Annotated in this window: 59 protein-coding genes and 1 rRNA gene (1 of these 60 running past the window's edge); 42 read left to right on the top strand and 18 right to left on the bottom strand. The window is 50.3% G+C overall.

Annotation, left to right across the window (positions count from 1 at the left end; genetic code table 11):
• The 10 genes from NR121_RS08940 to NR121_RS08895 form a co-directional block, all read left to right on the top strand.
• Positions 1-679: the 3' portion of a carbohydrate ABC transporter permease gene (locus tag NR121_RS08940; protein ID WP_062409525.1), read on the top strand. Its footprint begins 149 nt before the window's first position; 679 of the gene's 828 nt are visible here — the last part of the coding sequence; its start codon lies beyond the left edge, outside the window; it ends in the stop codon at positions 677-679.
• 51 nt (positions 680-730) lie between these two features.
• Positions 731-2077 carry a sulfatase family protein gene (locus NR121_RS08935; RefSeq protein WP_054817454.1) on the top strand — a complete coding sequence of 449 codons (1347 nt, stop codon included), beginning with the start codon at positions 731-733 and terminating at the stop codon, positions 2075-2077.
• Between the two features lie 141 nt (positions 2078-2218).
• Positions 2219-2440, top strand: coding sequence for a hypothetical protein (locus NR121_RS08930; protein WP_054817455.1), 222 nt, complete (start codon positions 2219-2221; stop codon positions 2438-2440).
• A gap of 112 nt (positions 2441-2552) precedes the next feature.
• A complete protein-coding gene (locus tag NR121_RS08925) occupies positions 2553-3566 on the top strand; it encodes a LacI family DNA-binding transcriptional regulator (protein ID WP_137670810.1) in 1014 nt (337 codons plus the stop codon).
• Between the two features lie 194 nt (positions 3567-3760).
• A complete protein-coding gene (locus NR121_RS08920; protein WP_062409521.1) occupies positions 3761-5077 on the top strand; it encodes an extracellular solute-binding protein in 1317 nt (438 codons plus the stop codon).
• Positions 5078-5137: 60 nt separating this feature from the next.
• Positions 5138-6073: a carbohydrate ABC transporter permease gene (locus NR121_RS08915; RefSeq protein WP_235594146.1), complete on the top strand. Its 936-nt coding sequence runs from the start codon at positions 5138-5140 to the stop codon at positions 6071-6073.
• Positions 6070-6888: a carbohydrate ABC transporter permease gene (locus tag NR121_RS08910; RefSeq protein ID WP_062409520.1), complete on the top strand. Its 819-nt coding sequence runs from the start codon at positions 6070-6072 to the stop codon at positions 6886-6888. Before NR121_RS08915 ends, NR121_RS08910 begins: the two co-directional genes overlap by 4 nt.
• 32 nt (positions 6889-6920) lie before the next feature.
• Positions 6921-7685 (top strand): sugar phosphate isomerase/epimerase family protein, encoded by a 765-nt coding sequence (locus tag NR121_RS08905; RefSeq protein WP_062409519.1) that lies wholly within the window; start codon positions 6921-6923, stop codon positions 7683-7685.
• A 32-nt stretch (positions 7686-7717) separates the two neighbouring features.
• Positions 7718-8740, top strand: coding sequence for a Gfo/Idh/MocA family protein (locus NR121_RS08900; protein WP_256831087.1), 1023 nt, complete (start codon positions 7718-7720; stop codon positions 8738-8740).
• Between the two features lie 237 nt (positions 8741-8977).
• Positions 8978-10315: a DRTGG domain-containing protein gene (locus tag NR121_RS08895; protein ID WP_062409517.1), complete on the top strand. Its 1338-nt coding sequence runs from the start codon at positions 8978-8980 to the stop codon at positions 10313-10315.
• A gap of 200 nt (positions 10316-10515) precedes the next feature.
• Here the strand turns inward: NR121_RS08895 and NR121_RS08890 are convergent, their stop codons facing one another.
• A complete protein-coding gene (locus tag NR121_RS08890; RefSeq protein ID WP_054817456.1) occupies positions 10516-10830 on the bottom strand; it encodes a YbjQ family protein in 315 nt (104 codons plus the stop codon).
• A gap of 83 nt (positions 10831-10913) precedes the next feature.
• The gene (locus NR121_RS08885) at positions 10914-11360 is read right to left on the bottom strand and encodes a DUF6376 family protein (RefSeq protein WP_054817457.1); all 447 of its coding nucleotides are present in this window, start codon (positions 11358-11360) and stop codon (positions 10914-10916) included.
• Between the two features lie 460 nt (positions 11361-11820).
• Between NR121_RS08885 and NR121_RS08880 the strand changes: the two genes are divergently transcribed.
• Entirely contained in the window at positions 11821-13263 is a 1443-nt protein-coding gene (locus NR121_RS08880; RefSeq protein ID WP_054817458.1) for a nicotinate phosphoribosyltransferase, read from the top strand.
• A gap of 116 nt (positions 13264-13379) precedes the next feature.
• Positions 13380-13742 (top strand): ArsR/SmtB family transcription factor, encoded by a 363-nt coding sequence (locus NR121_RS08875; RefSeq protein ID WP_054817459.1) that lies wholly within the window; start codon positions 13380-13382, stop codon positions 13740-13742.
• A 91-nt stretch (positions 13743-13833) separates the two neighbouring features.
• On the opposite strand, the gene NR121_RS08870 is transcribed toward NR121_RS08875, so the two are convergent.
• Positions 13834-14898: a M23 family metallopeptidase gene (locus NR121_RS08870; RefSeq protein WP_256831085.1), complete on the bottom strand. Its 1065-nt coding sequence runs from the start codon at positions 14896-14898 to the stop codon at positions 13834-13836.
• Positions 14899-15059: 161 nt separating this feature from the next.
• On the opposite strand from NR121_RS08870, the gene larC2 reads away from it, so the two are divergent.
• Entirely contained in the window at positions 15060-15548 is a 489-nt protein-coding gene (gene larC2 / locus NR121_RS08865; protein ID WP_054817460.1) for a nickel pincer cofactor biosynthesis protein LarC2, read from the top strand.
• Positions 15549-15675: 127 nt separating this feature from the next.
• On the opposite strand, the gene larC is transcribed toward larC2, so the two are convergent.
• Both larC and larB read right to left on the bottom strand, forming a co-directional pair.
• The gene (gene larC / locus NR121_RS08860) at positions 15676-16662 is read right to left on the bottom strand and encodes a nickel pincer cofactor biosynthesis protein LarC (protein ID WP_082660841.1); all 987 of its coding nucleotides are present in this window, start codon (positions 16660-16662) and stop codon (positions 15676-15678) included.
• Entirely contained in the window at positions 16659-17462 is an 804-nt protein-coding gene (larB, locus tag NR121_RS08855) for a nickel pincer cofactor biosynthesis protein LarB (RefSeq protein WP_062409514.1), read from the bottom strand. The genes larC and larB overlap by 4 nt, the downstream gene beginning before the upstream one ends.
• Positions 17463-17642: 180 nt before the next feature.
• Here larB and lipA point away from each other — a divergent pair, with 180 nt between their 5' ends.
• A complete protein-coding gene (gene lipA, locus NR121_RS08850) occupies positions 17643-18518 on the top strand; it encodes a lipoyl synthase (protein WP_256831084.1) in 876 nt (291 codons plus the stop codon).
• 43 nt (positions 18519-18561) lie between these two features.
• Positions 18562-19233 (top strand): YutD family protein, encoded by a 672-nt coding sequence (locus NR121_RS08845; RefSeq protein WP_235594145.1) that lies wholly within the window; start codon positions 18562-18564, stop codon positions 19231-19233.
• Between the two features lie 73 nt (positions 19234-19306).
• Here NR121_RS08845 and NR121_RS08840 read toward each other — a convergent pair whose 3' ends face one another.
• The gene (locus NR121_RS08840; protein ID WP_256831083.1) at positions 19307-20188 is read right to left on the bottom strand and encodes a M15 family metallopeptidase; all 882 of its coding nucleotides are present in this window, start codon (positions 20186-20188) and stop codon (positions 19307-19309) included.
• A 259-nt stretch (positions 20189-20447) separates the two neighbouring features.
• Here NR121_RS08840 and nfsA point away from each other — a divergent pair, with 259 nt between their 5' ends.
• The 9 genes from nfsA to NR121_RS08795 all read left to right on the top strand — a co-directional run bounded on the left by nfsA (position 20448) and on the right by NR121_RS08795 (position 29002).
• On the top strand, positions 20448-21296 hold the full coding sequence (gene nfsA / locus NR121_RS08835; RefSeq protein ID WP_375162519.1) for an oxygen-insensitive NADPH nitroreductase: 849 nt from the start codon (positions 20448-20450) through the stop codon (positions 21294-21296).
• Positions 21297-21390: 94 nt separating this feature from the next.
• Positions 21391-21885 carry a preQ(1) synthase gene (gene queF, locus NR121_RS08830; protein ID WP_054819240.1) on the top strand — a complete coding sequence of 165 codons (495 nt, stop codon included), beginning with the start codon at positions 21391-21393 and terminating at the stop codon, positions 21883-21885.
• Positions 21886-22141: 256 nt separating this feature from the next.
• Positions 22142-22909, top strand: a complete 768-nt coding sequence (locus NR121_RS08825) for a GntR family transcriptional regulator (protein ID WP_074729373.1) — start codon at positions 22142-22144, stop codon at positions 22907-22909.
• Positions 22910-23170: 261 nt separating this feature from the next.
• Complete coding sequence (locus tag NR121_RS08820; protein ID WP_062409511.1) at positions 23171-23995, top strand: ABC transporter ATP-binding protein; 825 nt, start codon at positions 23171-23173, stop codon at positions 23993-23995.
• The gene (locus NR121_RS08815; protein WP_062409510.1) at positions 23995-24849 is read left to right on the top strand and encodes an ABC transporter permease; all 855 of its coding nucleotides are present in this window, start codon (positions 23995-23997) and stop codon (positions 24847-24849) included. The genes NR121_RS08820 and NR121_RS08815 overlap by 1 nt, the downstream gene beginning before the upstream one ends.
• A gap of 28 nt (positions 24850-24877) precedes the next feature.
• Positions 24878-25915, top strand: a complete 1038-nt coding sequence (locus NR121_RS08810) for an ABC transporter substrate-binding protein (protein WP_256831082.1) — start codon at positions 24878-24880, stop codon at positions 25913-25915.
• 84 nt (positions 25916-25999) lie between these two features.
• A complete protein-coding gene (locus NR121_RS08805; protein ID WP_375162518.1) occupies positions 26000-26893 on the top strand; it encodes a carbon-nitrogen hydrolase family protein in 894 nt (297 codons plus the stop codon).
• A complete protein-coding gene (locus tag NR121_RS08800; protein WP_217634725.1) occupies positions 26886-28259 on the top strand; it encodes an amidase in 1374 nt (457 codons plus the stop codon). Before NR121_RS08805 ends, NR121_RS08800 begins: the two co-directional genes overlap by 8 nt.
• Positions 28256-29002 carry a sulfite exporter TauE/SafE family protein gene (locus NR121_RS08795; RefSeq protein WP_256846813.1) on the top strand — a complete coding sequence of 249 codons (747 nt, stop codon included), beginning with the start codon at positions 28256-28258 and terminating at the stop codon, positions 29000-29002. The genes NR121_RS08800 and NR121_RS08795 overlap by 4 nt, the downstream gene beginning before the upstream one ends.
• Positions 29003-29075: 73 nt before the next feature.
• Here NR121_RS08795 and NR121_RS08790 read toward each other — a convergent pair whose 3' ends face one another.
• Together NR121_RS08790 and NR121_RS08785 are read right to left on the bottom strand one after the other, a co-directional pair.
• Positions 29076-29927, bottom strand: a complete 852-nt coding sequence (locus tag NR121_RS08790; RefSeq protein ID WP_062409506.1) for a polysaccharide deacetylase family protein — start codon at positions 29925-29927, stop codon at positions 29076-29078.
• Between the two features lie 113 nt (positions 29928-30040).
• Positions 30041-30514 carry a ribonuclease H-like YkuK family protein gene (locus NR121_RS08785; protein ID WP_054819231.1) on the bottom strand — a complete coding sequence of 158 codons (474 nt, stop codon included), beginning with the start codon at positions 30512-30514 and terminating at the stop codon, positions 30041-30043.
• 610 nt (positions 30515-31124) lie between these two features.
• On the opposite strand from NR121_RS08785, the gene NR121_RS08780 reads away from it, so the two are divergent.
• Entirely contained in the window at positions 31125-32015 is an 891-nt protein-coding gene (locus NR121_RS08780) for a metal-dependent hydrolase (protein WP_062409505.1), read from the top strand.
• Positions 32016-32101: 86 nt separating this feature from the next.
• Here NR121_RS08780 and NR121_RS08775 read toward each other — a convergent pair whose 3' ends face one another.
• Entirely contained in the window at positions 32102-33568 is a 1467-nt protein-coding gene (locus NR121_RS08775) for a CAP-associated domain-containing protein (RefSeq protein WP_062409504.1), read from the bottom strand.
• Positions 33569-33769: 201 nt separating this feature from the next.
• Positions 33770-33910, bottom strand: coding sequence for a hypothetical protein (locus NR121_RS08770; protein ID WP_171005980.1), 141 nt, complete (start codon positions 33908-33910; stop codon positions 33770-33772).
• A gap of 145 nt (positions 33911-34055) precedes the next feature.
• Between NR121_RS08770 and NR121_RS08765 the strand changes: the two genes are divergently transcribed.
• The 6 genes from NR121_RS08765 to NR121_RS08740 all read left to right on the top strand — a co-directional run bounded on the left by NR121_RS08765 (position 34056) and on the right by NR121_RS08740 (position 39648).
• Positions 34056-34868 carry a 2-keto-4-pentenoate hydratase gene (locus NR121_RS08765; RefSeq protein ID WP_254777614.1) on the top strand — a complete coding sequence of 271 codons (813 nt, stop codon included), beginning with the start codon at positions 34056-34058 and terminating at the stop codon, positions 34866-34868.
• Between the two features lie 84 nt (positions 34869-34952).
• Positions 34953-35735, top strand: a complete 783-nt coding sequence (locus NR121_RS08760) for a 2-keto-4-pentenoate hydratase (protein WP_054819229.1) — start codon at positions 34953-34955, stop codon at positions 35733-35735.
• A gap of 182 nt (positions 35736-35917) precedes the next feature.
• Positions 35918-37204 (top strand): aromatic ring-hydroxylating oxygenase subunit alpha, encoded by a 1287-nt coding sequence (locus NR121_RS08755; protein ID WP_235594142.1) that lies wholly within the window; start codon positions 35918-35920, stop codon positions 37202-37204.
• 26 nt (positions 37205-37230) lie between these two features.
• The gene (locus NR121_RS08750) at positions 37231-37734 is read left to right on the top strand and encodes an aromatic-ring-hydroxylating dioxygenase subunit beta (RefSeq protein WP_062409500.1); all 504 of its coding nucleotides are present in this window, start codon (positions 37231-37233) and stop codon (positions 37732-37734) included.
• Between the two features lie 39 nt (positions 37735-37773).
• Complete coding sequence (locus NR121_RS08745; protein WP_062409499.1) at positions 37774-38673, top strand: VOC family protein; 900 nt, start codon at positions 37774-37776, stop codon at positions 38671-38673.
• Positions 38674-38700: 27 nt separating this feature from the next.
• On the top strand, positions 38701-39648 hold the full coding sequence (locus tag NR121_RS08740; protein WP_256831079.1) for a substrate-binding domain-containing protein: 948 nt from the start codon (positions 38701-38703) through the stop codon (positions 39646-39648).
• Between the two features lie 80 nt (positions 39649-39728).
• On the opposite strand, the gene NR121_RS08735 is transcribed toward NR121_RS08740, so the two are convergent.
• Positions 39729-40622 (bottom strand): LysR family transcriptional regulator, encoded by an 894-nt coding sequence (locus tag NR121_RS08735; protein ID WP_256831078.1) that lies wholly within the window; start codon positions 40620-40622, stop codon positions 39729-39731.
• 130 nt (positions 40623-40752) lie between these two features.
• Between NR121_RS08735 and NR121_RS08730 the strand changes: the two genes are divergently transcribed.
• A complete protein-coding gene (locus NR121_RS08730) occupies positions 40753-41520 on the top strand; it encodes an IclR family transcriptional regulator (protein WP_256831077.1) in 768 nt (255 codons plus the stop codon).
• A gap of 46 nt (positions 41521-41566) precedes the next feature.
• On the opposite strand, the gene NR121_RS08725 is transcribed toward NR121_RS08730, so the two are convergent.
• Positions 41567-41824, bottom strand: coding sequence for a hypothetical protein (locus tag NR121_RS08725; protein ID WP_054819222.1), 258 nt, complete (start codon positions 41822-41824; stop codon positions 41567-41569).
• Between the two features lie 129 nt (positions 41825-41953).
• A complete protein-coding gene (locus tag NR121_RS08720) occupies positions 41954-42772 on the bottom strand; it encodes a dienelactone hydrolase family protein (RefSeq protein WP_171005978.1) in 819 nt (272 codons plus the stop codon).
• Between the two features lie 118 nt (positions 42773-42890).
• On the opposite strand from NR121_RS08720, the gene NR121_RS08715 reads away from it, so the two are divergent.
• From NR121_RS08715 to NR121_RS08690, 6 genes are all read left to right on the top strand, one after another.
• Positions 42891-44249 carry an MFS transporter gene (locus tag NR121_RS08715; RefSeq protein ID WP_256831076.1) on the top strand — a complete coding sequence of 453 codons (1359 nt, stop codon included), beginning with the start codon at positions 42891-42893 and terminating at the stop codon, positions 44247-44249.
• A gap of 293 nt (positions 44250-44542) precedes the next feature.
• Positions 44543-45259 (top strand): class II aldolase/adducin family protein, encoded by a 717-nt coding sequence (locus NR121_RS08710; protein WP_062409493.1) that lies wholly within the window; start codon positions 44543-44545, stop codon positions 45257-45259.
• A 50-nt stretch (positions 45260-45309) separates the two neighbouring features.
• Positions 45310-46380: an ABC transporter substrate-binding protein gene (locus NR121_RS08705; RefSeq protein WP_054819215.1), complete on the top strand. Its 1071-nt coding sequence runs from the start codon at positions 45310-45312 to the stop codon at positions 46378-46380.
• Positions 46381-46423: 43 nt separating this feature from the next.
• On the top strand, positions 46424-47443 hold the full coding sequence (locus tag NR121_RS08700; protein ID WP_054819214.1) for an ABC transporter substrate-binding protein: 1020 nt from the start codon (positions 46424-46426) through the stop codon (positions 47441-47443).
• Between the two features lie 50 nt (positions 47444-47493).
• Positions 47494-48294 carry an ABC transporter ATP-binding protein gene (locus NR121_RS08695; RefSeq protein WP_256831075.1) on the top strand — a complete coding sequence of 267 codons (801 nt, stop codon included), beginning with the start codon at positions 47494-47496 and terminating at the stop codon, positions 48292-48294.
• Positions 48295-49101 (top strand): ABC transporter permease, encoded by an 807-nt coding sequence (locus tag NR121_RS08690; RefSeq protein ID WP_256831074.1) that lies wholly within the window; start codon positions 48295-48297, stop codon positions 49099-49101.
• Between the two features lie 110 nt (positions 49102-49211).
• On the opposite strand, the gene NR121_RS08685 is transcribed toward NR121_RS08690, so the two are convergent.
• Together NR121_RS08685 and NR121_RS08680 are read right to left on the bottom strand one after the other, a co-directional pair.
• Positions 49212-49784, bottom strand: a complete 573-nt coding sequence (locus NR121_RS08685) for an MFS transporter (RefSeq protein ID WP_062409488.1) — start codon at positions 49782-49784, stop codon at positions 49212-49214.
• Positions 49774-51216, bottom strand: a complete 1443-nt coding sequence (locus NR121_RS08680; RefSeq protein WP_054819211.1) for an FAD-binding oxidoreductase — start codon at positions 51214-51216, stop codon at positions 49774-49776. The genes NR121_RS08685 and NR121_RS08680 overlap by 11 nt, the downstream gene beginning before the upstream one ends.
• Before the next feature lie 227 nt (positions 51217-51443).
• Here NR121_RS08680 and NR121_RS08675 point away from each other — a divergent pair, with 227 nt between their 5' ends.
• From NR121_RS08675 to NR121_RS08665, 3 genes are all read left to right on the top strand, one after another.
• Positions 51444-52385, top strand: coding sequence for an S-layer homology domain-containing protein (locus NR121_RS08675; protein WP_062409486.1), 942 nt, complete (start codon positions 51444-51446; stop codon positions 52383-52385).
• 201 nt (positions 52386-52586) lie between these two features.
• Positions 52587-53378 carry an alpha/beta fold hydrolase gene (locus NR121_RS08670; RefSeq protein WP_054819209.1) on the top strand — a complete coding sequence of 264 codons (792 nt, stop codon included), beginning with the start codon at positions 52587-52589 and terminating at the stop codon, positions 53376-53378.
• 31 nt (positions 53379-53409) lie between these two features.
• Positions 53410-53862: a thiol-disulfide oxidoreductase DCC family protein gene (locus NR121_RS08665; RefSeq protein WP_235594141.1), complete on the top strand. Its 453-nt coding sequence runs from the start codon at positions 53410-53412 to the stop codon at positions 53860-53862.
• Between the two features lie 125 nt (positions 53863-53987).
• On the opposite strand, the gene NR121_RS08660 is transcribed toward NR121_RS08665, so the two are convergent.
• The 3 genes from NR121_RS08660 to NR121_RS08650 form a co-directional block, all read right to left on the bottom strand.
• A complete protein-coding gene (locus NR121_RS08660; RefSeq protein ID WP_256831073.1) occupies positions 53988-54938 on the bottom strand; it encodes an alpha/beta hydrolase in 951 nt (316 codons plus the stop codon).
• 99 nt (positions 54939-55037) lie between these two features.
• Entirely contained in the window at positions 55038-56267 is a 1230-nt protein-coding gene (locus NR121_RS08655; protein WP_062409483.1) for an ABC transporter permease, read from the bottom strand.
• Positions 56264-57013, bottom strand: a complete 750-nt coding sequence (locus tag NR121_RS08650) for an ABC transporter ATP-binding protein (protein ID WP_054819207.1) — start codon at positions 57011-57013, stop codon at positions 56264-56266. The genes NR121_RS08655 and NR121_RS08650 overlap by 4 nt, the downstream gene beginning before the upstream one ends.
• Positions 57014-57539: 526 nt before the next feature.
• Here NR121_RS08650 and NR121_RS08645 point away from each other — a divergent pair.
• A 16S ribosomal RNA gene (locus tag NR121_RS08645) occupies positions 57540-57671 on the top strand; the annotation flags it as partial.

Here is a 57671-nt window from a genome sequence, read left to right as displayed (position 1 = left end):
ACCGACGTTGGATAACTATATTTACGCGTTTACGGCGCATCCGCTTGCGCGTTACATTGTGAACAGCCTGACGGTCGCTCTGCTGACGACGGTATACAGTTTGTTCGTTGCGTCCTTCGCCGCATATGCCATCGCACGGCTGCACTTTTACGGGAAAACGTTATTTCTGGGGCTGCTGCTTGCTGTTTCGATGTTTCCTCAGATTGCTACGATTTCGCCTATTTTTCTATTTATGCAGTCAACGGGACTCCGCAATACGTATTTAGGGCTGGTAATCCCTCATACGACATTTGCTCTTCCGCTTGCGATATGGTATATGACCACTTTTTTCAAGAAGATCCCTGTGGAATTGGAAGAGGCTGCAAAGATTGACGGCGCAACGCTCATGCAAACCTTTCGCAAAGTCATCCTGCCGCTTGCTGTGCCGGGGATGTTCACGACGGCCATTATCGTATTTATCGATTCCTGGCATGAGTTTCTCTTTTCGCTTACGATCAACACGAAGCAAAGCATGATGACGGTACCCGTCGGTATCGCGATGTTTCAAGGGGAATATACGTTTCCTTGGGGAGAAATTACTGCGGCTACCGTCAGTGTGACAGTGCCGATTGTTATTCTTGTCCTTATTTTTCAAAAGCGGATCGTTTCCGGTCTGACATCCGGTGCGGTCAAAGAATGAGCCTGCAATTCGCGGCTTAGGTGATGATGAATGCCAGAAGGAGTATGATCAATGAATAAACCAAACATTCTTCTCATGATATCGCATGATACGGGAAGATATTTAGGCTGTTACGGACGACCTGTAGAAACGCCGAATCTCGACGGTTTGGCCGCTCAGGGCGTTCTTTTCGACAACTATTTTTGTCCGGCGCCCCAATGCAGTCCCAGCAGGGGAAGCGTCATTACCGGACGTTACCCGCATAATCACGGCATGATTGGGCTTGCCCATCTTGGATTTTCCATTCGTGACGGCGTGGCTACGCTGCCGATGGAACTCCGCAAGGAAGGGTATCAAACGGCTTTGATCGGGTTAAGCCATGAGACGATCGGGGAGCCCGGCGGGACGAACTTTTCTTCGGGCAAGGCACTCGGTTATGAGGAAGTCATTTCCGTCCCGGGCGACAGAGCTCCTGCGGTTGGTGAACGAACCGCCGCCTTTTTAAGAGAAAAGGCGAAGGAGGGCGGGAAGCCGTTTTTTGCCTCTGTCGGTTTTTTTGAAACGCACCGGGATTTCGATGAATATGAGCATGCCGCGGACCCTAGGGAAAAGGCCGTTCCCCCGGCTTATCTTCCGGATACGCCGGATGTGCGCGATGATTTCGCCCTGCTTCACGGTTCGGCCAAGACGCTTGATCTTGGCGTCGGACGTATTCTGAATGCCTTGAAAGAAACGGGGCTGGACGAGAACACGGTCGTCATCTACACGACGGATCACGGCATAGCGTTCCCCCGGGCCAAAGGCACCCTGTTCGACAGCGGATTGGAGACCGCACTGATTATATCGTGGCCGAAGCAATGGGCAGGGGGCAGGACAGAGCGGCAGCTGCTTTGCAATATCGATTTAATGCCGACCCTTCTGGAATTGGCCGGAGCTCCGCTGCCCGCCGACCTTGACGGACGAAGCTTCCTGCCGCTGCTCGAAGGGAAAGAGGATTCCGTACGGGACCATTTTTTCTGCGAGCTGACGTGGCATGATTTGTACCACCCTATGCGCGGAATCCGCACGGAACGGTACAAATATATCCGCAACTTTGAGCCGGGGCCGTCCGTTTACTTGCCGCTGGATATTCACCGCAGCCTGTCCGGGCGTGCAGTAAGGGACGAATATTACGTGCCCAATGTCCCCGAGGAACTGTATGATCTGTCCCAGGATCCGCTTGAAACCAACAACTTGGCCGGAGATCCGGCATTCAGGGATATACTGCTTGAGCTGCGTGAACGCGTAGAGCGCAGAATGCGGGAAACGAATGATCCGCTGTTAAAAGGCAAGGTACCGGGCGTACCGGCTCCCGAATGGGATTCGGAATACCGGAACGGTACGGCTTATGCCGCTAAGGGAAGTAACGCCTCCAGGTAAGTAACCGGGCGAATAACCCCCTTTTTTCCTGAAGCGCCGCATGATTGAAAAGACCGTTATTCACCGGAATACGGTCTTTTTTCATTGTCCGCTGCAGAGGTCATTATGATACAATGAGTTAAAAAATGCAGGAGAGCAAACATGGAACAATATCAAACCTTAATCGGAGTCGTGCTGGAGAAGCTGGATCAAACGTATAAGGATTTAAAGTTTAACTATCAGGGGCTTGACAGTATTCTGGGCGATCATTCGCCCGAGGAGATTGCCAATACGCCCGAGCTGATCACGATAACCGATTTGCGGGATGCGTATGGCGAATTCATTCAATGCATAGAGAGGCGTTTCCCGGGAATAAAAAGCTGAAAATCCAGATTTTGTATTGACGATGGAAATATCTTGTATTAGAATCTTTGTAAACGCATACATGTAATGGATTACATTCGATGCGGCAAGGGATAAAGAAGGGGGTGTCGGAATGCGAAAGGTGACGATGGATGATGTAGCTAAACGATGCAAGTTATCCGTCGCGACCGTATCACGCGTCTATACCAATCCGGAGAAAGTCTCCCCGAAAAATCGCGAGAAGGTATATCGGGCTATTGAGGAGCTGAATTACCAACCGAATATGTTGGCCCGCAATCTTAGAAAGCTGCAAACCAACAGTATTTTGGTTGTGATCCCCAACATTATGAACACGTTTTTTTCTTACATCTTAAAATCCATACAGAATGCGGCATTTGAGAACGGTTATCAGGTTCTGTTAGGAGATACCGACAAATCGCCGGAGATGGAAGAAAAATATTTGCACCTGCTGCAGCAAAAAATGGTTGATGGCGTGATTTTTTTGTATCCTCGCATGCATCCCTCAGCAATACAGCGTGTAATAGACAAGCACCCTGTTGTGATTGTAGGGCACCAAGAGACACCCGCAGACATTCCTTTTGTAATCAATAACAACCGCTTAAGCTCACAAACGGCAACCGAACATCTCATCCGGTTGGGCCACCGCAGAATCGCCTATTTTTCCGGCCCCCTTGGACTTTCCTTGAGCAAGGAGCGGCAGGAAGGCTTTTTCTCCGCGATGGAAGCCCATGGATTGGCTGTCGATGAATCCCTGGTTTGTGAAGGAGACTTTTATTTTCAATCCGGCTATGACCTGGCCTTGCAGATGCTGGCCTCCCCCAACCCTCCTACGGCATTGGTAGCGGCAAGTGATGAAATGGCCATTGGGGCTATGAAAGCAGCCAGAAAACTGGGGATATCCATCCCGGATGAATTTGCGGTGGTCGGATTTGACGACATCAAAATGGCATTGATCTGTGAACCGCCGTTGACTACAATGGCACAGCCTAAAGAGGACTTGGGCAGAATATCGGTAGAAATGCTGATCCGCATGATGAAGGGTGAGCCTTTAAGCAGCAAACATGTGATTCTGAATGACGAGTTAGTCATCCGCGAATCCTGCGGATTTCATTTAAACCGTTTGTAATCGATTACAATACAACAAGGTTCGTGTCCGCTTTCAGGACATGAACAAACGATTGATTTGTAATCGATTACAAATCAATCCCGATGCAAACACAAAACCATACGGCTTGAAGGGGGTGATGAAGCGATCCCATTAACGGGCTCCATTTTTCGGTGTTGTTTTATCCTTCATTACCATGTTCAGGAGGGTTTGGAATGAAAAAAACAATGGTCATGTTAAGTGCCATCTCCCTTATTTTGGCGGCTTGCAGCAGTTCCACAACACCAACGAGCCAACAAGGAAGCACATCCGGAACGTCATCCGGCACCCCGGCGGCAGGAGGAAATAGCGGAGGCAAGAAAACGCTGGAGTTTTGGTATATCGATCCCGGCGAGAAAGAAAAAGTATATTTGGAAGCGGTAGAACGTTTCAAAGCGAAGCATCCGGACGTCGAAGTCAAAACGCTGCAAACGCCAAATGACACCTATAAACAAAAATTTGCTGTAGCGATGACCGGAGGCAATCCGCCCGATGTGTTCCATTCGTGGGGCGGCGGATGGCTGAAAGAGTTTGTCGGTCAGAACAATGTTTTGGAAATTACGGGTCAGTTCGATTCGAGCCTTTATAACCAACAGGCTTTAGCCAATGCGACCTTCGACAATAAAGTATACGGGCTGCCATTGGGGCTTTCCCTGTCCGTGTTCTGGTACAATAAAGAGATATTTGCCAAACATCAGATCAACCCCCCTGCTACTTGGGAGGAGTTCTTGAATGTCGTCGATACGCTGAAGCAAAATAAAGTCATCCCGATCGCATTGGCCAACCAGCCCAAATGGCCGGGGGCTTACTACTTGATGTATTTGGCTGACCGCGCGGAAGGTCCGGAGCTGTTCAACCATGCGTTCGCACGTCAGGGCCGCGGCTTTGACGATCCGGGCTATGTGAAGGCAGGGCAGTACATTCAAGAGCTTTCCAAACGCGAAGCGTTTAACAAAGGCTTCAACGGCATTGCCTACGATGCGGGTCAAGGACGCCAGCTGATGTACACGGGGCAAGCGGCCATGATGCTGATGTCCAATGCGTTCGTAAATAACATGCGGGCGGAAGCGCCGAGCTTTGAGGCCAAATTGGATTTCTTCCCGTTCCCGACGCTGCCGGGAGGCAAAGGCGATCCGGGCAACCTTCAAGCCACCACGGCTCCGGTATGGTCCGTATCCAAGAAGTCGGCCAACCCGGATTTGGCTATCGAATTGATTAAGGAATTGACCAGCCTGGAAACCGCACAAGCTTATTCGGATCGTACGGCTTCTCCTGTTGCGATCAATGGAGTAACTTACAAAGACGTATACGCTAAACGGCTGGCCGAAATGGCGGCGAATGCCAAAGCGATGTTTTGGCCTTATGACCAAACGCTGCCGGCGGAATTGGCCGAGCTGCATAAGGATACGACGCAGGCCTTGTTCGGATTGTCGATTACTCCGGAGGAAGCGGCGAAACGAATGGAAGAAAAAGCGAAGCAAATCTTGAAGTAAAGCAGGACGGGGGGATTCTCCCCCTATCTTCTCAACCTGTGCAGGAAGGATGTGGGGAACTTGCAAAAAACAGAATATTCTTACCCTGCAGCGACTTCGCTGAGCCCGGGCCGAAAAAAACAATTCGATAAAAGGTTGACCATTTGCTTGTTTCTTGCGCCGGCACTGATCGTTTACTGCATTTACATCCTGTATCCGATATTCGGGACGGCTCAATACAGCTTTTATCAATGGAAGGGCGGAGCGGATAAAACCTTTATCGGGTTGCAAAATTATACCGTTCTTTTTTCGGATCCTGTTTTTTGGAAAGCGTTTCTGAATAACGTCAAAATCATTTTTACCTCGGTTTTTCTTCAAATTCCATTGGGGTTGATCATGGCGTTGATTTTGTTTGCTCCCATACGGGGCAAGCGTTTGTTTCAGACGATTTACTTCATGCCTTTTTTGATGTCGACGGTAGCCATTGGTATGCTGTGGATCTTCATGTTTGATCCCTTGAATGGCGTGGTCAACCGTTTGATCAGTCTGTTCGGCTTCGAATATGTCGCTTGGCTCAGCGAAGAGAAGACGGCGATGAGCGCTATCTTATTGGTCATTGTTTGGCAGTACGCGCCCTTTTACATGATTTTGTTTAAAGCGGCGATCGTCGGGATTTCGGAGGATCTGTACGAGGCGGCAAGCATAGACGGAGCGAGCGCGTTTGAACGATTTTGGCATATTACGCTTCCGCTTCTTCTGCCGACGATCGTGACTTCATCGACTTTGGCCATTGTCGGTTCGTTAAAAGCGTTCGACATCTTCTATATTATGACGGGTGGAGGACCGAACGGCAGTACGGAGCTGCTGGGTACCTACATGTACAAACAGGCGTTTATTCATTTTGATATGGGCTATGGCAGTGCGGTGGCCTTTATGATGTTCCTGCTGGCATTCATAGCAGCGGGCGTCATCCAAGTTATGGAAGCCGGCCGCAAGAAGAAGGGGGCGATGCCATGACGGCGACGATCAGGCTTGTTCCCCAGTACATCCTTGCCGTTGCGCTGCTGGTCTTTACGGGATACCCGTTCCTATATATGGTTGCGACCTCCTTCAAAACGCAGGAACAATTTTTTATGGATCCGTTCTCGTTGTTCACGTCGATTCAATTCTCCAACTATATCCTGGCGTTTGAAAATGGACTTGTGGCGTATTTCTTCAACAGCGTCATCGTTACATCGATATCGGTTGCGCTTACCGTATTCATCGCAGCCTTGGCGAGCTATCCGCTGAGCAGATTGAAATTCCGCTGGAATAAGCCAGTATTCCTGCTGCTGGTGTCGGGTATGATGCTGCCTATTCACTCTACGCTGATTCCGATTTTTATTCTGACCCGCAATGCCGGTTTAAGTGACTCTCTTCCGGCTTTAATCGGTCCGTATGTCGCGTTTAGCTTACCGATCTCGATATTTATATTGACCCAGTTCATGTCGGAGCTTCCCCGCGAGGTGGAAGAAGCCGCAGAAATCGACGGCTGCGGTCATATGCGAATGTTTTGGAACGTTATTCTGCCGATGCTTACGCCTGCGGTGGCTACGATTGTGATCTACAATTTTATTCATATCTGGACGGAGTTTATTTTCGCTCTGGTCTTGATTTCGAGCCCGGAGAACATGACGCTGCCGCTCGGAATGCAGAAATTTTACGGAGAATTAACGGTGAATGTCCCCGCATTAATGGCCGCTCTGACTTTGGCTAGCTTACCGATCCTTACGGTTTATTTTATGGCCCAGGAAAAAATCGTTACGGGACTGACCGGCGGAGCGGTGAAATAATGGGATAACAATTCGGAGAGGGAGAGATTCCATTGAAACGAATGGGGATTGGCTTGCAAATGTATACGGTGCGTGACGAAACGGCCAAAGATTTCCGCAGTACGCTGCGTAAAGTCGCTGAGCTGGGGTACGAAGGGGTGGAGTTTGCCGGTTACGGCGACGTGCCCGCTGAAGAGATGAAGAGCTTGCTCCAAGAGTTGAATTTAAAAGCGATCGGCAGCCATGTGAGGTATCATCTTCTCCAGGACAATCTGGAGAACGAGATCGCCTATTTGAAGACCATTGGAGCTGAATATATCGTGTGCCCTAATATTCCTCAGGATGATCGAAGAGATTGGGAGCGGCATTTTTCCTTTTTTGAACAGGTTGCCCGGAAAGCGCAAAAGCATGGTCTGCAGTTCGCTTATCATAACCATGCCTTCGAATTTGAAGAGAAAGTAGGGGAGCAATTTGTCTTCGACGCGCTGTACGATGCGCTGCCTCCTGTTTTGGCCCAGGTGGAAATGGATCTTGGGTGGGTGCAATATATCGGTCAGGATCCGTTGGCGTATACCGCCAAATATTCGGGACGTCTTCCGCTGCTGCATTTGAAGGATTTCCGCTATGCCGAAGACGGCGGCATCGATACGCTGGAGCTTGGAAGAGGGATTATCCATCTGCCCGAGGTGCTTCAAGCCGCCTCGGATGCCGATGTCGAGTGGCTTATTGTGGAGCAGGACCGGTGTCAAAATCCGCCGCTTGAAAGTGTAGAGATCAGTATGCAATGGCTGCGTGAGAATTATTTGTCCCGTTTATAAAAAGGATAAAAGGATATGAGGAGGCTGAAATCATGAAAAAAATAAGAGTGGCCGTGATCGGCTGCGGCGCGATCGCGCAAAGAAGACATATCCCGGAGTATGCGGTGAATCCGAACGTGGAGCTGGTTGCTTTTTGCGACCCGATTCCCGATCGCGCGCAAATGTGCGCGGAGCCTTATTCTGCTCAAGCGTTCACCGATTATGAAGACATGCTGCGCGAGGTCAAGCCGGATGCGGTCAGTGTGTGTACGCCTAACATTCTGCATGCTCCGGCGACCATCGCCGCAGCCAACGCAGGGGCTCACGTCCTGGTAGAAAAACCGATAGCGGCAACCGAAGAGGAAGCGCAAGCGATGATCGAGGCGGCCAGGAGGAACGGGGTTTACTTGATGGTCGGACACAATCAAAGGCTGATGCCTCCGCATAGGAAAGCGAAGGAGATTCTGCAATCGGGTAAGCTCGGCAAAGTGCTGACTTTCCGGACCTCGTTCGGTCATCCCGGTCCGGAGAGGTGGAGTGTAGACGGACGGGACAGCTGGTTTTTCCGCAAGGATGAGGCGATCATGGGAGCAATGGGCGACCTTGGGGTGCATAAATCCGATCTGATCCGGTACTTTCTGGAAGACGAAGTGGCTGAAGTGGCTGCCATCATCGATACGCTGCACAAAGAAGATACGGCCGTCGATGATAACGCCGCCTGCGTGCTGCGGATGAAAAGCGGTGCGATCGGGACCTTGGCGGCCAGCTGGACGTACTACAAAGGCGAAGACAACAGCACCGTATTTTGGTGCGAGAACGGCGTCATGAAGGTGGGTACGCATCCGGAGGATCAGGTGATTGTCGAGCTGCGCGACGGTACTGTAGAACGGTACAAAGTCGGAGCCATCGCTACGAATGAGAAACAGACCGCAAGCGGCGTGATCGACGCCTTCGTAGATTGCCTTGTAACGGGCAAAGCACCGGATATCTCCGGGGAAGAAGGGCTGAAATCATTGAAGGTGATATTAGGCGCATTCCAATCTTATGCGACTGGCCAAATCGTCAAATTGTCATAGACAAGACACTGTGCGGCATCGTGGCAAACATTGGATAATCTGCTAATCCGCTAATCTGCGGCTGCACAGCAATAGGAAGCCTGAGGCGAGAGAACGCCCTGGGCTTTTTTCCATTCCGGGGACCTTAATGTGGAGGATATACCGGAAATCTGTTTCGGTCAGGCTGTTTTTTTGACACATCTATTATATAATAATTGAAAAACAGGATATTACAGTTTGCATGGAGGTGTTTCGGGAATGAGTGAAGAGCCGCAGGAGCTGCTCACCAAGCATGAGCAGATTATCCGATATATCGCCGAGCTTAACGTCGGGACGCGCATATCCGTACGCAAAATCGCCAAAGCGCTGGAGGTCAGCGAAGGAACCGCGTATCGCGCCATAAAGGAAGCGGAGAATCAGGGGCTTGTGAGTACGAAGGAGCGCACAGGAACCGTAAGGGTAGATCGCAAGCAGCGGCAAAATATCGACAAGCTGACCTTTGCGGAGGTGGTGAGCATGGTGGACGGCGAAGTGCTGGGCGGGGCTGGAGGATTGGAGAAAACGCTCCACAAGTTTGTCATCGGCGCCATGCAGCAGGATGCGATGATGCGGTACATCGAGCCCGGAAGCCTGCTGCTCGTAGGCAACCGCAACAAGGCTCATATGGGCGCGCTGGAGCAGGGCGCAGGGGTGCTCATTACCGGCGGATTCGATACCGCTCCGGAGGTGAAGCGGTTGGCGGATGAACTCGAATTGCCGCTGATCAGCAGCAGCTATGATACGTTCACCGTGGCGACAATGATCAACCGGGCCATCTACGACCGGCTGATCAAGAAGCAAATCATGCTGGTGGAGGATATCATCCGCACCGATGCCCCCGTCAGCAGCTTGCGCAGCTATAACACGGTTGCCGACATGGAAAAGCTGATGGAGGAGACGGGGTATAACCGGTTTCCGGTGGTGGATGAATGGAACCGGCCGATCGGGATTGTCACGACGAAGGATGTGGTCGGAGCGGAACCGGACCAGACGGTGGACCGGCTTATGACGCGCCATCCCATCACAATCCATCCGCAGGCTTCCGTCGCTTCCGCCGCGCATATCATGGTGTGGGAAGGCATCGAGCTCTTGCCGGTGATCGATACGAACCGCAAAATGATAGGGGTCATCAGCCGTCAGGAGGTGCTGAAGGCCATGCAGTACATCCAGATGCAGCCGCAAAACGGAGAAACCTTCGAGGATTTGATATGGTCGGGATTCGAGGACCGGAGAGACGACGAGGGCAAACTGTATTTCCGCGGGACGATCACGGCGCAGATGACGAATCATCTCGGCACGGTCTCCGAGGGTGTGCTGACCACCATCATGACACAGGTCGCTTACCGGACCGCCAAGGAGCATAAGAAGGGCGATCTCATTCTGGATAATTTCTCCGGTTATTTTCTGAAGCCGGTTCAAATCGACAGCGTCATTGAAATTTTTCCTACGGTTATTGAAGTCAGCCGGCGCTTTTGCAAGATTGATATTGAGATTTTCCACAGCGGCGCCCGCGTGGCCAAAGCCATGCTGACCGCCCGCGTTATTGAACAGTCTTAGGCGGTCGGTAAAACGGCAAAGGGACAGTCTGAAACGATCGCTCGCGGCGGGCGGAAGTCGATTGGGCCACGGCATTTTTGGCTCCATCATACCGGGCTGCCGATAATGGTCGCCGGATTTCGGCTCGAAATCGCACAGCTTGCCTTGCATAACTGAACTTAAAAAGAACCTGATGGTCATCTGCCGTCAGGTTCTTTGGATTATTCCGCATACACCGCGGTCCCGCTGACCGCTACCATTAACATGCCTTCCCGAATCACCTCGTAATCAATGTCAACGCCGACCACGGCATTGGCGCCTATACGTACGGCTTGGGATTTCATTTCCTCAATCGCAATATCGCGCGCTTCCTTCAGCTTGCTTTCGTAAGCTCCGGACCGGCCGCCGACAATATCGGTGATGGAAGCGAACAAGTCGCGTACGATATTGGCCCCCATAATGGCTTCGCCGTTGACTAAACCAAGATAACGGATAATCGTTTGACCTTCTAAGGTATTTGTGGTGGTCACAATCATGGAATCGACTCCTTCCCTAGAATAAACTGCATATATGGTATACGCCAATGACTGGAAAAGGATTCAGTAGAGTCCGCCGAAGCCTATCCAAGCTGCTTCAGCTGGTCTAAAATATTCGTAATTTGCCCGATCGTTTCCAATATGTTCGTGATTTGCAGCAGCTGTGGATCCCATACTCCTGATTGTATTTGCTCCACGGTATCGTTGATTCCTTTTTGCAGAGATTCATTATAAGCAATCAGCTGTTCATGAATTTGCAAAGCGATCTTCGGAGGCTCGATGCTGTTGAAATCCCGGATGCGCTGGTTCATGTCGTCCAGCTTTTGCAATAATTGCGCCCGTGCCTCCTCGTCGGTCAGAAGCTGTTTGGAAAGAGCGGAAACTTCCTCGGCGAACGTACCGGCTTGATGGATATAGTCGGTCGCCTGGTCTGCGTAATTGACGGATTGCTGAATATCGTTCAGCATTCCGCAACCGGACAACAGCAACGCAAGCAGGATAACCATTAGGGCGGCGCTTTTTTTCCACATGGTTCATTCTCCTCTCCTGATTTTGCAATCCGGTTGAAGTCCCGCTTACAAACAAAAGACCTTCACCGGACCGGACTGTACGGTAAAGGTCTCGCCAACAGCTCGCACTGCCGGCAAAGCCGGGGAGAACCGCTCTCCCGTAATGACGACTTTGCCTCTGGGCTACTCCCCTTTATAGTTATTTTTATTATAACGAACCCCAAAGCGCCGCGTCAAACCGGGCCGGTCTGCATTGGAGAAGGCGAAAACCGGGTAGACCGGGCGCATTCTTTCATGGAGCATTCTTGTTGATTCGGGCAATTTACGGTACTTTATATATAGCAGCTTCATCCCGGAAAATGAAGGTGCCTCGGGGGAGGCTCTGAAAGCGGTCATTCCCAATTCGTATCATCAGAATATATACATTCGATGTTTCAATCATGGCTGCATTGGCCATAGTTTTAATTAGGGAGTGAGCGAATTGAGTTATTCACATTTAACTCTGCATACGGATAAATATCAAATCAATATGATGTATGCCCATTGGGTGCAGGGGTCATTGAATAAAAAGGCCGTGTTTGAGGCTTACTTTAGAAAACTGCCGTTTGGCAACGGGTATGCCGTTTTTGCGGGCTTGGAGAGAATTGTAGATTATATCCGGCAGTTAACCTTCAGCGATGAGGATATTCATTATCTGAGGCAGCAGGAGGAGCGATATAAGGAAGGATTTTTGGACGAGCTGAAAAACTTCAGGTTTACCGGTAACATCCACGCCGTGCCGGAAGGGACGTTGGTTTTTCCGAATGAACCGTTAATTCGCGTTGAGGCCCGTATATTTGAAGCGCAGTTGATTGAAACCGCATTGCTGAACTTTATGAATTACCAAACGCTCATTGCAACCAAAGCGTCGCGGATCAAGCAGGTGGCTGCCAATGAGACCTTGCTTGAGTTTGGAACAAGAAGAGCGCAGGAGGCCGATGCGGCGGTGTGGGGGGCCAGAGCGGCCTATATTGCAGGCTTTGATGCGACTTCTAACTTGCGGGCCGGCATGCTGTTCGGCATTCCTACCAAGGGCACCCATGCCCATGCCTGGATCCAGGATCATGATACGGAAGAAGAAGCCTTCCAAAAATTCGCTGAAGCGCTTCCCGATCAGGTTTCTTTACTTGTGGACACTTATGATTCGGTAAAAAGCGGGATTCCTAATGCGATAAAAACGGCAAAACTGTTAGAGCAGCAGGGGAAAAGAATGAACTCCATCCGGATAGACAGCGGGGATCTGGCCTACATATCCAAGCAAGCCAGAGAAATGCTCGACCGTGCGGGACTTCCTTATGTAAAAATCATCGCCTCCAACGACATTGATGAAAATATTATCATTAACCTGAAGGCCCAACAAGCGAAAATAGACGTGTGGGGAGTGGGGACACAGTTAATTACCGCGGCGGACCAGCCGTCCTTGGGCGGTGTCTATAAACTCGTGGCAAGAGAAAAGAAAGGTGCATACGAGCCGGTGATCAAGATTTCAGGCAATCCGGAAAAAGTATCCAATCCGGGCATCAAAGAAATCTACCGCATTATCAATAAAGAGACGGGAAAAGCGGAAGCGGATTACATTGCTCAAAGTGACGAGACCGACGTGCGGCGGGGCAAGCCTCTGAAATTGTTTGATCCCCTGCAACCGTATAAAAATAAAATCATCACTAATTATGAGGGAGTCCCTCTTTTAAAACCTATTTATATCGATGGCGAGCTGGTTTATTCACTGCCGAAGCTGGAAGACATCCGTCGGTTTCACCAAGAACAGCTCCAGCTTTTTTGGCCGGAATATCTCCGCATATTGAATCCCGAATTGTACAGGGTTAATCTTAGCCCCGCGTCGTGGGCCCTAAAGATGAAGCTCATTCAAAAATACAACGGGTAATATGGATGGATATGGGAATTGTCTCAGCCTGTTGTGATGTCGGCGGCGTACCGTTCTGTTTTCTGCTATAATGATTGGACGGATAGTTAAGCTTACCAAAAAGGGGCGGTGGGGACATGGACAAATTCCTTAACGAACAATGCGATGATCCCTGCACGGGCACCGGTATGATTGCCGAATTGAAAAGAGATTTGATACCGGAACCGACTGCATCGGCGCTTGCCGATATATTCAAGGTGCTGGGGGACCCGACCCGGGTGAAAATTATATATACGCTGCTGGAAAAAGAGCTTTGTGTGCACGACCTGACACAAGTGCTGGATATGGGGCAGTCGGCGGTTTCCCATCAGCTGCGTTATCTGCGCAATCTGCGCATCGTGAAGCGGCGCAAAGCCGGCAAAACGGTATTCTACTCGCTGGATGATGAGCATATCGAACAAATTTTCGTTCAGATGCTTCAGCATGTGAAGCACGGATAATGCCCATGCGTTCCAGGGTCGATAAAACACCCCTGTGATCGACAAGCCGGCAGCGGCTGCCCTTCACAGGGGTGTTTCGTCATAGCATGATTTACCTCTTGCGCCGCATTCGCTCTTCGCGCTCCCACTTTCGCAAATGCGGATACGGGTCGAACGACCAATCGGTCAATCCATTGTCGCGGTAAAGCCCGTAATGCAGATGCGGTGGGAATTTGCCGGATGTTCCGGGCTTCCCGTAGCCGGAGCTGCCGACCCAGCCGACCACTTGGCCCGGTTTTACGACGTCGCCCAGCTTCACTTCTTTTTTGTTGAATCCGGACAAGTGGGCAAAGTAGTGATACACATTGTTCAAGTCACGGATGCCGATCCGCCAGCCTCCGTATGGGTTCCAGCCCATCACCTCGATAATGCCGTATGTTGCGCTGCGTACCGGTACTCCGTAGCCTGCGAACAGGTCCGTTCCTTCATGAATCCGGAATCCTCCCCAGCCGCGGCTGGCGCCCCACGTGCTCCGATAGGAGTAATTGGAGCCAAGCGGCATCACAAAGCAGTGCTCATGCAGGTCCAAGGTGTCGAATGTACCGTAAATCCGGGCGAATTGCTGAATTCGCTCCACGCTGCGGTTATTTTGATAGTATTCCCAGAGTCCAATGCGCAGATCCTCTTCGGCGGTTCCTTTGTTGAGCAGATAAGAAGCCATCGAATAAAGCCGGTCAAGATCGTTCATCCGATCCGCCAAGCCGTCGCCTGAACCGTCGCGGCCCATGCCGCCAAACAGCTTAATGCTTTGCTCGTTCATATCCTCATGGTCCGGATTGAACATTCCGCCCCATTGCAGATCTGTAAAATAGATGGCCACCAGACTGTCCTTGAGAGGCCTTTTCTTGGCCAAATTAATCGAGCGTTCATATTGATCGATGGCAGCCAAGTAATTCCAGGGAATGCCGGTTAACGCGCTCACCTTATCGAATAAATCTTTTCGTTCTGCAAATACCTCTTTCATCCCGGCTGCCTCTTTGCCGCTTTTGGGGGCAGACTTTGGGGATACGGCAGGGGCGGCTGCGGACGCTTGTTTCTCCACAGGCCAGAGCGCGGCGCTCGTCAAGGTCGTGCACACCAGCACGGCGGTTAGAGCCCGGGCATACCATGCGACCATAGGAAAGTTACCTCCTTCTAATGACATTCTCGATCCGGATATGCTGCTTCAATCCCTTTACAATGTTGATAGCATTACCTTTTGTGTATCGATAGGTTACGCTAAATAACGGCTTTTTATCCCATGCCAAGTTTGATATGATGCTTCTGGAGGGATGCTGTATGGCGTTTGAACACCGTGAGGAGCATCTGGATGAACGGATGCTGATTTTGCAGGCGAATATCGATGATATGAACCCTGAATACTGCTCATACATTACGGATTTGCTGTTTGAACAGGGGGCGAACGATGTCTATTGGATTCCGATCATTATGAAAAAGGGCCGTCCCGGCGTCATGCTCAATGTGCTTACGGACGAATCGCAAGCGGAAAAGATGGAAACCGTCATTTTTCGCGAAACGACGACGCTGGGGCTTCGTTACGTGAGAGCATCCGTCCATCGTCTGGGGAGGACGTTTCATGCGGTAGATACCCCATGGGGCATAATTCACGTTAAGGCAGGATTTCATCAGGGAGAGCTCGTGCAATTCGCACCGGAATTCAAAGAGTGTGAGCACGCGGCGAAGACGTACGGCATACCGCTGAAAACGGTGTACGACGAGGTGCGCAGAAGGTTTATGGAAAGAACGGGGGAAGAGGGAAAAGCATAAAAAAGCCCCCGTTACAAATGCCGCGCGTAACAGAGGCGGGAGCAGCAAGAAAAGCTTCGGCTTGCAGCCTATTTAATGAAGGTTTTAGATGAGGCTTTTCTTGAAAATATCGGGATCGTGAACCTCTTTAGCCGTGGTTGCACGCGGATTCGTGCCGCGGCTCCTGGCACAGGCCTTCTTCGTGGTTCTGGTGCCCATGGTGATGCGTGTGTTCATGATGTTGATGGCCATGTCCATGGCGATCGTGACTATGGGTATGGTGATCGTGGTTATGCCCATGGTCATGATGGTGATGGTGATGATGGTCCTCATCGTGATGGCTGTGATGATGGGCATGTTCATGGTGAATTTCTTCGTGATGAATGCGCCATTTGTTCGCATACGGGTCGGCGTCTCCTACGATAGCCCGCAGAACATTGGGCTGTTCCGGCAGATCCCGTGTGCCTGCGCCATAGCCGATGGCTTCCACGATCATGGGAGGCAGACCTTTGGCGAATTCGTCCACCAGGCCGGATACAATCCCTGCTCCGGTCGGAGTCGTCATTTCCAGCGCAATCGAGGTATGGGCAATAGGCAGTCCTCTCATCATTTCAAGCGTCGCCGGAGCAGGTACCGGATAAATGCCGTGGTCGCAGTGCACCGTGCCTGAACCCAGCGGAACGGCGGAGGAAACGATTTTCTCAATATTCAACGAATCGATAGCCAATGCCACCCCGATGACGTCAACGATGGAATCGATCGCGCCGACTTCATGAAAGTGTACTTTTTCAATGGGGATATTATGGATCTTGGCTTCGGCTATGCCGATTTTTTCAAAGATGGACAGACTCAGCTTGACCACGCGTTCGTTGAAGCCTGACCGATGGATCAGCTCCACAATCTCCGAATAATGGCGATGATGCTTCGGAGGGGTGTTCGGATCCGGCAGAACATCCAGCTTCAGTGCGGAGATCCCCCGTTTATTTACACGCTTCCATTCCAGCGTGAAGGGCTCGATCTTGATTTTGCGGAGTTCCTCTTCTATGTAATGGCGATCGGCCCCCGCATCCACCAGCGCCCCGAGCGTCATGTCCCCGCTAATACCGGAGAAGCAGTCCAAATACAAAAGTTTCATTCTTTATCCCTCTTTACCCGGTTGTAATGGATTAATGAAGCGTTATAACCGCCGCCGAAACCGTTATCGATATTGACGACGGAGATGCCTGGCGCACAGGCGTTCAGCATGGACAGCAGCGCGGCCATGCCCTGAAAGCTTGCGCCGTAGCCGATGCTTGTCGGGACCGCAATGATCGGAACCGCAACGAGACCGCCGACCACGCTGGCAAGAGCGCCTTCCATGCCGGCGACGACCACAACGGCGCTGGCGCCGCGGATCAGCGGCAGCCGGCGGAACAACCGGTGGATGCCGGCCACGCCGACATCGTACACACGCTCAACGCGGCAGCCCATGCATTCGGCGGTGACGGCGGCTTCTTCGGCGACGGGCACGTCCGATGTACCCGCGCACACGACGGCGATGTATCCGTCTTCCTCATTTGTCCGGGCATCTCTAGACCGCCAGGAAATCGCCCGGGCATCGGCGTGATAGGCCGCGGCGGGTATGCGTTCCAGAACATATGCGGCCTTCTCCCCGCTGACCCGCGTCGCAAGCACGCGGTCCGTATGTGCCATGAGCCGTTCGAAGATCGCGGTAATCTGCTCCGCGGATTTTCCCTCGCCAAAAATAACTTCGGGAAAGCCGGTTCTTGCCTCTCTCTTAAGGTCAAGCTGCGCATACCCGAGGGAATCGTCCACAGGAAGGGCTTCAGTCCAGATTCCCCGACCTTCCCCCGCTTCCTCCAATAGACGTTTAGCATCGGCAATATCGAGATCTCCCGACGCTACAAGCTTCAAAATCTGATCTGTATTCATCATGTCGGAAAAGACTATCCTCCCAAATTCAACCCTTTTCCTAGTGTACCATATTTCCTGCGGAATGTAATTCGAAGCGCAGTTGATCCGACCGTACGATTATTTTTCCTTCTGCGTTAAATTCCGGTTTGTGGTATACTTTCCTTGAAGATATTTATTTTCTGAAGAAAGCGGGGAAGCTCTATGGCGACTCGACAAATAGAACGTAAACCCGATTGGCTGAAGATCAAGCTGGCTACCGGTGACAATTACAAGGAATTAAAAAATATGATGCGCGGGAAAACATTGCATACGGTGTGCGAAGAGGCGAAGTGTCCGAACATTCACGAATGCTGGGCGAACCGGACCGCTACCTTCATGATTCTTGGAGACATATGCACACGGGCCTGCCGGTTCTGTGCGGTAACGTCGGGTTTGCCGACGGAACTTGACCTTCAGGAGCCCGAGCGTGTGGCCGAAGCCGCCGAACAGATGGGACTCAGCCATGTGGTGGTCACATCCGTGGCACGGGACGATTTGAAGGACGGGGGGGCATCGATTTTTGCCGCTACGATCCGCGCATTGCGCGAACGCTTGCCGCTCGCCAGTGTGGAAGTGCTGATCCCCGATTTTCAAGGAAACGAAGAAGCGCTCCGCACGGTGCTCGAAGCCGGACCGAATATACTGAACCATAATGTGGAAACGGTGGAGCGTCTTTCCGACAGGGTGCGGGCCAAGGCCAAATACCGCCGTTCGATCGAGCTTCTGGAGCGCTCGAAGCGAATCGCTCCAAACATTCCAACCAAATCGAGCATCATGCTGGGTGTAGGTGAAGAATGGGACGAGATTTTGCAAACGATGGATGATTTGCGGGCGGTGGACTGCAACATTATGACGATTGGCCAATATCTGCAGCCCAGCGTGAATCATTTGCCGATCATGCAATATTATACGCCCGAGCAGTTCGCCGAGCTGAAGGAAGAAGGGATGAAGCGCGGCTTTAGCCATGTGGAATCGGGTCCGCTCGTGCGCAGTTCATATCATGCGCACGATCAAGTGAAATCGGCGCAGCGGTCGTAAGAGCTTGACGCGGCAGTCGTAAGATCGTGAGGAGGCATAGAACGTGATTCATATATCGGGCAAAACATATGAAGTGATTGTCGATCACAAGAATGGCTGGCGTTTTGAGGCGTTCCGGGACCGGTACAGCGAAGTGCTGGAACGTTACGATTATATTGTCGGGGATTGGGGCTATAATCAGCTTCGTCTCCGCGGTTTTTTTAAGGATAATCATCCGAAGGGCAGCAAAGATACGATTATCTCGACACTGCCCGACTATTTGAATGAGTACTGCAACTTCGGCTGCGCTTATTTTATTCTCGAAAAAGTCGGAAACAAGCAGCCTCAAGGCCATCCCGGCGAATCGGTTCCGGAAAGCGGAATTTGGCAGGACGGAGAGCCGGAGAAATCCAAAGAATCCGAGACGGATGAGCATAAGCAGCGGGATCAGGAACAGCGGCCGGCCGGACAAGCCCTGTCACAAATGAAATCCCCGTCCGAGGTTCAGCCGTGGGATGCAAGCCGCCGGAATAACCAGCCTCCGAATGGCAAAGGACAGCATCCGCGGAGCTCCAAGTCCGGAACGTCTTCGCGGCACTTCGAAGGCAAGCAAGGAGGAGCCCCCCGCGGGCAATACCAAGCAAACCAGGCCCAGCCTGCACAACAGCAAGCGGATTTCGGCTCAAAGCCGGTGCATAAGCAGGGGAAAGGGTACAAGTCCAATCAACAGCAATAAGCCAAAACAGAATCTTCCCGCGTGGAAGCATAAGCAAAGTCCCGCCCTCCGTATAGGGGAGAGCGGGACTTCTTTATTTCGGATTGGAGACCGGGACCCCGCCGTGGGTGTATTCCTCCAGCGTGATGCCCTGCTTGGCGATTTCTTTGGCGGCATTCTTCCCGACATACCGCAGGTGCCATGGCTCATACTGATAGCCGGTAATCGATTCCTTGCCTTTCGGATAACGAATAATGAAGCCGTATTCCGGTGCATGCTCGGCCAGCCATTTGGCTTCCTTCGTATCCCCAAAGCAGTCCTGCGCCGGGCATTTGCCGCTGCTTCCGGTGACGTCGATCGCAAGTCCGGTTTCGTGCTCGCTGTGTCCCGGCTTGGCGCTGTACTTATTCGCGGCCGCTTCTCCATCGCGCTTGACGTAGTTGTTATAAAGCGTTTTTTGTGTCGCATGGGAGCGGTAGCCCGAAACCCCGGCCAGCGGGAGGCCGTCCTTCTTGGCAGCATCGAATAAGTCCTCAAGCGCCGAGGCGGCTTCTTTCCGGAGCATGCGTTTCTCCGATTTTTCTTTAAAGATGAAAGGCACGTTCGGTTCGACCAGATCTTTCGGATTATAATTTTCCGGCAGTTTGTTCGTTTTATTGACAAGAACAGCGACGTCTTCCGGATTCGCAATGACCCGGATCGAAGAATCATCCCCCTTACCTGACGGCGGGAGGTTTGCCGGCGGTTTCGTCGGTTCCTTCGCAGCGTCCCCGGTTTCCGAAGATCCTCCTTGCTTTACTGTATCATCCGGTTGGGAAGGTGCCGCGGCGGGGGGATCGCCAGGGTTTTGGGCAGCGGGAGCACCGCCGGTTTCTCCTTGTTCGACTTCGACTGAAGAAGGGTTTCCGCAGCCGGAAGCGGTAAAAGCGATACAAGTCAGCAGCAGAGCGGCAGCGGCGGTTAGACGTAAATTCAATAGAAACAAATCCTTTCTCACATTGGCATATCTGAGTTGGCATGCGTCCAGTTCTATATGGTTTGACGATAAGAAACCGGGAAAAGTTGCATTTTTTGCAGGACAGGCCGTCCCGCGGATGATCAACGACCGTAATCTGCATGCTAAATGACGGGTGCTTTTTGATTCATCATTGTTCATTGTATCGCTCTTATCCGTCAAATGCCATCCTAAAAATTTGCAGTACGCTTGTCAGTATCGTAAAGTGGTAATGGAGGATATGATTGAGCTGTGGCGGCAGCCTGAGCGGGAGTTTCGGTATGCCGCGCCGTTAAACGATCGCAGCAAAGGAGAGGGAATGTCCATGAATGAAGCCATTCATAAACTGATGAATCACCGGTCCATACGCAAATTTAAACAGGAGCCTGTCACCAAGGAACAGCTGGTGACGATTATCCGTGCGGCCCAGATGGCCTCCACATCCAGCAATATGCAGGCGTATAGTGTGATTCAAATCAATGACCGGGATAAAAGAAGCCGGCTGGCCGCACTTGCGGGGAATCAAGCCTATGTCGAGGAATGCCCCGTATTTTTGGTTTGGTGCGCAGACTTGTACCGGCTCAAAACCGCCTGCGGGTTTGCCGAGGGAGAAGGGTATATCGGTACCACGGAAAATCTGGTTGTCGCCATAACAGACACAGCCCTGGCTGCCCAGAACGCCGTCGTGGCCGCGGAATCCATGGGGCTCGGAGCCGTCTATATTGGAGGAATCCGCAACCAGATCAAGGAGGTATCCGCTTTGCTGAAGCTGCCGGAATATGTGATTCCGGTGTACGGCATGTGTCTCGGCTACCCGGACCAATCCCCTTCGATCAGGCCGAGGCTGCCTTATGAGGCGGTTTTGCATGAGGATGTATACTCGGCGGAGAATTATGAAAATCTGATTCAAGCCTACGATGAGACAATGAAGCAATATATGCTGGATCGAACAAACGGCACTAAAGATACGAATTGGACGCAGGCCATGCAAGTCAAACTGGGTACGCCGTCCCGATTGCATATGAAGGAATTCATCAGCTCGCAGCGGTTTTGGGATCACGACTGGAAAGCTCCCGATTCCAAAGCGTAATGCGGCTCTGGCTTGTTCTCCAACCCCCGCTTACTTTCTTTCTGCAAATCCGTTATAATAATAGATCAGCAAGCTTGAAAGGAGCTACAGCCCTATGGCAGGAAGAAAAGAGGACGAACTGGAGCTGACGCTGCTCGGCAGCCAGCAAACCCGATACCCGATGACTTATGCGCCCGAGATGCTCGAATCGTTCGATAACAAGCATCCGTACCGCGACTATTTTGTAAAATTCAATTGTCCCGAATTCACGAGCCTTTGTCCGATTACAGGGCAGCCGGATTTCGCGACCATCTATATCAGTTATATTCCGGACCGCAAGATGGTAGAGAGCAAATCGCTCAAGCTGTACCTGTTCAGCTTCCGCAATCACGGCGATTTTCATGAGGACTGCGTGAACATCATCATGAACGACCTGATCAAGCTGATGGATCCCAAGTATATCGAAGTTTGGGGCAAGTTCACTCCGCGCGGAGGAATCTCCATCGATCCGTACTGCAATTACGGCCGGCCGGGAACGAAGTATGAGCAAATGGCGGAGCACCGCTTGCTGAATCATGACCTGTATCCGGAAAAGGTAGACAACCGTTGACCGGTAAGAGACTCCGGGTTTACATGGTTTTGGAGACTCCCGGCAATAAAATGAACCGTGAGCCCGTTGGAAGCGGGTATCACGGTTTTTGTTTGCTGTCATATTTCCGTGTGCTGCGATGTTCCGCTTAAGGTCGGCTTCATTATCAAAAATTCTTTATCCCGCAAGGGTTTTAAGGCACTTTTGTTGAATTTATCTGCAGAAAAACATTGGAATACGGCAAAACTCCATTAAGTAAACAAAAGAGGGATGACGGATGATTCATCAACATAATAGACTGCCGCTTTATATACAATTAAAAGAATGGATTATTACCCAGATTGAAACGAAAAAATTTAAAAGCGGCGAGAAAATTCCGACGGAGCATCGGCTTTCGGAAATGCATGAAATTAGCCGCCCGACCGTCAGACAAGCGCTTGCCGAACTGGTACAAGAGGGTTATTTGGAAAAAAGGAGGGGGTTGGGAACCTACGTTGCCCGCCCGATGTTTACGGGAAAAGCGTCCATATTGCGCACATTCGGCGAGGATATGGAAATGATCGGACTAAACCATAGCGCAAAGATGATTTCCAAAAAGCAATATAACGCCTCCGTTCCATTGGCAAATGAATTGAATATAGAGCCGGACAGTCCGGTATTTGAAATCGTTCGTTTAAGATTGGCAAATGGAACACCTCTGGCCATTCGAACCTCCATTATCCCCAAAGCGTTTGATCCCGAATTAATGAATAAGGACCTGGAGAATTATGGGTTGTATGAAATGCTGGCTAAATCGAATCACTTCCCCAGCTACTCCAAGCAAAAATTCCAAGCTGTTGCGGCTACGAAAGAAGAAGCGGAACTTCTGCTCGTCAAAGCTGGAACGCCGTTGATGCTGTGGAAAGGGGTGGTATACACAACAAATAATCAGCCGATAGAAAAGGTGAAGATTGTCTACCTTGGCTCACATTTTAGCTTTGAAATCGATCAAATACGGCTTGAATCGAATGTTCATTTTACGAATATACCGGCGAATAACGAATAAGATACATTTCTCGGATTATTATGTTAATAAATATAACATAAATATACGATAATAAGTTTAAATTAATAATTTATGTCATTATTTATTACAAATATGTTTACAAAAAATGCAATTGATATTATAATTAGGGCATATATAAACGGTGTTTCAAGTATTATGTATCATTATGTGTAATAAAAATTAACAAAAATATGCTGAACCATCCATTATTTTTTTAGTGATAGTTGTAAAGACAACTTAACAACTTGGAGGGGAAGATCAATGGTCCTGAATTTTGTTGAGAGCCGGAATGAGAATGTAAAAACGAAAAGCGCCATTGCATTACAAGGAGTCAAGAAATGGTTTTATGATCAAGAGGGAAATATGGTTCAGGTAATCAAAGATATCACGCTTGAGATTAAGGATAAGGAATTTATCAGCATTGTTGGACCGAGCGGCTGCGGGAAAAGTACGATGTTTAACATCATTGCCGGTTTGCTCGAACCTTCGGAAGGCCAGGTCAGTGTTCACGGACATGATGTTTCATCATCCACGGGGCATGTCGGCTATATGATGCAAAAAGATTTGTTGTTTCCTTGGCGAACAGTAATCGAAAACGTAAGTCTTGGACTTGAAGTGAAAGGAAGATCCAGAAAGGAACGGGAAGAGTTAGCTTTGGAATATTTGGCCAAATACGGTTTAGCCGATTTTGCACACGCCTACCCTGCCACACTCTCTGGCGGAATGAAACAAAGAGTGGCATTAATCCGGACGCTCGTCATCAACCCCGACATTATTTTGTTGGATGAACCCTTTTCCGCATTAGATTATCAGACGCGGCTTGTGCTTGAGGAAGAAATCTTAACGATTCTGAGGGATTATGATAAAACCGTTGTTTTAATTACTCATGATATTGGTGAAGCCATCGCGATGTCTGACCGGGTAGCCGTTATGAGCCAACGCCCCACCTTTGTAAAAAAAGTATATGATGTAGGACTTGCCCAGGAGTACGGTTCGGCCATGAAGGCAAGGACAGATCCGCGTTATAATTCGTATTTTGACCAAATATGGGCTGATTTGGATATTCAAATAGGGAGGGAATCTTGATGGCCACACTGGAAACGGGAGTAAAAAAGGAAAGCATTTCAACAGTGTATGTAAAACCAAAAGAAAAAAAGAAAACACGCAGCCCTTTTCTGATTCTCAATTTTTATCGCATACTCATTATACTGGCCATCGTAGGATTATGGGAGCTTGCCGTTCGGTTCCAATTCGTCAATGCTTTCTTAATGGGTTCTCCGCAAGGCATATGGAGCGAAGCTATTCGACTCATCCAATCGGGGCAGCTGTTCACGGATACGATAGCCACTTTGTACGGGACGATTACGGGTTTTATTATCGGGAGCTTATTAGGTTCTGGCGTAGGGCTTCTACTATGGTATTCCGAGAGGGCTGCCAAAGTTATTGATCCGTTTGTTGTAGCGTTGAATGGCCTGCCCAAAATCGCGCTTGCCCCCATGATTATCATTTGGTTCGGCTCGGGCATCTTTTCAAAAATGGCATTGGCGACCATTGCCACCTTCATTGTTGCGCTTCTATCGGCGTACCAAGGTACCCATCAAATCGATTCCAGTCTCATTCATTTAATGAAATCGCTGGGCGCCACGAAGGGGCAAATATTCCGGAAAGTGGTCATTCCATCGACACTGCCATGGATAATTTCCGCATTTCGTTTGAATATCGGCTTTGCTTTGATTTCTGTTATCGGGGGTGAATTTATTTCATCGGATAAGGGGCTGGGCAGAATGATTTTTGTTGCCGGGAACCTCTTCAATTTGAATGTGGTATGGGTTGGGGTTTTGACGCTGATGCTTGTAGCGATCCTGCTGTATGCCATCGTGACGAAGCTGCAATCCAAATTGCTTCCATGGGAACAAGCTGAATTAGAAAAGACAAAATAACTTTCAACTGTGCGGGAGGAACCATACCATGAAAAAAACGTTTTTAATTCTTATCCTTTCGATTCTTGTGGCCGCTCTTGGAGCCTGTTCATCCGGAAATTCGGCTTCTCCTGCACCATCGACGAATGCGGCGGAAGCACCGGATCCGGCGAAATCCGATGCCAACAAGGAAATGGATACAGTGCTTGTGACAGAAGCGTTTCACACGCTCCTTTACTTGCCGCTGTACGTTGCGAACAAAGAGGGATTATTTGAAAATAATCATATCAAAATTTCGAATATCCGTTCTGCCGGTACAGGACCGACCGCCCTGGCCTCTGTTTTAGCCGGTGAAGCCCAATTTTCCGTACATGGACCGGAGCATGTCGGGTTTGCAAAGGAAAAGGGCGGTCATGCCAAGGCGGTAAGTGCCGTTGCCAATAGTGCTCCTGTATGGATTCTTGCCAATAAAAATGTAGCGTTTAATTCTCCTGAAGACTTGCGGGGAAAGCGGATTGTCGTCGGTTTGGCGCCCGGAACCTCCAATACATTGCTGAAACGGCTGTTACGCGATCATGGTCTTGATTTTACAAAGGATGTAACGGTGACGGAAGTGCAAAATGGCTCTGAGCTAGGGCCTGTCCTGGCAGGGCAGGCGGATATCGCTGTTGCTTATCAGCCGCAGGTTGAACAAGGTTTATCTCAAGGACTTCAATTAATTTATAACTTTACAGAAAAATATCCCGAGTATGCCTTCTCCACATTTAATACGTCCATTCAGTTAATGGAAAAAAATCCCGACTTGGTCAAACGCTTTGTGAAGTCGATGGATGAGTCGCTGAAATTCATTCACCAAAACCCCGAAATTGCAAAAAAAGTGGCACGGGCAGAATTTCCCGAATTAGATGGCGAAGTAGTAGACAATGCTGTACAGCGTATGATCGACAGCAATGTGTATCCGCCGAACGCCAACATCACGGAAGAGGCCTTTAAAGTTGCCATCGATATGCAGAAATTTGTGGGCAACATCAAGACGGATATGAAGTATGAAGATATTGTGGATGCCAGTTTTATCCCGAATGAATAGACAGGAGAATGAAACCCTATGACTCTTCAAGTGGCAGGATTGCAGATTGGACCGTACCGGGACGGTGATGCGTACAATCATCGAATGGAGCGGTTGTCCGCTCTATTCGACCAGGCCTTGCAGGAAGACAGGAAACCCGATCTGATTGTATTTCCTGAACTTATGACCGTTCCTTATTTTTGTACAACAGGCAGTGAAACGTTCTTTGAGCTGGCGGAGCCGGCGGATGGTCCAACCTTCTCCTATTTTTCCAAAAAAGCAAAAGAAAATAATGTTCATATTATCGCTACCATTTTTGAAAAAGCACAAGAGAAAGATGGAACGCGTTATTTTAACACGGCCATCGTCATTTCAAATCATGGCGAATTGCAAGGATATTATCGGAAAACGCATATTCCGAAGCTAACCCTTCCCACCTTAACGACGGACGAAACCTATTATTTTAATAGGGGCACTCATTTCCCGGTGTTTGATGTGAATGGCTATAAAGTGGGAATATTAATTTGTTTCGACCGCTCATTTCCGGAAGCCGCCAGGGCGCTTGCTTTACAGGGGGCAGATTTGATTGTAATACCCACCGCGGCTTCCGGAGACGACAGAAAGAAAGCATGGCTTGCCGAATGTCAGTCCAGAGCCAGAGAAAACGGGGTTTTTGTACTAGGCATTAATCGCGCAGGAGAGGAGCGCGCTGCAAATGTCGGCCGTTCCGGATTGAAGTTCTTTGGCTTAACTTGTGCATTTGACCCCATGGGTAATTCTTTAAGCGATGGTCTTGACGAAAATCCTTGGCAAATCATGTCTGTAACGTTGGATCCTAATCTTATACGCGAGACCAGAGAGCGGTTGAACCTGTTAAACCATCTTCAAGTCGATGTATATCATGCTTATTCAAAGGAAGTCCAAAAAGTCAGAAGCTTTCCAATCGAAAGAGAAATTACCCCTCTTTTTGGGCCCAAAGGAGTTGTAGGCATTGATTAAGACACAGCTGCAGCATTTAACGATTGCCAGTACGAATCAAATGTTAAAAAAAAGGGAAATTTCACCCACTGAATTGATTTCTCTGTTTTTCAAACACATTGAAAAATGGGAACCGCATGTAAAGGCGTGGGTTACCTTTCAGCAGGAAACCGCTATGGAACAGGCAAAAGCTTTAGAAATGAAAATGAAGACAATAGAAGAACTTCCCCCGCTATTTGCCATTCCTTATGGGGCGAAGGATATTATTTATACCAAAGGAATCCGGACGGAAGCCGGCTCCAACGTACTTAAAGGGTTTGTTCCTGAGACTGATGCAACAGTCGTTCATCGGTTGCAAAAGGCAGATGCCGTATTGCTTGGGAAAACAACGACAACGGAATTCGCCAACTGGGGAGGAGCCCCTGAAACCCGAAATCCATGGAATGTAAATCATACCCCGGGTGGATCAAGCTCCGGTTCAGCGGCCGCATTGGCGGCAAATATGGCATTGATGACGTTAGGTACGCAAACTGCGGGATCGTTATCTCGTCCCGCGGCTTACAACGGGCTTACCGTCCTGAAGGCGACGTACGGACGAATAAGCAAAGCGGGTGTGATTCCCGCAAGCTGGAGCCTTGACCATGTTGGCGCTTTGACGAAGACGGTGGAAGATGCAGTTCACGTCTACAATGTGCTGTCAGGCCCTGACCCAGACGATACGGCCACTTGGACTTTGCCTAAGCAAGCATTGAAAGTGCAAACCAATAAGGATTATACGGTCGGAATTGTCGTCGATTCCTATTTTCAGGATGCAGATTCTGAAATGGCGGCGGCGATTGAGAATGCGGTTCATTTGCTGCAATCATTGGGAATCAAAACCGTTCCCGTCCGCCTGCCCAAAAGCTTGGAGGCGGGCAATGCAGCCCACCATATCGTTATGAAATGTGAAACAGCAAGTTATCATGCCGATCAGTATGCTAAAGACCCATCCCGTTTTCATGCCTATTTGCAGCAATTTATTCGTGAAGGATTACAAATTAAAGCAATTGATTACTTAAAGGCCCAACGTATCCGTTCTGTATTTCGCCAGGAGTTATGCGATGTATTCAAAGATGTCGATCTATTGGTCACTCCTGCGACACCGTCGCCGGCTCCCGAAGGAATTAAAGAAACGGGTTCGCCCGCTTATAATTTGCCATTCACCAATGCAGGTGTGCCGACCTTAACGCTGCCGGTTGGATTTTCAAAGGATAAAAACCTCCCTCTAGGCATGCAGCTCATCGCTGCTCCAATGCAGGAACAGAAACTGATTGATGTAGGCCATTTGTTTCAGCTGGAATCGGATTGGCACAAACAATCGCCTGAACTTGTCAATAAAGTCATATGATGATCATTGTGACCATGTTTGTTTTAGGAGTTGTGCTGGGATTTATTGGAGCGGGGGGATCCGGGTTTATTATTGCGGTGCTGGTAACCTTCTTTGACATCCCTATTTACCATGCTCTGGGAACAGCGGCTGCCGTGATGTTTTTAAGTGTTTTGACAGGGAGCTGGAGTCATTTTCGGGAAGGGAATTTGATCCTGAAACAAGGTCTTTTTATTGGCTTTTTCGGATCCGTCGGCTCTTATGTGGGTACTCGCATGACCAAAATCATTGACCCGGAAATATTAATGTATTTCACGGTAACCGCATTGGTTTTATCGGGGTTAATGATATGGTTAAAAACAAGGTTGAATTTGGAGCATTCTGCCGCGGAAGAGGTACAATTATATCCATTAAGATCGTCCATCATCGGTTTGGGAAACGGAATGATTTCGGGAACGTTTGGCATAGGGGCAGCTCCTTTTATTCAACTTTCCCTCCTGAAATGGCTTGGCTATCCAATGTTTGCGGCTGCCGGCACAACCATGCTGGTGTTAATACCCATTTCATTAGCGGCCTCTCTGGGATTTATGCAAAATGGATTCTTCGATTCATCATTATTTTTGAAGGTCGCTCTAGGTACGATAGTGGGTTCATATATCGGTGCAAAGCTGACCAAAAGACTTCCGCGAATTATCCTGCGATACGGCATGGTGGTTACGCCGGTCGTAAGTGCGATGCTTTTATTAATTCATCAATTGGATTAAAAAGAGGATGCCCCTCAGCAGATTTATCTGCTTATGGGACAACCTCTTTTTGCTTAAGATTGATTCATGTATTTTATTTAGGCAGGTGGGTGACCCGCTCGATCCGAAGCATGATTTGTTTGTCGAGCAGCTCCGGCTTGATCTTCGGATTGCCCGCATTGATTCTTGGAATTTCCAGCGGATGGCTGGCACGGGTCGCCATTTCGTTGACGATCGTAAAGGCATAGCGGATTCCGGCTTCGCTAATCCATTGTTGAGCGGTCTTGGAGAAAATTCCGAACGGATACGCATAGGCGTTTACTGTACGGCTGCCGCCATACAGCTCGTTCAGCTTCTGAACGCAAGCCTGGCTGTCGCTCTGTATTCGCTCATTGTATTGTTCCTCCGTCTCACCGTCGAGTCTGCCGGTCAGTGCGGCAAGGTTGTCCTTTTTATAATGGAGGTTGTCAGAATGGCATTGAAAATCGAACATGTCCTTGCGATAACTCAGCATTTCCCGAATCTGCTCTCTGGAAAGCGTTGGAATCATGGGAGCCGTCGGATCGTCCAAATCCGCAGTAATAATGAAATTTACGGCCGGGATATCCAGCTCTTTCAGGACGGGATAGGCATAGTCGTAGAAGCTTCGGTACCCGTCGTCGAATGTGACAAGCACTGCCTTATCGGGAACCGGAGCGCCCTCGTAAAATTTCTCAAACTCGCTTAATGAGATGAAGCGGTACCCCTTGGATTGAAGAAAGCTTAGCTGGTCGCGAAAAAGCGTGCTGGACACGGTGCTTGAGCTTTGGTCCGTATCATGCACATGGTGGTACATCAGAACGGTGACTTGGTCGCTGTAGCTTTCCGTCAGCTTGGGGCCCCACGTGTCGAATGCGCTGATCAAGACAGCCGCGAGCAGCAGCGCGGCGAATATATTTTTGGTCATGAAGAATCTCCTTCAGAGGGTTGGAAGAAAATAAAGCCTATAGTAAGTTATAGCGATTCTTCGACCGAATATCAAGCGCTCGGACTCATGTTTTTATACTTATTTTAACGTTCTCACTCGGCAAACCGGTCGGCCACTGAACTGGCGCCGAAGGATAACGGCTTGATTCGTGCTTCGTACCCCACGGAGGTGACCCAGCCGCAAATTTCCTGGATCAACACTTTGGTCTCTCCTTTTTGACCGATGTCGATATGGATCTCGAGAGGCCATGCGAGCAGAAGCTCGCCCATGCCGTTCTTATTCAGATGCTCCACCAACTCCAGGCTAAGCTCAGTTTCCCGATAAATCCGCGAGCGCAGGTCGTGAAGCGGCCGGCTGTTCAGCTTGCGGTAGAAGAAACGGGCACCCTTGCCGATCCGATGAATGATCAGTGCGGTAACCAGGGTCGTCGAACGCTTCGTGGTGTGCGAATCGGTACCGATGACCAGCTTGTATTTTGCATCCGGGTCTTCCTTAACGTAAACTTGAAGCTGCGATACCATTTCATCAATGGAAACGGTACCCCATGTCGGGCTGACGAATAACATAAATCCCAACTCCTTAAGGCATATATACGAAGCTTTTATTATTTATTTTACTCTAAAAAGCGGAGAAATAGTTTGTCCTCAGCCAAATTGTGTTTTTGTCGGCGTAATTTTTTTTAAAAATTCTGAAAAATATATGTAAAATAACAATATTTCAGCATATAATATTAATGTAAGCGATTGCAGTCCCGAAGGAGGCTGGAAGCCATGGAGGGGAGATTGCCTGTCGGTTTGCTTATCGGAGTCATGCTCAGTATTCCGCTGTGGCTGTCTATGATCGGATGGATAAGACTAATAGGGTCGCTCTAGTTTTTTTGTCAAAGCTTCGCTTTATTTAACGGATATACCGCAAGGAATAATACCAGAGATTTTCATTTGTTGGATTGTTTGCATGAGACTATCGGTCTTAGGTCAGGGGTTTACGTTTACCTTCACCATTCAAACGTACTGCAGTGAAGACAAAATGGCCGTTCGGCTTTTAAGCCGGGCGGTATTTTTTTGCTTCATCGAGGCTTCATAACGAAATGCCAGGTGCTCTTACAGTTTGTCTCCAAAACCGTACTAAGCTATACTTAAGTAAGTGGATTTTCAATCAAGAGGGAGAGACAGCTGGATGGATACCATTACACATACACTGTTCGGTTTAACGCTTTATGGCGCTGTAGATAAATCCCGCATGACCCGCAGGGAGAAGCAGGCGCTCCTGTTCACGACCGTAACGGGCTCGCAAATTCCCGATATTGATGTGATCTCCGCTTGGTGGGATACGGCGGGGCGCTATCAGATGTGGCATAGGGGATTGACCCACTCGGTCTTTCTGGTGCCGGTTTTTGCGGCCCTGCTTGCGGGAATGGCCCGGCTTGTGTGGAAGGTCAAGGGCTGGAGCTGGTTTGTCATCGGCATGATTGCCGTGTTCATCCACAACACCAGCGATTTGTTCAACGCTTGGGGAACCGGCTATCTGGAGCCGTTTTCGACGGTACGCATTACCTTCGGCACCATTCCGATCGTCGATCTGGTATTCTGGGCGCTCATGCTTGGCGGATGGCTGTGGGTATTTTTTCGCAAAAGGAGCGGGCGGTTGAAGGTACCTTCGCACCGGGTGTACCGTACCGTATGGCTGCTGATTGCGCTGCACGTAGGATTACAGTCTTTCCAGGGCTATACGCTTTATCAGCAGGTGAACCATCAGTACGAACAAGTGGCGCTTGCCGCGGATTTTGTCCCCGGGACGTTTACGGTCATCGGAAAGCACGGCAATACGGTTGAATTGTCCAAAGGAACCGTATGGACAGGCATTCGGCCGGTGACACAACTGAAATCGAATGAAGATGCCGATCTGGAGGCATTGTTTGCCGCTAACCCCAAGGCCAAGACGCTGTACGAGTGGGCACCGTTCGTGGTTGTTGTAGAGGATGACAAGCGTTTGGGCTTGTACGACCCGCGCTTTTACCGCAACGGCCAATCGTTCCTCTTTGAATATATGGACAAGCAGGCGCCGTGATCACTCCTGTCATGCATTATCTAACAAAAACCGCCTCTTTTCCAGGCTGATGCCATGGAAAGAGGCGGTCTTTGTTGGTTCAAGCTTTAAGGCGTGTAAAAATTTTGTGTGTAGTAGATGTTCAATTTTCCGCCAAAGTAAACTCCGACACCCAGGTTTTTATAGCTGCCGAGTATATTTTTGCGATGGCCTTCCGAGTTCATCCAACCATGATGGGCGAAGATAGCGCTGGTTTGACCTGCGGCGATGTTCTCGGCAGCGGCGCGGAATTTGAGACCGTCCTGCTTCATTCGGTCGAACGGGCTTAAACCGCTTGGGTTCGTGTGGTCAAAGTAGCCCTTGGCAGCCATATCCTGGCTGTGTTTGCGCGCTGTCACAGCAATGGCATCGTCCCAGACAAACGGGGACAGTCCGAGCTTCGCCCGTCCTGCATTGGCAAGGTCGAAGCTTTGCCGCTCGTACGCTCTTGCCAGCGCATCGCTGGCCTGAGGATAGAAGGTTTCCAGCGAAAGCTCCGTTGACTTGCCGATCACCTGAACTCCGGTGACGACATGGTTTAAGTGCACGTCGTAGAAGAAGGTAGCATAGGCGCCATTGATTTCATAGGTTCCGTACTCGCCTTTACCGTAATTCATCATAAAACGGGTGCTGCCCTTCTGAATGAACGAGACCGGGGCGCCGTACTGCTTTTCCACTTCGGCCTGGCTTGAACCGTCCGCTATGCCGCGATCGGTGCGCCAGTTGTTCGATGGCGAGTATAACGCAACGACTTTATTTCCACTAATGCCGATTTGCACGTAATCTTTGTAATCCTTGTTGTAAATATACCATTGGAAGCCGTACTCACTTGCGTCTTTACGGGCGGGAGCTCCGAGCTTCTGCGTCACCGAATCGACAGAGTCGCCGAGCGCAATACCCTTGACGGATATCGGCACGTCCGCAACCACTGAAACGCCGGGTTGCGGCTGTGCCGGTGCCGGCGCCGCATTCAAGCCGACGAATTTTTGCTTGATATTCCAAACAAACTGAACCGCTTCGGCGCGGGTTAGTTTGTCCTCTGCCTGATAGCCTTCGATCGTAGCAGCGGTTTTCCCTTGCGACAAGCCTTGATCCAGCAAAAAGCGGATGGAATCGTTCAAGCCCATCGTCCCTTTTTGGGTGGCGGCAATCAATCGGGCCACATATCCCCGGTTATACAAGTTTCGGTCAGGGCTGTTAAGAACCGGCCATTGCTGCTGCCGGGCATAATCATAATAAGGCTCGTACCAATCAGCGCCGGGTTGCGCCGAAGGGACTGGCGTTTCCGGATAAGCACGTAAAAGCATCGCAAGAAACTCGGGCTCGGAAACGACTTGGTCGGGACGGAACGTACCGTCCTCATATCCGTTGACAATACCATTGGCAGCTGCCCATGCTACAGATTTAGAGGCCCAATGGCGGGACATATCCTGAAAGCCGCTTAAACCTGCAGCCGCGGATGACGAAATGATGGATAGTATAGAAGTAACGCTTAGAACGACAGGCAGCGCGAAAGACAACCATCGTTTATTCAACTTGCATTCCTCCTCTTCCCAATAAAGTTCGTGTCCGGCTTGCCATATTAGTCGGTTTTCTATGCATGTACAACTATATACCATTTATTGGTAAAATTGTATTAGATTCATAGAAGCTCCGCGATTGGAGCGGAAAACAAAAGAACCGCCTGCTGCGCGGGGCAGCAGGCGGTCCTCGGTTTTGTTCTATACGTGGCAGCGCTATTTCTTTTTGCGGGTTTTGCGTGCTTCCGCGGCTTCACGGGATACCGTGTCTTCCGCCAGCTTGCCGCCGAATTGATCAAGGCGGCTGGGGCTGCTTGCAGGTCCGTCATTATCGGGTTTGCTGTTTCTTCCACTCATGAGCGATCACCTCCATGCGTTAGCGTGCCTAAACTCCCGCCATATTATAACAGTTGAGGGGAATTCCGTATAACGGAACGGGAGCCTTGTGAGGGCGCTTGCCGCGGATTTAAGATGAAGCTATGAAGGAGGAATAGCAGTGAATGTGATCAAGAGCGAATCCTTTGCGAACCATCTGGCCCAAGCGGAACAAACAGGAGCCGGCGTAGAACCGTTAACGCTTCTGGAGCCGAATATCACGATTGAGGAAGCCTATCATGTCCAATTAAAAACCATCGAACGAAAAGTCGAGGCCGGGGCCAATGTCGTCGGCAAAAAGATCGGTCTCACATCGCTTGCCATGCAAAAATTACTGGGTGTGGATCAGCCGGACTATGGCCACTTGTTGGATACCATGGCGGTGGAGAACCAAGGGATGATCCCGTTCGCCCGTGTACTTCAACCTAAAGTGGAGGCGGAAATCGCGTTCAAATTAAAGCGTGATCTGATCGGGCCCCGAGTGACGGTGACCGATGTCCTGCTGGCAACGGAATATGTGATGCCTGCCCTTGAGATTGTGGACAGCCGGATCAGGGATTGGAAAATCAGGCTTCAGGATACCATCGCCGACAATGCTTCTTCCGGTCTGTACGTGTTGGGCGGCAAACAGGTGAAGGTGCATGAAGCGGATCTGGCGCAAATCGGCATGGTGCTGTACAAGAATGGCGAAATGGTCAATACCGGCGTAGGCGCGGCGGCTCTTGGCCATCCCGCCCGCTGCGTAGCGTGGCTCGCAAACAAATTATTTGAATTCGGCATTGTGCTAAAAGCAGGCGAGGTCATTCTTTCCGGGGCGCTGTCAGCGGCGGTTCATGCGGAACCGGGAGATGCCTTCAACGCCAGATTGGCACATCTTGGCGAAGTCGGCGTAAGGTTCACGGACAAACATGATGCAAGGGGAAAGGAACGGCATGTCTAAGGTAAAGGAAGCTATTCCAGATTCAGGGAACAACGGCAAATCGACAAATAGAAAAATAAAGCAGCTTCGTTCTAGGAGGACGCTATGGATCGAAACCAATACATCAGCATAGCCCAGCGCTTAATCGATGCGGAAGTCGGCAAAAGGGAGGTTACGCGGATCACAACGGAGCATCCCGACCTGACGGTTGATGATGCCTACCGCATTCAAGAGGAGCTTGTCGGCATCAAGCTTGGGCAGGGATACCGGATCATCGGTACCAAAATGGGGCTGACGAGTCCTGCCAAGATGAAGCAAATGCGTGTGGAAGAACCGATTTACGGTTACATTTTTGATTACATGGTGGTTGACGGCAATGTGCTGAAGCTGAGCGAGCTGATTCATCCGAAGGTGGAGGCGGAAATCGCTTTTATTCTCGGCGAGGATCTGGAAGGCCCGGGGGTAACGATCGAACAGGTGTTGGCTGCTGCGGAGTACGTAGTTCCAGCTCTTGAGATGATTGACAGCCGGTATGAGAATTTTCAATTCACCCTGCCGGATGTCATTGCGGACAATACCTCTGCGTCGCGGGTGTTTATCGGTTCAGCGATGAGAAAGCCCGCGGATTTGGAGCTTGATTTAGTCGGTGTTACGCTGGCGGTTAACGGTGAACTGAAGGATTTGGGCTCGGGAGCTGCCGTGCTGGGCCATCCTGCCCAGTCGGTTGCGATGCTGGCCGGCATGCTGTCCCGCAAGGGGCTCAAGCTGAAGGCAGGCCAGGTCATCCTTACCGGCGGAATGACCGGAGCACTGATGCTTTCGCCCGGAGATACGGTTACCGTGAAGTGGGACGGTCTGGGAACGATGGAATTCAGAGTAGAGGAATAGCAAGTAACCGATATGCCAGGCAGCTAAGAGAGGCCGCTCCATAAGGGGCGGCTTTTCTCGTGGCCATAAATTTTGTCAATGGGTGCCGATTGACACTTTCAATTGGAGCATTGAAGAGAACTGCCTTATTATTGGAAGTAGAGAAAAGACCTTAGAGACTGGAACAAAAGGAGGAATTCCGATTGACATGTAAACGCTTTATCATCGACGATCCGGAACGCATGCTGTTTAAAGTAAGCCGTTCCGTTTTTACAAGGCCGGAGCTGTTGGAGAAAGAGAAAGAAACGATCTTTAATCAATGCTGGATTTATGTGGGACATGAATCGGAAGTAACGAAAAAAGGCGACTTCGTCACGAGAAATGTCGCGGGCAGACCGATCATTTTTAATCGGGACAGCAGCGGCCGGGTACATGCGTTCCTTAATACTTGCTCCCATCGCGGTGCGCTCGTATGCCGGGAAAGAGAAGGCAACTGCAAAACGTTCCGCTGCTTTTATCATGCGTGGACGTTCAGCAACAATGGGGATACCATAGCCATCCCCGGCGAAGACTCGTATCCGCCCGGATGGGATAAATCGCTTATGGGTCTGCACAGCGTTCCGCGCTTGGAAAGCTACAGGGGCTTCTACTTTTTGAATTTCGACAAGCATGCGGTTTCGTTGGACGAATATTTGGCCGGAGCCAAGGAATATCTGGATTTGATCGTGGATCAATCCGAAACCGGTGATATGGAAATCATTCAAGGCACACAAGAATATGACATGAAGGCGAATTGGAAGCTGCTGGTGGAAAACAGCTTCGACGACTACCATGTGGTGCCTACGCATATCACTTATTTGGATTATTTGAAGGATTCCGGTGTGGAGGTTGCGCTGCCCAAAGGCTTGTTGATGCCGGCGCACGGGATCGGCAAGCCGCTTGGCAACGGTCATGCCGTCATCGATAACAAAACCTACAGGGGAAGACCCATTGCAAGATGGATGCCCATCTACGGAGAGGATGCCAAGCCGGTGATCGAGGAGAAGCGGAAGGAGCTTGTGCAGCGTCTTGGCGAAGAGAAGGGGATGAGGATAGCGGAAACGAACCGGAATCTCGTCATTTTCCCGAATCTCGTGATCAACGACGGATCATCGATTACCGTGAGAACCTTCTACCCGGTTAGTTATAATCACATGAAGGTCACGGCTTGGGCCTTAGGTCCAAAAGAAGAAAGTCCGGAAGCGAGAAGAGTCAGACTGGACAGTTATTTGACCTTCTACGGACCGGGAGGATTTGCCACCCCCGACGATGTGGAAGCATTGGAGGTTGCCCAGCAGGGGTACGAAGCGTATCAAGAGGTGGAGTGGTCCGACATTTCGCGCGGCTTGCACAAAGAAGAACAACTGAATACGGACGAAATCCATCTGCGGACGTTCTGGAGAAGATGGAACGAATTGATGACAGGCGAGACCACACCGGGTACAAACTAAAGTACATGCGGCCAGGAGGAATGTTCATGAGCGCAAGGACGACAACGCAGGATTTTGAGCGATCTGATATTGAAGATTTTTTGTATCACGAAGCTTATTTATTGGACGAATGGCGGCTGGACGAATGGGGGGAGCTGTTGACGGAGGATGCCTGGTATCTTGTTCCTCCCAATGATGTGCCCAGAGGGAACCCGGAAAATACGCTGTTTCATGTCGCGGATAACATTGACCGCATCCGTTCGCGAATCAAAAGATTGAAGAGCCGCCACGCCCATGCGGAAAATCCGCATTCCCGTACAAGAAGGCTGATTACCAATGTGCGGATTACGGCCCGCGATAGCGAGATGATTTCCGCCTCCGCCAATTTTATGGTCATGCGGTACAGGAGGAACGAACAGATCAGGCAGTATGTCGGCGTGTACGAATATAAATTGGCGGTCCGGGACGGGCAGTTGAAAATTGCTGAGCGCAAGGCGATATTGGATGCCGAGGAATTAGGGCAACTGGGATCGGTAAGCATTTTACTGTAAATCGTTAACGAAATCCTGAACGAAATGGGAGGATGATCTATGCTTCGCTATACAAAGCTTGGCTATATTGCAGTCAATGTAACGGACGTTGAGCGCAGCGCGAATTTTTACCGGGACATGGTTTGTTTGGATCAGGTGGGGGAAATCAGGGAGGATATCGCCTTCCTGTCGTCCAGCTCCGATTACCACAATCTGATTCTGAATCAATCCGACAAACCGGGACTCAAGAGAATCGCTTTTGAAATGGAAAGCACACAGCAGCTCGAAAAAGCCTTTGAACTTCTGGAGAAATCCGGATGTCATCCGGCGGAGGTAGATCAAGCGGAAAGATCCCTGCTCAAAATCGATAAGGCGTTCCGGTTCAAGGATCCCAACGGAGTCACTTTCGAATTGTACAATCGGATGCTGCAAAGAGCCAAGCCTTATCAACCCGATCCCATTAAAGTGTTGAAGCTGGACCATATCGTGCTGCGGGTGCCTGACTTTCAGGAGACGGTGCGCTTTTTTACCGATGTGTTGAACTTTAAAATATCCGACACGCGCCATAAACCGGATGGCGAGATGTATTTTGCCTTTATGCGCTGTTTTCCTAACCCGTATCATCATTCCTTCGGCATAGCTCAAGGCGATGACCTCCGCATGTTTCATATTGCCTTCAAGGTGGCGGATATCAACGATGTGGGAACCGCGAGAAACCGACTTCTGAATTATAACGTGCCGGTGATTTTCGGGCCCGGCCGTCACTTGGCTTCAGGCAGTATTTTTATGTACTTTCTGGATCCTGACGGCTTGACCCTGGAATATACGCTGGGCATGGAGGAATTTCCGGAGGAGAACCCGCGGGAGCCCAGAATGCTGGACAACACGCTGCGCACCACGGATATGTGGGAAGGTGCTTCCGACCCTCGGATCGGGAAAGTGGGCCACGTAGAAGTGTAATTCGAGAATGAAGGAGATGAATGACCCTTGTCCAAACGAAATTTAAAAATCGGAAGTACGTTTTACCTGCATACGATGCCTTTGCTTCACCATGCCATTGAAACGAAGGGGTTCGATTATACCGCGGAGAATGTCAAAACCATTGACGAATGCACCTTGCGGACTTTAAAAGGGGATTTTGACATCGGAGAAATGTCTTTGGCGACCTTCCTCAAAGTACAGGAAACCGATTCGAGCTTGAAGGCGCTGCCGGTATTTGCCCGGAAAATTCCTCAAGTCTATGCCTTTTGCTCCAGGGAATCCGGCTTAAACAGCTATAAAGATTTAAGAGGGAAGAAAGTAGCCGTATTTCAATATTGGGTTACCGCCTCCATTTGGCACAGATGGCTGCTGACCCATCATTACGGAGTAGACGCGAAGGATATCATTTGGTGCCCGCTTCGTAAGGACCGAATGGATAACATGCCTTATCCCGAGGATCATCAGATCCATTGGGACTATGTGGAGGGGACGCCGGAAGAGCTGCTGCGCAGCGGGCAGATCGATTGCTTCTTTTATGCACGCAAACCGGATCGATTCGACGGCCTGCGCTGGTTATTCCCCCCGTCTCCTGAAGAACAGATTCAATTTGTTCACCATTCCGGAATCACTCCGATTACGCATGTGATGGCGATCAAAGATGAAATCGTGCAAAGCTCTCCGGAAATTATCGATGAAGTCATGGAGGTTTACGAGAAATCCAAGGCGATGGGTTACCGGGAAGCGGCCCACATGGCCAGCCTGTACCTGCCGTTTGCCGATTGGCATCTGCACCAAACGGAATCGGGCCTAGGGGGGAGGGATTGGAACGAGAACGGGTGGTCCGAGAACAAAACGATTTTGGAAACCTTCTATCAAGCATGCATTGAGCAAGGGTTTATTCAGCAGCCGTATGATTTGTCCGACAGCTTTATCCCTTATGATTATGAGAAATAGCATTCGACAGCAGGACTCCCCCATCGCGCAAAAAAACCGGCTGCGGGATCACCCCAGCCGGATGCCGTAATGAGCTCATGCTATAATTGCTGAAACAGCTTCTTTGCGGCACAGACTACCGTTTCCCGGATTTCTTGCTGCAGCCGGGTTCCGAGCACCAGATAAATAGGGGCGCTCGGAAGCGGAAGATTCATCGGCAGTTCGACAATCGTTCCGTTTCTTAATTCTTCGCTGACGATCATTTTCTGCAGGAAAGCAACCCCGAGCCCTTTTCGGACCATCATTTTGATCCAGCCCAGGTTGTTGATTTCCACCGTCTGAATATCCTTCAGCCCGTTTTTTTTCAAAAATTGGTCTACCAGCTGGGTGGTCAAAAACGGCTTGCTGTACGTAATAATACGTTCTTTTTTCAGTTCCGCGGTGGTAATGGTTCCGGTTTGAGTCAAAGGATGCTCCGGCGCGCAGACCAAAATATTCTGTTCGTTTACAATATGGATGGCATCCAGGCCTTTGGTATCGGAAGCGGACTGTATATAGCCCAAACCGATATCTACGGCGCCTGAGCGGATATCCTCGAGTATTTCTTTCGTCGTGCTTATATTTACAGTAAAATCGATTTGCGGAAACACATTATAAAGCGCTTTCAAAAGTTCGGGCATAATTTCCACTCCCATGTGATTGGGACATGCGATGGTAATGGTTTTTTGTTCGTACGGCGGTTCTTTTAAGGCCAGCATGCATTTTGTAATATTGTCGTAAGCTTCGCGGAAATACGGCAGCACCTTTTCGCCTGCAGGGGTGAGGATGACCTTTCGTCCGCTGATTCGGTTAAACATGGGATTCTGCAATTCCTGCTCCAGCATTTGGATGCGGACGCTGATTGTAGGCTGGGTAACGTATAATGCTTCTGCAGCGGTGGAGAAACTGCCCTTTTCGACAACCATCAGGAAGGCCTCAATGTTTTTTAACTCCATGGGTTAGGGATCACCTCTGTTGTGAAGATCATGCATCAGGGTACTGTCTTTTAATGTAATGCGCAGGACCAATGAGGTAAATACGGTTGTTCCTGTATGTGAAATCAAACTGGCGGGGAGGAAACATGTCATGGCCAAGCAGCAGGAAACGCTATCTTCCGTACATAATGCGCTCCGCATTTTACGGGTCTTTACCTATGAAAATCCGGAAATGGGAATCAGCGAATTGAGTGCACACCTGGGATTGGCGAAAAGCACGGTGTTCCGACTGCTTCGTACGTTAACTGAAGACCATCTGGTCGAGAAAAATAAAAAATCGCAGAAATACCATTTGGGATTGGCTGCATTGGAGTTAGGCTTCGCAGTATATCATGAAATGGAATTGCGCAAGGTTTCCCTGCCTTTGCTTGAGCGTTTGACGAAATCTCTCCGAAAGGTCGTGCATATGGGGGTCTATGATAACGGAGAAGTCGTTTATATTTGTAAACTGACTCCGGACGATCATTTGGGCACCATTACGCAAATCGGCCGCAGAGTTCCGTTCCACTGCACCTCTGTCGGCAAGGTCCTGCTCGCTCATCAGAGCGAAAGCGAAATATCCAGATTACTGCGGAACCGGTTAACCGCCCATACGAATAAAACGATTACCGATCCCGACCGGCTAAGAAGCTGTATGGCCGATGTTCATAAAAAAGGCTACGCCGTAAGCCATGACGAGCTGAAAGCCGGTGTCAGCTCGGTATCCGTTCCGGTCATTAACGATAACGGGGAAGTCATTGCAGCGATCAGCGCAGCCGGATCGACGGCGCATTTTTACGACAGTCAGGTCCAGCGGTATATACGCGAGCTGAAAACGTGCAGCCGGATCATCACGGAACGGCTAGGGATGCAGGGATAAAAACGTCTTTCTGACCCTCAAGGCGCATAAAGTGCGCCTTGAGGGCTTAATTTTTCGCGGGGGAAATCACGGCGGATTCGTAAGTCGTCGGATCATGTACCCAATGCTCCTCCAGCAGAAGGGTCTGAAGAACAGCCTGCTCCACCTCTGATTCCCCCCAGCCCAGCATGAGTTCAATGGCTTCTTCATTATCCATGACTTCAGTGAATACGTTGTGGGCACTAAACCAATAGCTGCGTTTGCCGGTCTGTTCGTTATAAAAACTGACGATACCCGGCCGAAACGGATGTTCAATGATTTTCATAACGGAATCCCGCCTTTTTGCGCTTTGTGACTCGTCATCGTAAAGCGTATATCTTTATCATAAGGGCGGCATCCGGGCTTGGAAACCGGTCTGTTCTTTTATACGGAATGAGTCCCGGGGGGAGTTTGTTTAAGATCCCAAATGTCTGTTGAGAAAATCCAGACTTCGCGAATAGGCGTCTCTGGACGCTTTGATTCGGTACGATTTGCGCGTGTCATTAAAAAAGGCATGCGGAGTCTCGTCGTAAACATGATATTCGAAGGATTTGCCGTGCTTCTTCATTGCCTCGGCAAAAGCAGGAATCTTCTCCGTAATCGCCGTATCCAGCTGCCCGTAGAAACCGATGACCGGACATTGTACCGATGCAGCGGTCTCTATTGCCGGCGGATTGCCGTAGAAGACCACGGCACAGGATAAACGGGGTTCGTGAACGGCAAAGTAACCGGATAAAGCACCGCCCATACAAAAACCTAATGCTGCGAATTTGGCTCCCTTGGTTGCGGCATATTGCTCTTGTACAAAACGGCCTGTCGCGAGCATCTGCTCCAGGTGCTGCGCGGGCGCAGTGGCGGCGAACATTCCTTCAATCGTCTCCATGATATGGTTCTGCTGTTCCTGAGGGTAAACGGAAAGTGCCTGATTCCTCACATGGATGTCCCGCCAACCGGGGGAAGGCAGCTGCTCCATGAAGCTTTTGGCGGCTTCAATCCGTTCTGGCGTCAGATGCGCCGGACGTTGACCGTTGCGGGAGAAAAGATCCGGTGCGAACGCTGCATAGCCGGCTCTGGCCAACCTGTCGGCCACATCCTGAATATGCTCGTCCACACCGAAAATCTCCTGCAGCACCAAGACCGCAGGCAGGCCGGAAGCAGGCTGAACCGGTTTAGCGGCATATCCGGTATATTCCCTTCGTTCGCCATATTGCACCCACTCCGAAACAAAACCCATGTCCAATTCCTCCTTTGAAATCCATAGCGTTGATTTCATTATTTTACCATTAATGTTTGCGCTGTGGCACACAAAAGTTCATAATTAATCTGCGAACACATCGACTGGAGGACTCGAAATGGAACAGAGCGAGAAAAAACGCAGGCTATTAATTATAGCCGTAGCCCTGGGCTTTATCTTAAATCCATTGAATACGACGATGATATCCGTAGCTTTTTCCCGTTTGCAGGACGATTTTGGGCTATCCTTCGCGGATATCTCCTGGCTGATTTCGACGTATTACCTGGCAAGCGCCATTGGACAGCCGGTGCTGGGGAAGCTGAGCGATATGTTCGGCAGAAAACGGATGTTTATCCTGGGTTTACTGCTGGTTACGGCGTCTTCCATGCTGGCTCCGTTATCCCCGGGCTTTCATTGGCTTCTGGCCTTCCGTTTCGTTCAGGCTATCGGGACTTCCGCGGTGTTTCCTTCAGGAATGAGCATTATCCGCAGCGTAGTTACGGAGAATCAGGCGCGTGCGCTTGGGATTTTATCGGTGTTCTCTTCCACTTCAGCCGCTTTTGGGCCTTCCATAGGCGGATTTTTGATTCATTATGGGGATTGGCCGGCCATTTTTTTAATTAATTTTCCCGTCATTCTCGTTTCGTTGATCTTGGCTGTCAAAGTCATGCCCGCGGATACGCAGCAGCCGGTGAACATGAAAATCGATTCATGGGGGATTGTGCAGTTTTCTTTGCTGGTATTGGTTTGGCTCCTTTTTCTGCTCTCCGTCAGCAGCGGGGGGCAATGGTGGCTGCTCGGTGCAGGCATGGCATTGGGATATCTCTTTTACCGGTTTGAGCTTCGTCAACCGCAGCCCTTTATTGATGTTCATTTCCTAAAAAGCAATCCTCATGTGACCCTGATTTACATTCAAAATATTCTGGTGAACATCGTGTTTTATTCCATCACTTTTGGAATTCCCATGTATTTGCAGACGGCCCGGCATTTTGATACCCAAGAAACGGGGCTGTCGATGCTGTTCCTTTCGGGCTTCGCCGTGGTGATTACCCCCCTGGCCGCAAGATGGCTGGATGCCAAAGGATCCCGGTATCCTCTGTTCGTCGGAACACTGACCGTCATCCTGGGAATGCTTTTGTTGATGACCGTTCAAGACGGCTCCGGACTGACCTGGTTCTTTGTCGCGCTCTCTTTTCTTGGCATGAGCACGGGACTCAATAATCTGGGCTTGCAGACCGCTTTATATTCATTCGTATCCATGGAAGAAACGGGGATTGCTTCGGGTCTTTTAATGACCTCCCGATATATCGGAACCATTTTTTCATCCAGCTTGCTCGGCAATGTTTTCGGTACGGAAATCGCTTCGAAGGAACTCCATTCCATGGCGCTCATCTGTGCTGTTATCGGCGGACTGATGCTGATTTTAACGGTCCGGTTACATCGGGTGAAAAGGGAAGCCCCGTCTTTTTTTCGATAGAAGATAGAAAAGTGGGTATATGGAACTTATAGATTTCCTTAATACGTTGGTATCGAAATTATCAATTTGAATGTGAGGAATTTATGAAATATCATTAGTGACATACTTGGAAATACAGCATTCAAGCATGCCCCAGGTTTGAACGGGGGCATGCCGGCCGATATGAAGCGCTTGCAGTACGTGGCGATATGGCCGAACCTTGATCTCCGGAAAATCCGATTCAACAGTTAAAAAAGCCGTCGTGTCCCCGTTCGGGTAACCGCTTCCATTAACGGAATGAAGGAGTGTATGGGATGAAAGGATTGGAAAGGCTCGATCAAACCGTGGTGCAGGAATTAAAAGAAAAGATCGCTCTGGGATGTAAAATTTTAGCGAAATTGGAGCTGTCCGATTATCTCGGACACGTCAGCGCCCGCATACCCGGAACAGACCTTGTGTTCATTAAAGCAAGGGGACTGGACATGGGAAACTTGCTGGATATGACGGCAGATAAAGTCGTGATGGTGGACTTGGAGGGAAGAAGGGTCGAGGGTCAGGACTTGAATCCCCCCGATGAAGTCGTACTGCACACGGAAATTTTCAAAGCGCGTCCGGAGGTGATGTCTGTTGTCCATACCCATCAGCCTATATCCACCATACTCGGTGATTTAGGATTGCGCATCCTGCCGATGCAGGGGGTCATGGCCGCCGTAGCCGCAAGAGAGATTCCTGTTTTTGAATCCTCGCTGAAAATCGTGACACATGAGCAGGGCAGAGGCGTGGCTCGGGCCCTGGGAGACCATTGGGCCGTTCATCTGCGGAATCACGGAATTTGCACGGTCGGTGACAGCATCGAGCAAGCTGTGGTGTTTGCCATATGGTTGGAGCACCAGGCCAAATTAACCTGGCAAGCCTCGGCGGCTGGAATTCCTCGCGGCATGAGCCAAGAAGAAGCGGAACTCCAGATCAAAGACGCTTTGGGGCCCATGGCAAGCCGGTGGAGATATTATTGCAGTTTGCTGGATAACTAGTTTCGGCAAAAATGTTTGCGCTTTCAATCATGTGGGAATGGAGGTTTTTTATGAGAAACGTCCAAAGACTGAAACTCTTTACCTTCATGTGCATATCGCTTGGCGTGCTGCTCCTTGTGGCAGGCTGCGGCAGCAGGGGGCAAACGTCGGGCTCACTGAGCGAAGGACAGCCGGAGGGTTCGCCCGGTGAAGGAAAAGCGGCAGGGCCACAAGTCTCGGTCAAGAAAATGCCGGAACAGCTGACCAAGATCAAAGTAGGCATTCCGACGCAAAATATCAATTTTTTGCCGTGGTACGCAGCGGTTCAAAAGGGTCTGTTCAACAAATATCATCTTGAAGTCGAGCTTCAAAGAGTGGAAGGCGGCGTGGTTGGTATAAGGGGTCTGCAATCAGGAGATTTTGCTTTTCTGGGAGGCTTGCCGGAAGCCGCGATCACCGGCGTTTCGCAAGGCGCGAATGTAAAATTGATTGGCGCATTAACCTCGCAATCGATGTATTCGATCTTCGTTACCCCGGATATTCAGGACATTCAGGAATTAAAAGGGAAAGCGGGAGCGGTAGTGCAGCCGGGGAACGGAACCGATGTTATTTTGCGCTGGTGGTTGAAGCAGCATGGACTGGAGCCGGATAAAGACATACGGATTGTATCGGCCGGCGGTAATCCCGCACGGGTGCAGGCGATGAAAGCCGGTCAGGCTCAAGTGACCCTCCTGAGTCCGCCTACCGATTTGCAGGCGGAAGCTGCCGGATTTAAGAAAATCGGCTTGATTCGCGATGAACTGAAGAGCTATAACCATGATGCTATTGCCGCCAACGGAAAAATGCTGACCGAAACCCCGGAAATCGCCCGGGCGTTTATGGCGGCCACTGCAGAAGCCATTGACTTTATAAAGGATCCGTCCAATCGTTCCGAAGTGATTCAGATCGGGGTCAAGGCATTGGATTCCAGGGAGCAGGATGTGGCCAAGTCGCTTGAATTTGCGCTTCCTTCTTATGGGGATAAAGGAAGGCTGAATCTGGAAGGGATTAAATGGGCCATCGACACGGCCAGAGAAGCGGGAACATTGACCGAGAATATAAAGGTGGAAGATGTGGTGGATGAACAATATTACATGGAATAATTCATTTCATGACCAGGTTATAACATAACAGGAGGGGGTCCGTTTGAGAAGAAAAGGTTTCATCGGTTTACTTATCTCATGGATAGCGCTTGCGTGCGTGCTGGCTGCCTGTGGATCAACTGCGGCGCCGATCGACAACTTGAAGGTAGGTGAGCCCAACTCAAAAAGCAAGCCGGACCAAGTCGTAGAAGTAAATATCGCTACCGTATCCAATACGATCGATTTTCTGCCGTGGCATGTAGCCGCCCAAAAAGGCTATTTTGAAAAACATCATTTAAAAGTCAATATCAAATCGGTGGACGGCGGGGTGGTTGCCTTACGGGGTCTGCAATCGGGGGATTTCCAGTTTATTGCAAGCCTGCCTGAATCGATCATCACTGCAGTATCCGAAGGGGCCAATGTAAAGGTCGTTGGCGCATTAAGCAATAAAACCTTATTCTCCATGTTTGTCTCTCCGGATATCAACAAGCCTGAAGATTTGAAGGGGAAGGCCGTGGCGGTTTTGCAGCCGGGCAACGGTGTGGACATCATTACGCGCTGGTGGCTGAAAAAGCATGGTCTTGAGCCTGATAAAGATGTCCGGATTGTTTCCGCCGGGGCAACACCGGCCCGATTAACCGCTTTAAGAAACGGTCAGGTGCAGGGGACGCTGCTTCAACCGCCTAACGATGTAAACGGCGAGAAGGCCGGAATGAAACGGTTAGCCGTGATGAGTGAAGAGCTGTTGAATTATAATCAGGACGTGATTGCCGCTAACGGTAAAGTAATTCATGATCAACCGGAAGTGGTTCGGGCTTTCATGGCCGCTACGGCGGAAGGTATACAATTCATTAAAGATCCTGCCAACCGGGAGGAGGCGATCAGCATCGGAGTGGCGTCGCTTGGAACCGATCCGGAAGTGACGACGAAATCTTTTGATTTTGCTTTGGACGCCATCCCGAAGAAGGGAAAGCTGAATGTTGAAGGGATGAAATGGGCTATCGATGCCGTCAAAGCCATCGGCGGAATCCGGAATGATCTGCCTGTGGAAGAGGTCGTGGATGACAAATACTATGCCGAATAAAAGGGGGACCGCCCCCCTTGAACGATAATTTTTAGCAAAGGAGCAATCGGATGACAGCAGCAGCGCCGTTAATGAACTTTGAGAATCTGAATGTCATATATAATCAGGGCGAGCCCAATCAGGTTCATGCCCTTCAGGATGCCTCGGGAGAAATTTATGAAGGCGAGTTTATTTCCATTATCGGTCCGAGCGGATGCGGTAAAAGCACCCTGCTGCATACAATGGACGGATTGATTCGTCCGGTGACCGGTTCCATTTATGTGAACGGACACCGCGTTGAAGGTCCGGGTGGAGAGAAGGCCATGGTTTTTCAGGATTTTGCATTAATGCCCTGGCATACCGTTTTTCAAAATGTGGCTTTTGGGCTAAGGCTGCAGGGCAGATCGGAAAAGGATATACGCGATCATGTCATGCACTATATCCGGATGGTCGGGCTCGAAGGCTTTGAAGGCAAATACCCTCATCAGCTCTCGGGCGGTATGAAGCAGCGGGTGGGAATTGCACGCGCTTTCGCCGTGAACCCCAAAATATTATTAATGGATGAGCCTTTCTCCGCCATTGACGAACAGACACGCGAGATTATGCAGGAAGAAGTATTGAAAATTATGTTTAAAGAGAAAAAGACGGTCATTTTCATTACCCATTCTATCGATGAAGCGGTGTTTTTATCCAGCCGGATATTCCTCATGACCGTACGTCCCGGCCGAATTGTGGAAGATTTAAAAATTGACATCCCTTATCCCAGAACGCTGGAAACCAAATTGCTTCCCAAATATCAGGAATATAAAGCTCTAATTTGGAACCACCTCAAAGGGGAAGTTACCAGACAATATCAAAGGGGGGAAGTATAGATGGCAAAATTGGAATCGCTGAAGCCGGCTGCGGCCAGTCCGGTTCCCGCAAAAAAATCAAAATTAACCCCTGCCTGGTCCTATCCTCTAGTTACGATAGCCATCATTTTATTGGTATGGGAAATCTGTGGACAGATAGGGATGATCGATCCCTTTATGTTCAGCTGGCCCAGTAAAATCCTGGTGCAAACCTGGGGATTTATTATGAACGGAAGTGTGTTCAGGCATTTGGCCATAAGCGGTTTGGAAGCGGGGATCGGTCTGGCCATGGCTATGATCGGGATACCCTTGGGTTTGGTTCTCGGGTATTGGAAAAAACTGGAGTATTCTTTTGATCCGATTATTACTGCGCTGTATACTACACCCGTAGTAGCCTTGACGCCGCTATTCGTATTGTGGTTTGGTTTGGATATTTTGTCCAAAATTATGATGGTTTTTACGATGGCGGTTTTTCCTATTTTGATCAATACGATGTCGGGGGTGAAAACAACCGATCCGTCTCTGATCAAAGCGGCCCGTTCCTATGGAGCCAATGAGTTTCAGATGTTCAAAGAAGTGATATTCCCTTCCACACTCTCTTATATCCTTACCGGAATACGGTTGGCTATCGGACGTGCGCTGATTGCGGTCGTTGTGGCCGAAATGCTGGCGGCCAATAAAGGGATAGGGTATGCCATCCGGCATGCATCCGAGCTGTTCCGTACCGCGGAATATTTGGGTTATGTCGGGGTTTTGATGGTCTTTTCCGTACTGCTGACGCAGCTGCTGAAGGTGGTTGAACGAAAAATCGCTCCTTGGCGCAGCTAGCCTTCATCGATAAAGCTTGTCATAAAGCCGCTCCGCGGTAACCGCCGGCCCCTATCCAAAGCTCCGGAAGAATCGATCTTCCGGAGCTTTTGGCGCTGAGTATTCCATTTCTATCTTTTCTCTTCCATTCTCAGCAGCAGAAAACCGCTCACAAACATCCACAGCGAGCCGATATAGAAGATCAAATCCAGCGTGAAGAAGTCGATCAGAACGCCTCCCGCGATAACCGCAAGACCGGAAAACAGGCCTATCCAGCCGTGGTAGGAGCCGATTTGCCGTCCCCTGACCGGGCCTTCCGTCACATCGGCCAACAGTGCCTTTTCGCCGGTTTTTTGCATAGCTCCGAACAGCCCCATCAGCACCTGCAGTACGTAAACCTGCCAAATCCCTGTCACCACGGGGAAAAACAGGAACAGCACTGCCATTCCCCAAGCGCTCCAGAGCAGCAGCGATTTCCTGCCGTATCGGTCGGACCAGGCGCCGAGCCTGGGTTGGAGCAGGGAGGAGCTGATGGTAAATAAGCCGTAAGCCAGCCCGTATTCGGTAAAACCAGCTCCGATCTCCTTGATGAAAATAAGGTAAAACGGAAAGACCAATCCGCTTCCGAACAGCGCCGCGCTTTGCGACAGCATCAGACTGCGGATGGCGTGTCCGCGATTTCTGGACAAGGGGTTATTTTCCATGATCGGCATACCTCTCGTAAAATAAATTTTGGAAAAGTCCGTTCGGATCATAACGCCGCTTGGCGTCGAAGAAGCTGTCCGCTTTGGGGTAGACCTGCCTCAATTGCTCCGGAGTCGGATACAGCTGGTAGGTTAAATAATACGTGCCGTTGTTTCGGATCACCGCATCCACAAGCTGCTGCGTGACTTTCTCGATGTGTGCCGTCCCTTGATCCGACAGCTTCTGATTGATTAAGATCACAATGGCGTAGCCGTCATGCCTTGCATAAGAGAGATGAGCTTCATCATTACTCCGGATATACCGAACCGTAGCATTCAGCAGATTGACCTTCTCCTGCCGCACGATCGTTCTTAGCTCGTCAACAAAAGCGGTAAAGCGGTCGGCGGGTACGAAATATTCCTGCAGGATGTCCGTGTCCGTGGGGGACCGGTGCTCCAGAAACTCGATATCGGGCCGCATCGCGTTGTTGCGCGTAATCAGTTCTCCCTTGGGCGCATCGGCAAACATCTTTTTTTGAACGCTCCAGATGAAGTCCTTGCCCCAATCCCATTTGCGCGACAAACCGAACAAAAATTTGTTGCGCTCTACGAAACGCTCCTCCTGCAACTCGGCTAGCGCCGGTGTCGCTTTCATGTCGGTCCTGGTATATGTGGTTACATACATTTCGTCCAGCAGGCTGTCCGAAGCTACGGACAATCGCGCGATGGCCAGCTCCGTTTCCGGCCTGGACAAGATTTCATTCCGGAACCAGCCGGGGAACGAGCGGTAATCGGTCATAAACGTATCGATCCGGTAGACGGGATTATCCGTCACCCGGAGGTCCACATCGACAATGACGCCAAACAATCCGAAGCCCCCGATGGCAAGACCAAACAGTTCTTTATTCTCTTCTCTGCTGACGTTGAGCAGTGTGCCGTCGGCCGTCAGCAGCCGGAAGCTTTCGACCGTCTCAATCACCGGTCCGTGGTGCAGGTCTCGCCCGTGCACGTTCGAGCTGAGCGATCCGCCCACCGTAAAGATATTGGAGGATTGCATGACGCGGACCGACAGGTTAAGCGGATTCAAATAGTTCTGAATGTCGGCCCAGGTGGCACCGCTTTGTACGCGAAGGATGCGCCGCTTTTCGTCCAGGTGCAAAATCCGGTTGAATGGCTTCATGTCCAGTACGACCGCATCCTCATAGAACGTATGGCCGCCTTGGCTGTGGCCGGCACCGGCAATGGAGACGGGCAGTCCTTTTTCCGCGGCTTCCCGAACCGTATCCTGCAAGCTCTTGAGATCATCTGCCGGAACGATTTTCGTCACCTTGCGGGATAGAGTCCGGCTTACATCCGTCATCAGCAGTTCCGGTCCGCGGGACCAGCTTCCGTATACCGAGAAAGCAAACGACAGCAGATAGACGGCGATAAAAAGCAGATACCTCTTTTTCATGAAGGGATCTTAATCCTTTCCGTTAAATTGGGCTTATAAAGTTAGATTATCACATGACCGGCCGGGGTAAAAAGTGTAATTGGGGAATAATGGGTCTAATCAGGCAAGAAGTCGGGGGGCAAATGTAGGAAAATGAGGGGACGGAATCATGCGCTGCAACCTTTTGGCGAGCGGATACGTTTAGAAAGTACTCCGGAGTGAAATAAAAGCAAAGGTGGGATTATCTGATGTCGGTCAAAAAAATAGTTACTCTTTTGTCGGCCACGGCGCTTTTGGGCAGCTTGACGGCTGGCTCTGCATTTGCGTTCGATGATTTGAATCAGGATCAGAAAGCTCCGATATTGGCACTGAAGGATCGGGGAGTCGTCAGCGGTGTAGACGGCAAGCATTTTGTTCCGACGGGTAAAGTCAGCTATGCTCAAGCCGTTCACATGCTGGTTAAAGGGCTGGATCTCCATATCAACACCCTGCGGTTCCCTAAAGTTCCGCAGGCATCGGATTATTTTACGAATATTCCGAACAATGCCTGGTACGCCCAGTCGTTTGTGAAAGCGCATTTGAACGGTCTGCCGATTCCAAAGGATGTAGATCCGAACGGCACCATTACTCGTGAACAGTTTGCGGACCTGGTCATTCACGCTATAGATACCAAAGGGACCTTCCCTGTGATCAAAATGCTGATTATTATTGAGGACGGGAATGAAATTGATCCGAAGTTCCATGAAAGCCTGCAGCGGATCGTGCTGCATCAAATCGTCAAGCTGGGAGAGGACCGCAAATTTTATCCGAAGCGTGAGCTGACTCGCGGGGAAGCGGCAGTATGGGTGTACAAGGCGATCCGCTTCGTCGAGTCGCATGCAGAGCGTCCAGTGGAGCAGGAGCAAGTCACTGTAACGGTGGAGAAGGTGAGCGACGATGTCAACAAAGTCATCCTGTCCAGAGGCCAGAAGCCGACTGCAGGCTATGGCATTACGATTGACGGTATCCGGTTCGAACAGGACGGACGAGCGGTCATTACTTATTCACTGACCGATCCGAAGCCGGACAGCATGAACGCGACGGTGATTACGGAGCCTAAAGCAGAAACATATGTCTCCTCCAAATATAAGCCGGTGGCCGAACCAAGCTGGTTCAGCACGGACACGGTTGTGGAAGAAGCGGATAAATAAAAAGATTGAGGGTTGTTTACAAGCCGGCCGATTACTGACGAATTTCGTTCGTGATCGTCCGGCTTTTTCTCGCCGTCAGATGCGGGAATTCATAGAGGAAACGGACGGGGATAACGGGTATAATAGGTTTTAAAGCTGAATTACATACTAAACTTATCAATGCTGCAGATCACATAAGATATTTTAAAGGAGTGACCCGGGATGGATAAGCGGAATGAGAATGTAAACGGAGTCAAGCTAGCCTATATCGAGCGTGGAGAAGGGACGCCGGTGGTGCTGCTCCATGGCTTTTGCGGAAGCTCCGCATATTGGGAGGAGGTCATACCGCTGCTGGAAGGAAGCTGCCGGTTGATCGTGCCCGATCTGCGCGGACATGGGGCTTCCGCATCCCCGGAAGGCGCATATACGATGGAGACTATGGCTGAAGACATTGCCGGACTGCTGGAGAAAAGGGATTGCAAACAAGCTGTCGTTCTGGGACATTCACTGGGCGGCTATGTGACGTTGGCACTGGCAGAAAAGCATCCGGACAAGCTGCTCGGCTTCGGGCTCATACATTCTACGGCATTTCCCGATGACGAGAAAGGAAAGGAAGGCCGGTTAAAGGCGATGGAGACGATTAAAGAGCAGGGGCTTCCCGTTTTCCTGGAAGGCTTGATCCCCAAATTGTTCGCGCCGGCTCATCTTAAGACAATGCCGGAAGCGGTCGAAAAAGCCAGACAAATTGGCCTTGGCACAAGTCCGGAAGGGGCGGTCCGTACGCTGGAAGGCATGAGGATCAGGACGGACCGGAACGCCGTATTGTTTGGGGCGAGGGTGCCCGTACTGCTGGTGGCCGGAGCGGGCGATCAGATCATTGCGCCGGAGAGAACTTTTTCTGTGAGCGGGGAACATATCACCAGCGTAACCTTGGACGGCGCCGGCCATGCGGGCATGATGGAAACGCCTCAAGAGCTTGCTCAAGCGATTCTTGATTTTACAGCCAAGCTGTAACGGCAGCATGGAAGGAGTGAACAGTGACCGCATGGGAGATCGGATGAAGGAGCAAACGATAGAGGAGCTTACGGCAATGACGGACGGGCATCCGCTGATTTTTTATGACGGGGTATGCGGATTTTGCCAGCGGATCGTCCAGTTTATTCTTCCCCGCGACCGGAATGCCCGATTCCGGTTTGTCGCCATACAGTCGGATATCGGCAGGAAGCTGCTCCTTCATCACGGGATGGATCCCGATGCGTTGAGCACGTTTGTTTTATTGGATCGGGGCAAGGTGTACACGCGGTCAACCGCGGGTCTTAGGGTGCTCCGCGGTCTTGGCGGAGGTTGGCCGCTTTTGTACGCTTTTATGGCTGTGCCCAGGCCCATACGCGATGCGGTGTACGAATGGATTGCACGGCATCGGTACCGCTTCTTTGGCCGGAGCGATGCATGCCTGCTTCCTGATTCGAAGGCAAGGGAGCGTTTCCTTGACTATTGATTGTAGATCTTCCGTCCGTTTCTTGTTTCCTGCGGAATGCGGATCGTCAAAGCTTCCCGGGGAACATCGGCATATACTAAAGCAGCTGCCTGCGGACAGCTGCTTTTGGCGGATGAAACGGACCGTTACAGTTTCTCTAAAAAGTCCGTGACCCGTTCAACGTATTCTTCTTTCAGCGGGGGATAATTTCTGGCGTGCCCCTCCGCAGATGTTGCCCACATGTCAAACCGGTCCTTGTGCTTTTCCCAGAGCGATTCGCTGTTTGAAATCGGAATGGAAGCATCCCTGGTGCTGTGAATGAAAAGGATCGGCCTGGGGTAAATGCGGTCTACGGCCGCGAATCCGTCCACATGATCGGGGTCTACGCCGACAAGCCCCGGCAAAATGCCCAAAATGAGCGGAGTGAAGGGAAATTGCGGCAGGTTGGACCATACCGAAAGATGATCCTCCAGATAAAGTCTAAGATGGTTAAAAGGACTATCGGCTATGACCCCCGACACGACGGGCTCCTCGGCCGCCGCTATAAGGGACGTGCTCGCTCCCATCGAGTATCCCAGCAAAGCTATTTTCCCCGGATGATTGGCTTTCATCCAATCAATTGCACCAAGCACATCATATTTTTCATCAAATCCGATGGTGGTTTTGCTGCCCTCCGACTCTCCCGAGTTCCGGAAATCGAACATGAATACGCTGTACCCGCGATCCGTAAGGCGCTTGGCCAAGTCCAACGCTTCAGCACTTTTTTGCAGCCGATTCGTTCTGTACCCGTGGGTCATGATGATTCCGGTCTTGCCGGAATCTTCACGATCTATGGTTTTGCCTGGCAGAAACCAGCCTTTTAAAGTGATATCATCTCCCCGGCTTTTGAATTGAACATTCTCATAGGCCAGACCCAGTCGATCCGGCGAGTCATCCAGCGCGGCCGGTCCGGGATGGGTCAGCTGCCATCCGACATAGGCGGCTATGCCTGCGCAGGCCAGGAATACGAAGAGAAGCAGTCCCGCGGTCCACAGCCATATCTTTTTTCGGCTGCGGCGTGCCCCCGGAACTCTCGGTATTAGAGGAGTTGTTCTCATGCCGCGAGATTCCTTTCTGCTGTAGGGCTTTGATCGGTATTCTTTCACACATTATACGATATGCCGGAACCGGACAAAAGAATCCCAGGCCCGGCTTATTTAGCTCTCACGCCTCATTATACCGTACAGATAAGGGACACCCCATCCGATCAAAAACAGCCCTGGCGCATATAACGGTTCGGGCATCGTGCAGAGAGCGGGAACAGCAAGTACCGCCATACAAGCGGTATGAATCCGAAATCGGATGCTGCGGGCCGAACGGGCGCGTAAGTCCGCCGGCAGAGGGTAGATGAAGGACCAATCGGAATGGCGATGCATTTTTGGCAGTTCCTTCAACTGGAGGGCTAAGAGGCCTGCAAACAGGACGAACAGAAAACCGGTCATCCATTCGTCCCGGGCAAAAGAAATCAGCACCGCTCCCAGCAGCGACAGCCGTATCGTAATGCCGAACAACTCGGAACGAAGCCAAACTAAAGTATACATATAACGATACGTGTCCTGCGAAGCAAACCGGAATCCCCCAAGCAAGCGAAGAAGCTTCATCGGTGCAGGTTTGGGCCGCGGACGGCTTTGCACCTCCGATACATCAATGAATTGGTTCAGCAGACGAAAAATGAACGCGCGGTGCTTTTTCTCTGTATCGATCAACCGCGGCCAATGGAGGCTTGGTTTATCAAGCCAACGCAGCGTGCCGAATATCAGGAGCAGCGACGCCGTAACGATCAAAGTCCCGGTCCAAAGCGGCAATCGCAGAATCAGGTAGGCCAGACCTCCGGCAACGAGCCAGCGAAGCGCCGACCAGGATAGCGTTTGTAAGCGCTCTGTCCGTTTAAGCTCCTGCCATCGGCTGAAGAGCATGACTTTTTTTAGCGCTGCAAGTACGAGAAGAATGACCACAAAGCTTTTTCCGTCTCCGCCGGCCGAGAGGGCATACATCGGCCATACCGCCGTCCAGACGGCCAGAAGGGCCAGTGTCTGTATCCGGAACGCACGGGCGGTGGCCTTCTGCATATACGCGGACATCTCCGTCTCCATGGGAACCATATAGATGAGATCCGCTTCCTTCAGGTACGTCCGGATTGGAGACAGTGCCAGAAAAGGCAGCAACACAAGGGCCGCAAGCTCTCGGAAAGGGAAATCGGGAGGAGCCTCCGACAAAAACCGGGTGTAAAAATAAGCTCCGGCCAGGATCAACAGGACAATCAAGAGGGCCGCGCTTTGCAGCGCATACCCGATAAAGGGCCGGATTTCAAGCAAAAAATCGGACGTTCGTTTGTTCCACAGGCGGTCCGTATCTATGGATAGCTTGTGATGCTCCTGTTTGCTCATTCCACTTTCACATCCCGGGTTACCAGGCTGCAGAAGATATCGTCAAGGGAGGCATCCGGCATACCCGCTTGTTTGCGCAGGGCGTTCATGTCCCCGGCGGCGGTCATACGCCCTTGATGGAGCAGGAGAAAGCGGTCCCCGTACCGTTCGATGGTAGATAGGATATGGGAGCTGATCAGAATGGCCGCCCCGCTTTCTTTTACCTTGACCATCAATTCCAGAAGCGAACGGATGCCCAGCGGGTCCAGGCCGAGAAAAGGCTCGTCAATGATATAAAGCTCCGGCTGGACAAGGAAGGCGCTCATGATCATAACCTTCTGCTTCATTCCTTTGGATAAATGAGCTGAAAGCCGGTTCTGATAAGGCTTCATTTGGAATTCTTCGAGAAGCTCGGAGGCCCGCTGCTCGAAAGCGCCGTTTTCTAATCCGTAAGCCATCGCAGCCATTTCCAGATGTTCTTTTACCGACAGTTCTTCATATAACAGTGGGCTTTCCGGTACGTAGGCGTACGTTCGCCGATAAACCACGGGGGCGGTATCCAGGCGGACTCCGTTCAATCGGATTTCACCGGAGTGCGGCTGCATCAGGCCCAGAATATGTTTAATCGTGGTGCTTTTTCCGGCTCCGTTAAGCCCGATCAAGCCGACCATTTCTCCCGGACGCACCGAGAACGTCAAGTCATGCAGTACGGGCTTTTGCCGGCTGTAGCCGCCGGTCAGCTTTTCCACCTTCAACAATGGCTCCATGAAAGTAAATCACCTCGGTTTCTATTGTACCTTGTTTAGGCGGGAAAAGAAAAAAGCCGGACGGCATCTGTCATTGGGTAAATTTTCCTTCCCCCATTTTTTTACGGTGGAGGTCAGGAAAGATGGTTCATCCCGGCGTCGGATATGGTTTATAAAAAAACAGTTGCAATGTAGAGTTGTTTTGTGGTAAATTACATTTCGCTGTCAGTTGTAGCGCTTTAAAAGATTCTGAGCTATCGGGTTCGTCCCCTAGAATGGAAAAAAGAAGTGCTTGCCAAGCAGATAGTAAATGTGGTAAATTAGATTTCGCTGTTTGATTCGAACTGTTTTGAATAAGGCAAATTAAAACAGTTGCCAAACGGTACGGAGTTATGGTAGATTGATTTTCCGGCCGCATGAGACAAGCGGATCGGTGAAACCATAAAGTATTGTCCTTTGAAAACTGAACAACGAGTGAGCGCGAAGTCTCGTCAAGAGATTTCAAAACAAGTCAGTAACGAATTGAGCAATCAATTCTCTCTAAACTTTATTGGAGAGTTTGATCCTGGCTCAGGACGAACGCTGGCGGCGTGCCTAATACATGCAAGTCGAGCGCTGGGGGTTCTCCCTTAGGGGAGACCTCCTGGAGCGGCGGACGGGTGAGTAACACGTAGGCAAC

Source organism: Paenibacillus sp. Pae15 (assembly GCF_024519685.1).
GTDB classification, from domain to species: domain Bacteria; phylum Bacillota; class Bacilli; order Paenibacillales; family NBRC-103111; genus Paenibacillus_G; species Paenibacillus_G naphthalenovorans.
The sequence above is the reverse complement of the archived record's forward strand: the minus strand, read 5'-3'. Positions and strand labels throughout refer to the sequence as shown.

Bases quoted from the DNA above. Each gene is read 5' to 3' on its own strand.
- NR121_RS08935 (WP_054817454.1), top strand. From the start codon at position 731: ATGAATAAACCAAACATTCTTCTCATGATATCGCATGATACGGGAAGA.
- NR121_RS08930 (WP_054817455.1), top strand. From the start codon at position 2,219: ATGGAACAATATCAAACCTTAATCGGAGTCGTGCTGGAGAAGCTGGAT.
- NR121_RS08925 (WP_137670810.1), top strand. From the start codon at position 2,553: ATGCGAAAGGTGACGATGGATGATGTAGCTAAACGATGCAAGTTATCC.
- NR121_RS08920 (WP_062409521.1), top strand. From the start codon at position 3,761: ATGAAAAAAACAATGGTCATGTTAAGTGCCATCTCCCTTATTTTGGCG.
- NR121_RS08910 (WP_062409520.1), top strand. From the start codon at position 6,070: ATGACGGCGACGATCAGGCTTGTTCCCCAGTACATCCTTGCCGTTGCG.
- NR121_RS08900 (WP_256831087.1), top strand. From the start codon at position 7,718: ATGAAAAAAATAAGAGTGGCCGTGATCGGCTGCGGCGCGATCGCGCAA.
- NR121_RS08895 (WP_062409517.1), top strand. From the start codon at position 8,978: ATGAGTGAAGAGCCGCAGGAGCTGCTCACCAAGCATGAGCAGATTATC.
- NR121_RS08890 (WP_054817456.1), bottom strand. From the start codon at position 10,830: ATGATTGTGACCACCACAAATACCTTAGAAGGTCAAACGATTATCCGT.
- NR121_RS08885 (WP_054817457.1), bottom strand. From the start codon at position 11,360: ATGTGGAAAAAAAGCGCCGCCCTAATGGTTATCCTGCTTGCGTTGCTG.
- NR121_RS08875 (WP_054817459.1), top strand. From the start codon at position 13,380: ATGGACAAATTCCTTAACGAACAATGCGATGATCCCTGCACGGGCACC.
- NR121_RS08870 (WP_256831085.1), bottom strand. From the start codon at position 14,898: ATGGTCGCATGGTATGCCCGGGCTCTAACCGCCGTGCTGGTGTGCACG.
- larC2 (WP_054817460.1), top strand. From the start codon at position 15,060: ATGGCGTTTGAACACCGTGAGGAGCATCTGGATGAACGGATGCTGATT.
- larC (WP_082660841.1), bottom strand. From the start codon at position 16,662: ATGAAACTTTTGTATTTGGACTGCTTCTCCGGTATTAGCGGGGACATG.
- larB (WP_062409514.1), bottom strand. From the start codon at position 17,462: ATGATGAATACAGATCAGATTTTGAAGCTTGTAGCGTCGGGAGATCTC.
- lipA (WP_256831084.1), top strand. From the start codon at position 17,643: ATGGCGACTCGACAAATAGAACGTAAACCCGATTGGCTGAAGATCAAG.
- nfsA (WP_375162519.1), top strand. From the start codon at position 20,448: ATGATTGAGCTGTGGCGGCAGCCTGAGCGGGAGTTTCGGTATGCCGCG.
- queF (WP_054819240.1), top strand. From the start codon at position 21,391: ATGGCAGGAAGAAAAGAGGACGAACTGGAGCTGACGCTGCTCGGCAGC.
- NR121_RS08825 (WP_074729373.1), top strand. From the start codon at position 22,142: ATGATTCATCAACATAATAGACTGCCGCTTTATATACAATTAAAAGAA.
- NR121_RS08820 (WP_062409511.1), top strand. From the start codon at position 23,171: ATGGTCCTGAATTTTGTTGAGAGCCGGAATGAGAATGTAAAAACGAAA.
- NR121_RS08815 (WP_062409510.1), top strand. From the start codon at position 23,995: ATGGCCACACTGGAAACGGGAGTAAAAAAGGAAAGCATTTCAACAGTG.
- NR121_RS08810 (WP_256831082.1), top strand. From the start codon at position 24,878: ATGAAAAAAACGTTTTTAATTCTTATCCTTTCGATTCTTGTGGCCGCT.
- NR121_RS08805 (WP_375162518.1), top strand. From the start codon at position 26,000: ATGGAGCGGTTGTCCGCTCTATTCGACCAGGCCTTGCAGGAAGACAGG.
- NR121_RS08795 (WP_256846813.1), top strand. From the start codon at position 28,256: ATGATGATCATTGTGACCATGTTTGTTTTAGGAGTTGTGCTGGGATTT.
- NR121_RS08790 (WP_062409506.1), bottom strand. From the start codon at position 29,927: ATGACCAAAAATATATTCGCCGCGCTGCTGCTCGCGGCTGTCTTGATC.
- NR121_RS08785 (WP_054819231.1), bottom strand. From the start codon at position 30,514: ATGTTATTCGTCAGCCCGACATGGGGTACCGTTTCCATTGATGAAATG.
- NR121_RS08780 (WP_062409505.1), top strand. From the start codon at position 31,125: ATGGATACCATTACACATACACTGTTCGGTTTAACGCTTTATGGCGCT.
- NR121_RS08770 (WP_171005980.1), bottom strand. From the start codon at position 33,910: ATGAGTGGAAGAAACAGCAAACCCGATAATGACGGACCTGCAAGCAGC.
- NR121_RS08760 (WP_054819229.1), top strand. From the start codon at position 34,953: ATGGATCGAAACCAATACATCAGCATAGCCCAGCGCTTAATCGATGCG.
- NR121_RS08750 (WP_062409500.1), top strand. From the start codon at position 37,231: ATGAGCGCAAGGACGACAACGCAGGATTTTGAGCGATCTGATATTGAA.
- NR121_RS08745 (WP_062409499.1), top strand. From the start codon at position 37,774: ATGCTTCGCTATACAAAGCTTGGCTATATTGCAGTCAATGTAACGGAC.
- NR121_RS08735 (WP_256831078.1), bottom strand. From the start codon at position 40,622: ATGGAGTTAAAAAACATTGAGGCCTTCCTGATGGTTGTCGAAAAGGGC.
- NR121_RS08730 (WP_256831077.1), top strand. From the start codon at position 40,753: ATGGCCAAGCAGCAGGAAACGCTATCTTCCGTACATAATGCGCTCCGC.
- NR121_RS08725 (WP_054819222.1), bottom strand. From the start codon at position 41,824: ATGAAAATCATTGAACATCCGTTTCGGCCGGGTATCGTCAGTTTTTAT.
- NR121_RS08720 (WP_171005978.1), bottom strand. From the start codon at position 42,772: ATGGGTTTTGTTTCGGAGTGGGTGCAATATGGCGAACGAAGGGAATAT.
- NR121_RS08715 (WP_256831076.1), top strand. From the start codon at position 42,891: ATGGAACAGAGCGAGAAAAAACGCAGGCTATTAATTATAGCCGTAGCC.
- NR121_RS08710 (WP_062409493.1), top strand. From the start codon at position 44,543: ATGAAAGGATTGGAAAGGCTCGATCAAACCGTGGTGCAGGAATTAAAA.
- NR121_RS08705 (WP_054819215.1), top strand. From the start codon at position 45,310: ATGAGAAACGTCCAAAGACTGAAACTCTTTACCTTCATGTGCATATCG.
- NR121_RS08695 (WP_256831075.1), top strand. From the start codon at position 47,494: ATGACAGCAGCAGCGCCGTTAATGAACTTTGAGAATCTGAATGTCATA.
- NR121_RS08690 (WP_256831074.1), top strand. From the start codon at position 48,295: ATGGCAAAATTGGAATCGCTGAAGCCGGCTGCGGCCAGTCCGGTTCCC.
- NR121_RS08685 (WP_062409488.1), bottom strand. From the start codon at position 49,784: ATGGAAAATAACCCCTTGTCCAGAAATCGCGGACACGCCATCCGCAGT.
- NR121_RS08680 (WP_054819211.1), bottom strand. From the start codon at position 51,216: ATGAAAAAGAGGTATCTGCTTTTTATCGCCGTCTATCTGCTGTCGTTT.
- NR121_RS08675 (WP_062409486.1), top strand. From the start codon at position 51,444: ATGTCGGTCAAAAAAATAGTTACTCTTTTGTCGGCCACGGCGCTTTTG.
- NR121_RS08670 (WP_054819209.1), top strand. From the start codon at position 52,587: ATGGATAAGCGGAATGAGAATGTAAACGGAGTCAAGCTAGCCTATATC.
- NR121_RS08665 (WP_235594141.1), top strand. From the start codon at position 53,410: ATGGGAGATCGGATGAAGGAGCAAACGATAGAGGAGCTTACGGCAATG.
- NR121_RS08660 (WP_256831073.1), bottom strand. From the start codon at position 54,938: ATGAGAACAACTCCTCTAATACCGAGAGTTCCGGGGGCACGCCGCAGC.
- NR121_RS08655 (WP_062409483.1), bottom strand. From the start codon at position 56,267: ATGAGCAAACAGGAGCATCACAAGCTATCCATAGATACGGACCGCCTG.
- NR121_RS08650 (WP_054819207.1), bottom strand. From the start codon at position 57,013: ATGGAGCCATTGTTGAAGGTGGAAAAGCTGACCGGCGGCTACAGCCGG.